Origin of the sequence: Pseudogemmobacter bohemicus (genome assembly GCF_003290025.1) — a bacterium.
Taxonomy (GTDB): domain Bacteria; phylum Pseudomonadota; class Alphaproteobacteria; order Rhodobacterales; family Rhodobacteraceae; genus Pseudogemmobacter; species Pseudogemmobacter bohemicus.
The window spans coordinates 231,269-285,884 of record NZ_QNHG01000002.1; the positions used below are offsets into that span (position 1 = coordinate 231,269).

A 54,616-nucleotide genomic window follows, 5' to 3' on the forward strand; every position below is an offset into this window, starting at 1 on the left:
CAACAGGGCCGGTCGGGCCGGTCGGATCAACAGGGCCGGTCGGGCCGGTCGGATCGACGGGGCCAGTGGGGCCGGTCGGATCAACGGGACCAGTGGGGCCGGTCGAGGGATCATCGCCGCCGCCGCCGCCGCCAACAACGGCACCGACCACACCAAGGCCCGCGAGCCCTGCGCCAAGACCACCCAGGCCCACAAGGCCCGGAGCGAACATCGCCATGCCGGCGGGCTCATCCACCGCGCCACCGGCAAGGGCGACATCATCGCCCTGGGCAAAACGCAGCGCATCGAGATTGGAGTATTTGTCCCAGCCCTCAACCGCACCGTAATTGGCGTAAAGCCCACCCTCGGCGGAGTTAGAAAGCTGAACCGCGATCACTTCGCCATTTTGCGAGAGATAGAGCTGATTGGCCTCGCCCGCGGTGAAATAACCATCAAGCAAAACCGTCCGACCGTCGATCAGCGTCAGAACGAGATCATCGCCCTGACGTGCATAGCCGGCGATGCTCTGGCGGGAAAGATTGAGCGAAACCGAATCGCCCGAACCCATCTGGATGAAATTGTTACCTTCTTCTCCCACGACAGAACCGCGCGAGATACCGCCCGCAGAATCGCGGACGACGAATTGAATCGCCTTAGCCATTTTACTACTCCGCCTCATACCGCCGGGCTCGTTGACCCGACATGTTTTTATTGACGCACTTGCGGCGTCTATTGCCGACCTGAATAACCGGGTTTCACTTTCATTTCCAGTAGGTATCGGGCGCAGCTCACAGGGTTCGCCACAATTTTTCCAGGATTTCGCCCCAAAGTGGGGCATTTCGGCAACCCTCAGATCAGGTCTTTCAACCCATGGCAGAACACGAAATCTGGCTTTGCCCGCCATTTGTGGTGTGCAAAGCCGCATTGGATACCAGCCGCTGTTGGCATTTCCCTCTTTCGGGTCCGGATCGCAGAGGCTCTGACACGGGGGCGAGGAAAATCACGGTGCCGGAAATTTTTTATTGACAGCTCTGTAAGGCGGTTGCGCGCGCAGCCGTATACGGTCGCATTGCGACAGGCGGCGCTTCGTGACAGTCTTGTGACAGGCCGTGCCCGGATAAGGGCCGCTCCGGCTGGCTCCGGCCTCCGGCGGTGCGGTCGGATGTGTTGTAAAACGAGATGGCCCGACGATGACCCTGACCCCGTCCAGAACCGCAGCCGTCAGCCTGTTCGCCGCTGTCCTTATGGCTGCTGCCGGCTGTGTGGAAAGCCCGGGCGTGACGCCCGCAGCAACAACCGCTCCGGCAGCCCCGGCCCCGGCCGAGCCCACGCTGGATGCGGCTGGCAAGGCGCGGGTCGAGGCCAGGCTGCACGCGCTGGAGCCGGAATTCTGGACGCGTCGGTCGCGCGATGGCGAGGCTGCGGCGAATGAATGGCTGCGTCAGAAGGCGGTCGAGATCAGCCGTGAAGAGGCGCGGCGTGGCGCCGGCTGATCAGGCCCCGATAATATAGTCTGCCGCCGGCCCGGCCTTCAGCTGATCGACGGAATTCAGCCCCATCAGCTGCAATGTGATGCCGATCTCGGCGGCGAGCAGCGCGAACAGCCGGTCGGTGCCCCAGGCGCCCTCGGCTGCCACCGCCCAGGCAAAGGGCCGCCCCAGCATCACCGCATCGGCGCCAAGCGCCAGCGCCTTCACCACATCCGTGCCGCGCCGGAAGCCGCTGTCGACAAGCAGTTCGCGCCCCGGGCCAAGGGCTTCGCGCATCGCGGCAATGCTGGCGATGGTCGCCCGCCCATGATCCAGCTGCCGACCGCCATGGTTCGACAGCACCACGCCGTCAACGCCGCTTTGCCGCGCGATCTCGCCATCCTTCGCGTCGGAAAGCCCTTTGATCACCAGCCGCCCCGGCCAGAGGTCGCGCAGCGCCTTCACCTTCTCCCAGGTCAGATGCTTGTCGAGCCGCGAGGACAAAGCCGAGGCCTGGGCCAGCGCGCCGCGTCCGAATTCCGGCCGCCCCGCAACCAGCTCCACCCCCGGGAACCCGTTCCTGAGCAAATCCAGCGACCAGCGCGGCCGCCGTGCGAATTGCCAGGCCAGCCCCGGCGTGATGTGTTTCACGGCGCGAAAGCCGTTCCGGTTGTCGCGCTCACGCACCGAGGTGATGGCGGTGTCGACGGTCAGGAAGATCGTCCCGATCCCCGCCGCACGACAGGCCGCCAGATAGGTTTCATTCACCGTCGGATCGCGGTCGAGATAAAGCTGGAAGGCCAGATGCTCTCCGAGGCGCGGCGCGAGGCTGGCAATCCCCCTGATCGAGAATGTCGAAAGCCCGAAGGGAACCCCCGCCGCCTTTGCCGACAGCCCGACCAGCAGATCGCCATCGCGACGGTAGAGACCCAAAAACCCCACCGGCCCGGGAAAGAACGGCAGCGACCAGCGCCGGCCGAGATAGGTCGTGCTCAGATCCGGCTGCGGCGCAAGATCCCGCAGCACCCGCTGCGAAAGCGCATAGCGGTCAAAGCCATCGCGGTTGCGCGCCAGCGTGGTTTCCGAAAAGGCGCCGCCCTCGATATAATCGGCGAAGATTTTCGGCAGACGCCGGCGGGCAGACAGGCGGAAATCCTCGACATTCTGATAGCGGCGATCACGCGACATGTTACGGCTCCGGGCGGATGAGGTCGAAGAACCGCGTCATGCGGTCTTCGCCCGAAACCGGCGCCGCGCCACAGAGTATCGCCTGTGCCAGCCCGATGGCCGAGCTTTCCGGACTATGCCGCCCGGCGCCTGCCCGCAGATTCATCACCAAAGTCGGGCAAAGGAACAGCGCCAGCCGGATCACCCGCTCCCAATCGGCGGGCAGCAGGCCCTGCGCGGCCAGATGGGCGAGCCAGGGCTTCCAGAAGCTTTCCGCTTTCGCCATCAGCAGATCCTCGCGCAGGCGCCCCGGGCCCCAGTCGCTGTCTATATACAGGCAGCCATCCGCGAGCCGCGCCGAAACCTGCCAGCGCCCCGGCACCATATCGCTGTCATAAAGCCAGAGCGGATGCGCGAGGATATTGTGGAAGGTCGATTTGACCTCGGCCAGCAGCGAGGGCACGTTTTCCCCGGCAAAGGCCGGGTCGAAAAAGGCGAGATGGTCGGCGGCCTCGCCGCGTTCATACCAGATATTGGCGTTATGGGCATCGCCATGCGCCACGATCCCGCCGGCATCAGCGAGGTGTTCAGGGGCAAGCCGGTGATGGGCTGCCCTGAACAGACCGGCGATTGTGCTGCTATAGTCCAGCCCGTTGATCACCGGCCGCGCCTCGGAAAGCTCGTCCCAGGAGGCGGTCACGCCGGGCAGGGCAAAGGCCTTATCGGTATAGAAAGAGGCCAGCCTTCCGCCGGGATAATGGCCGGTCGACGGGTCGATCAGGCGTTCTGAAAACAGGCGATGAATCGGCTCGGCCGCAGAATCCTCCGGTGTGATCTGGTGCAGGCTGGCCTTTGCCACCGTCAACAGGCGGCTGTTCAGCTCACGTTCGGCGCCAAGCGCGCGGGTCGAGGCAGCGGCATCCGGCGCCAGATCCAGCGCCCGCAACACATCGGAAAAGCGCGGATCCTCGCGGCGGCGATAGACGAGGATCTGCTCGCCCGGCAGTGTCGAGGAAAGGATCGGCTGATCCACCGGCAGACCGGCGCGTGCGAGGATATCGGCGCGGTAATATTCGCCGCGCATCTCCTCCTCGCCCTCCTCCTGATGGAATTTGAAGAAACACGCGCCCTTTTCGCAACTGAAAAACCCGTTCAGAGAGTTCAGCGAATACTGGTCGTGATTGATCCGAAGGCCGGTCGCGGTGATGCCGAATGTCTCGCCCAGAAAGGCGGCCAGCATGGTTTCGGCCCGGGCCGGATCACGCGCGGCAACGGCCCGGATTTCGGCGGTGCGGGAAAGGCTCATATCTGTGCCCCCGGCAGAATGATCGTCTTCGCGCCCATCACCTCACCAGCGAGATGACGGCCATAGGCTGCCGGCACCGCATCAAGCGCGATCTCGGCGTCGATCAGCTGATCCAGCGCCGGCGCCAGTGCCGGGATCAGCGCCACGGCCCGGGCAAGTTCACCGCCAAAGGCATGACAGCCGGAAAGCCGGATTTCCCGCTCGACCAGCAAGGTCGGATTCAGGCTCAGCGGGCGGGAGCCGATCCCCACCATCGCAATCGCTCCGCCACCGCGCAGGGCGTGGATCAGCCGGTCGATCACCTCGGGGCTGCCAGTGGCGTCAATCGCATAGCGGGGCGGTCTTGGCCCGAGCGCCTCAAGATCGCCAATCGCCCCGCCCACCGCCTGCGCCGTGCGGGCGGCCCGGGTCTGGTTCCGGTCGATGATGCTGACGGGATGGCCGAAATGCGCCAGCACCAGCGCCGAAAGCGCACCGATTGCCCCCGCGCCGGTCACCACAACCGGCGCGCCCGGGGCCGCGTTCAACAGGGCCGCGGCATGCAGTGCCACCGCCAGGGGTTCGGCCATGGCAAGATGGCGCGGTGCAATGTCGGCCGGAGCCTTAACCACGTTTTTGGCTGGAATAGTGACATATTCGGCAAAGCCGCCATCCATCACCTCGCCCAGAAAGCCGAGGCTTTCGCAGATCTGGCTCAGCCCCTCGCGGCAATTCTCGCAAGCATCACAGGTCACACGGCTGTCTACCGCCACCATGTCGCCGGGCGCGACATGCGACACGTCAGTGCCGACCGCCGTGATCACGCCGGTGAACTCATGCCCCGCCACCGAAGGCGCGCGGGAAATCCAGGCGCCGGTCGCGTAATTGTGCAGATCCGAGCCGCAGATGCCGGCTGCGGTCACCTGCAGCATCACCTCTGCAGGGCCGGGAGGCAGCGGCAAAGCCACCTCCTCGACCCGCAGATCCTTTACGCCATAGAGGCGAACGGCGCGCATCTCTCAGCCCTTCAGATATTGTTTGCGGATGTCGGAAACCGCATTGGCATGGTTGTCGAACCCCTCATAGCGCGCCAGCGTACCGGCGGCCTCGGCCAGCTCTGGAAAGGCCTTGGCGGTGACGTAACCGACCGAAGAGCGGCGGATGAAATCGGTCACCGAAAGCGGTCCGTAAGTCCGCGCGCCGCGCGAGGTCGGCAGCACCGCATTGGGGCCAAGGCAGAAATTGCCGATGGAGACCGGCGTATGCGGACCCATCAGGATCTCGGCAGCGGCGGTGATCTCGCCCAGATGCTCGAAGGGTTTTTCCGACAGGAGTTGCAGATGTTCCGGCGCGTAATCGTTGATGAAAGCATAGGCATCACCGAGCGTTTCGGTCACCAGAATGCCGCCATGGCTGCCGCAAAGCACAGCTTTCGAGAAGCCGACCCGCTGTTCGCCCATCCTGGACCAATGCCCGGGCAAAGCGGCCAGCGCCTCATCTGCCACGCGGCGGGAGTTGGTCACCAGCCAGGCCGAGCTGTCAGGGCCGTGCTCGGCCTCGATCAGCAGATCCAGCGCGGCGAGGCCGCCATGCACCGTCTCATCGGCGAAGATGATCGACTCGGATGGGCCAGCGGGCAGTCCGGGGTCGATCACACCGGACAATAGCCGCTTGGCTGCCACCACCCAGGGGCTGCCCGGCCCGACGATCTTGTGACAGGGGCGCACGGTTTCCGTGCCATAGGCCGCCGCAGCCACCGCCTGGGCGCCGCCCGCTTTATAGACCGTCTTCACCCCCGCCAGACGCGCCGCCACCAGCGTCGCCGCATCGACCTTGCCGCCAGGGATCGGCGGCGTGAAGATCGCGATATTCGGCACGCCCGCCACCACTGCCGGCACGCCGGTCATCATGGTGACAGACGGGAACGACCCCTTTCCGCGCGGCACATAGAGCGCAACCGATGAGATCGGGATGAAGCGATCCCCGGCAAAGGCACCCGGGCGGATTTCCTTCAGGGTCATCGGCTCGGGCAGCTGTTCCTCATGGAACGACCGGATATTCGAAATCCCCAGTTCGATGGCGCGGATCACCTCGGGCTCGACCAGGGTAAAGGCCTCGTCAAACTCGGCCTCGGTCACCTTGAGACGCTCGGCGGTCAGCCCCTCGGCCTTGTCGAAATTCACCCCGAACTCGACCAGCGCCGCATCGCCGCGCGTCCTGACTGCCTCGATGATCGCCGGCACCTTTTCCAGAAACCCCGACAGATCGGCTTCCGACCGCGCCAGCAGCGCCTCACGCTCCGCCGCAGTCAGTTCGGCGAGAATTTTGACATTGACCACGGCCATTTCAGCCACCTCTCACAATCATTTCGATTTCAGGAAGATTTCCAGCCCGACCAGCTTGTCGAGCAGCCAGATCGCCGCCAGAGCGATCACGATGAACACCACCGACACCGCCGCGAGATCCGGCGTGATGATCGAGCGGATCGAATTGTAGATCAGCACCGGCAGGGTGACGATGCGGGCATCGGTCAGGAGAAGGCTCACCAGAAACTCGTTCATCGCGAGGATGAACATGAGCAGGCTCCCCGTGATCACACCCGGCATCACCGCCGGCAGCGTCACATGAAGGAAGGTCTGCACCCGCCCCGCCCCGCAATTTTGCGCCGCGAGTTCCAGATCCGGGTCCAGCGCCACCGCAGAAGACGAGACCGACCAGATGATGAAAGGAAGGTTGATCACCGCGCAGGCAACGCCGACCGGCCAGAGGCTTCCCAGCACATGCCATTCGCCAAAGACCAGCATCAGCCCGATCCCCGACCCGATCAGCGGGATGGTGAACGGCAGCATCAGCCAGACCTGGATCGCTGTCGTAAACCGGAGCTGGAACCTCGACAGCGCCAGCCCGGCCAGGGTGCCAACCGGGATCGCCACGATGGTGGCTATCGTCGCTACGATCAGCGAGCGCAGAAAGGCCTGTTGCAGATCCCGTGCCAGCGCAATCTTTTCATACCATTGCAACGACAGGCCCTGGGGCGGAAAGGCCACCATATTCCCCGCCGTCAGGCTGGCCCCCAGCACCACCAGCGTCGGCAGCGACAGGGTGATGATCGAGAACCAGACAAGACTCCAGACCACGATTTTCTGACTGCGGGAGATCATTTTCGGCCTCCCATTGCCAGTGTGCCGGCGCCGAACACCATGAAGACCAGCCCCACCAGCACCGATCCCGCCGCCACCAGCATCAACGCGAGCGCCGAGCCCAGGCCCTGATCTGCGGTGCGGAAAAACTGGTCATAGATCGCATTGGCGATGTAATCCTGACTGCCGCCGCCCAGCATCGCCGGCACCGCGAAATCGGTCAGCGTCAGGGTGAAGACCACCAGCCCCGCCCCGATCAGCCCGGGCTTCGCCATCGGCAAAAGCACATGCCACAGGATCCTCGGCCAGCTTGCCCCCAGCGAGCCGGCGGCGGTCTCGGTCTCTTCCGGGATCGCGGTCAGCGCCGGCACCAGAAGCAGCACCGCAAAGGGCAGCATATATTGCACCAGCCCGAAGACCACCGCGCCGTAATTGAACAAAAGCCGCATCGGCGCCACGCCGACCAGCGACAGCGCCTCATTCACCATGCCGGAATTGCCCAGGATGATCAGCCAGCCATAGGCGCGCACCACCTGGCCAATGAAAAACGGCAAAAACAGTGTGATCAGCAGCGCCTTGCGGATCCATGCCTTGCGCACCCGCACCAGCGCATAAGCATAGGGAAAGGCCAGGATCAGTGTCAGAACGGTCACCAGCACCGCCCCGGAAAGCGAGCGCCAGGCCACGGTCAGATAGGTGGATGACGCCAGCGCCTTGCGGTAATTTGTCAGCGACCAGTCTTCCGAGGGCAGAAAGGTCGCGGTGTCCAGCACCCTCAGCGAGGCGTCCCCGATCTGGATCAGCCCCAGCACCAAAAGCCCGACGAGCAGGATCGCCGGCGTGATGAACAGCCAGCCGGTATGGCGCGACATCGACCGTGGCCAGAGCGTATCAGCCAGACGCTCGACGCCGTCCATCAGGCGCCAGCGCAACGGGTATCGGAAATCGGGGGATGGGTTCGGCATGGCTTCCGTCCGGAAAATTCACCCTGCCCGCCGGAAACACCCCCGGCGGGCAGGCGCGGAATGGGGGGTCCGGGGGGCTTGCCCCCCGGCCTGCGCTGACGGTGCCCCTGGCCGCAAGGCCGGGGGAAAGCCGTCAGCCTCTCCTCCTCAGCCCTGCATGATCTCTTTGAATTTCGAGAACCATTCGCTTTCATTCTCGACCTGCACTTTGGTCGAGATCCGGATCAGATGCGCCATCTCTTCCGGCGTATCCGGATAGGAGGGATCTCCCACCAGATCCTCCGGCGGCGTCAGGCCCGGCACCACGCCCGGCAGGCCCAGCCCGTCACACCAGACCTGTTGCGCGTCTTTCGAGATGGCGAAATTGATATATTCCTTCGCCCAATAGAGCTCATTCTCCGGCAGGCCTTTCGGAATCCAAAGCCCGTCCGTGTCGAATTTCGCGCCCTCTTCCGGCACGGTCCAGGCCAGATCAACGCCGTTCTTCTTCGCCTCGCGCGCATTGGTCGAGATGGTGCAGGCCAGATCAATCTCGCCATTCTGGAACCATGCGGTGAAATCCGGGTCTTCACCCAACAGCGGCTGCTGCTGTTTCACCTGGGCAATGAAATCCCAGGCCGCCTGCATATTGCCGGGAATATCCTCGAGCTTGCCGCCGCCCGCGACCTGCGCCGGGAAGTGGAAGCCGATCCCGTCATTATACAGCGCGATCCGCCCCTTGAATTTCGGATCCAGCAGCGCCTTCCAGGAGGTCGGCGCGCCATCCGGGAAGGCCTCGGGCCGGTAAGCCAGCACATAGACATAGCCGTAGGTGTTGACGATCGGATAGCCATCCAGACCGACCGGCTTCGCCAGCTCGGTCGTATTCGCGAGGTTCGACAGATCCGAGAGATCCTCGGTCACGCCCCGCAGCGCCGATTTCGTCGCATTGGTGGTGGTGTCCCAGTTGATATGGATCGGCGGCACGCGGCCTTGCGCCACAGCGGCCCAGACTTTCGGCTGAATCTCATTGTCTTCGGTCAGATCGTGGCGCACCTGGATGCCGGTCGCCGCCGTGAACGGGTCCGACACGCCTTTCTTCAGCGCATCAACCCAGGACCCACCCCAGGCCCGCACGATGATTTCCGCCGGTTTCGCAGGCGCGTCCTGCGCCATCAGCCGCCGCGCCGGCAGCGTTCCGATCAGCGCCGCAGCCCCTGCGGCAGCCGTGCCGCGCAACAGCGCGCGGCGATTGGGACGGTAAACAGGATTGGACATGTCTCAGGTCTCCTTGTTGGTGTGGCTCGCCGCCTGTTTAGCGGTCTTTTGCGGGAAAGATCAGCAGGTCTCTTGCATTCCAGCCGACCGAAACTGTCGCACCCCTGGCATAGGGCGCCTGTTCCGCCGGGTCGTGATGGTAAATCTGCACCGTGGTCTCCAGCGCCGGCAGGCGGACGAAATACAAAAGCCGCTCGCCTTCAAAGATCGAGTCGCTCACCTGCCCCTCCAGCACGGTATCGCAGCCCGAAAGGTCGCCCCCCGGCGCCGCGATCCGCACCTGTTCGGCCCGGATCGCCCCCTGCGCGGCAAGGCCCGGCGCGATATCATCCACCGCCTGGCCCGCGCATTCGGTGCCGTTCACCGTCAGGCCCGTCCCGGTCCGCCTGCCGGTCAGGAAACTCGACACGCCGATGAAATGCGCCACAAACGGATTGGCCGGGCGACGATACATGCCAACCGGCGAGGCCTGTTGCTGGATCTCGCCCTGATCCATCACGATGATCTCATCCGAGACCACCAGCGCCTCGCGCTGATCATGGGTCACATTGATGGTGGTGACGCCCAACTCTTTCTGGATACGGCGGAATTCCAGCTGCATCTCCTCGCGCAGCTTGCGGTCCAGCGCGGCCAGCGGCTCATCCAGCAGCAGAAGTTCGGGTTCAAAAACCAGTGCCCGCGCTATGGCGACCCGCTGCTGCTGGCCGCCCGAAAGCGCGTTGATCCGCCGTTTCGAAAACCCGGCCAGCCGCACCAGGTCAAGATAGTGCGCCACCCGCTCTGGAATCTCACGCGGGTTGAAACGCCGCATCTTCAGCGGGAAGGCGACGTTTTCCTCAACCGTCATATGCGGGAAAAGCGCCAGTTTCTGAAACACCATCCCGACCGAGCGCCGATGGGGCGCCACCGCATCCGCCGGTCTGCCGCCGATCAGGATCGTGCCGCGTGTCGGCGTCTGAAAACCCGCGATCATCCGCAGCAGCGTGGTCTTACCCGATCCCGAGGGGCCAAGAATGGTCAGGAACCGCCCGCGCTCCAGGCTGAAAGCGGCATTCTTCACCGCCATGGCGCCGGTGCCGAAATCCATATCGACGCCCTGCGCCACGACCGCGACCGGATTTCCAGCTGTGCTTTCTGCGCTGCTTCCGCCTGACATTCCGGTCGTCCTCACCCTGGTTCCGCTGTCTTTCTTTCCCGTGCCGGGCATAATGTATATACCTGAGACGATACCCGGCCACGAAATTTCGGCAGATTGCCCGAATTTCAGGCAAATGGCTCAGATCGAGGCCAGATACCCGCCGTCAATACCGATACATTGCCCGGTGATATAGGCCGAAGCGTCCGAGGCGAGGAAAATCACCGCGCCGACCAGATCATTGCCCTCGCCAAAACGGCGCTGCGGGATTTTTTCCAGCATCGTGTCGGCCCAGGCCTCGTTTTCGTAGAACACCTCTGTCATCTCGGTGCGGAAATAGCCCGGCGCAATGGCATTGACCCGCACCCCCTGCCCCGCCCATTCCGCCGAAAGCGCCCGCGTCATCCCCAGAAGCCCGGATTTGGACGATCCGTAAGGCGTGGCCGTCGGCACCCCCACATAAGAGGTCAGCGAGCAAAGATTGATCACCGCGCCGCGCCCGCGCTCAAGCATGCCCTGCGCCACCGCCTGGGTGGTGAAAAAGGTGCCTTTCAGGTTGGTGTCGACGATCTTGTCCCAAAGCGCCTCTGTCACCTGGACAGAAGGGCTGACTTCCTCAACCCCGGCATTGTTGACCAGGATGTCGATCACGCCCGTGCCCGCCAGGGCCGGCCCGATCGCCGCAATGTCACGCTGATCCAGTGCCAGAGGGGTCGCGCTTCCGCCCGCCTCCCGGATCAGCTGCACGGTGCGGTCGAGAGAGCGCCTTTCTCGGGCGGTGATCACCAGGTCAGCGCCCGCTTTGGCAAGGCCAACCGCCATGGCCTGGCCAAGGCCGCGGCTGGCGCCGGTCACCAGGGCACGCCGCCCCGCAAGCGAGAAAAGCCGAGTGGCAGAGAGACCGGTTGGCATGGCAGGCTTCCTTTCATTCCCGGGCAGATTAGCGATGCAGACCGGAAGAGAGAACGGCAGACGGCACTCTTTACATGTATATACAAGAGACATAGCTTCGGCCTGGCTGTCAACTGCCTAAGCCCCCTCCAGATCAGCCGAGAGGCCCCAATGACCGGACCCGCCCCGCTCCTGCGCCCCGAACTCGCCGCGCTCAGCCCCTATAATGCCGGGCTGACGCTGGCCGAAGTCGCCGCCCGTCCGGGTGTGACGCGGGTGGCAAAGCTCGGCTCGAACGAGAACCCGGCCGGGCCAGCACCCGAAGTGATCGCCGCCATTCGCGAGGCGGCTGCCGGGGTGGGGGTCTATCCCGATCCTGCCGGGCGCGATCTGATTGCCGGGCTGGCGGCGCATCACGGGCTGGATCCGCAGCTTTTCGCTCTCGGCAACGGGTCGGAGGATCTGCTGGCGGTGTTGGCCCGGGCAGTGCTGCGGCCCGGGGATGAGGTGGTGACGCTGTTCCCCTCCTTCCCGCTGCATGAGGATTATGCCCTGACGATGGGGGCAAAGCTCACGCGAATCGGGTTGACAGCGGCTGGCCAGATCGACCTTCCGGCCCTGCTGGCAGCGGTGGCGCGACCAGTCCGGCTGGTGCTTTTCGCCAATCCGATGAACCCCGCCGGGGTCTGGCTGGACGCGGCCGCACTGCGTCAGGTGCTGGCTGCGGTGCATCCGACGGCGATCACCTGCCTTGATGAGGCCTATCACGAATATGCTTCGGTCACCTCAGGCGGGCAGGATGAAGGCCCGGATTATGCCAGTGCCGAGCCCCTGCTGGCCTCCCATCCCGGCCCGCTGGTGATTCTGCGGACGTTTTCCAAAGCCTGGGGCCTCGCCGGGCTGCGGATCGGCTATGCGATGACCAATAATGCCGGACTGAAACGCGGTTTTGACCTCGCTCGCACCCCGTTCAACACGAATATCCTGGCCCAGGTCGCGGCACGGGTGGCGCTGGTGCATCCGGAGGCGGTGGTCCAGGCGGTTGCCCTCGCCACCCGGGAGCGGGAGCGGTTGGCAGATGCGCTGAACTCTCTCGGGCTGCGGGTCCTGCCCTCGCGCGGGAATTTTCTGTTTGTCGATTGCGGTCGGCCGGCGGGGCCGGTGGCAGAGGCGCTGCTTGATCATGGCGTCATCGTGAAACCCTGGAAGCAGCCCGGCTTCGGGACCTGGCTGCGGGTCTCTACGGGGTCTTCGCCGGATGGCGATCAGTTTCTGGCCGCGCTGGCGCGGGTACTGGCCTGAGTCCCTTTCTCCGGGGTCCGGACCGGCGGAGCGGGGTCACTGGAAAATCAGATGCCCGACGGGTTTTCCGTCCAGAAAATCCTTACGGATTGCGGTCAGGGCCCTGATCTCTTTCTCGGCCTCCGCCCCGGTCATCGTGCCTTGCAGCATCGCAAGGGCATCTTTTTTGCGGTCTGCAAAGACATAGGCAATCGCCAGATTGGCGCGCACGGTCTCGCCATGCCGGACATCGCGCAGCAATTCCTCAAGCACGGAAGTACCAGCGGTGCTGTCGCCTGAAATCACCATAGAGAGCGCATTATTGCTGAGCAGCGCGAAATTGGTCGGGTAGACTGGGAGCGCCTGGCGATAGACCTCCTGCGCCTCGACATGGCGCGAGAGTAGTCAAGCGACACCGCCTTGCCGGTAAGCGCCGCCAGATTGCGGCGCTCCAGCTTCAGCGCCGCGTCGAATTCGCCCAGCGCGGTCTCTGCATCACCTTGATAAAGAATGATTTTTCCCATTTCGCTGCGAATCTCTGCTCTGCCGCGCGCTCAAACAACCGGGCGGCCTCGTCATATTCGCCGACCGACCAGGCTGCCTGAGCCACCTGCTCGGTCTCGGGCGAGCCGGAGCCGCCGTTTCCGGTCAAAAGCGCGCAACCGGCCACCAGCAGGGTCACGCCGGGCAGCGCACGCAGGGAATGCGATCTGGACATGAAACCCCCCTATATCCGAGTTTCACCCGTTGCCGCGCCCATTCCGGTGAGTCGCAGCCGACAAAGAGGAAAGTAAGGTAAACACCTTTCGCAAAAGTTGACACGTTTTCCGGGGCGCAGACCGGTTGACTGCGCCATGGGGCGGTCGGCGTTGAGATTCTGTAAAGCTGTGGCTGCGCAGAGTGGAGGCTGTCCGAAATGCAGGAAAGTGACTCCAATGCCGCATTTCCTTTCACGATTTATCCTGGCCGTTCTTACGACGGTGCTGCTGCCTCTGACCGAACCGCGCGGAAGGGTGCAGCGATTTCTTTCCTGCCCCAGGGGCGCGGTGACGGCCGAGTTCGTCATCGTCTTCCCACTGGTTCTGGCGCTGGTTTTCCTGATCGTCTTTATCAGCATGTATATTTCGGCGGCCAGCGACCTGCAGCAGGTTGTGCATGACCTCGCCCGCTATTCCTATCGCTATATCGGCCGACCGGAGGCTGACCAGCTTTGCGCCACTTTGCAGCGCGAGGCAATTCCGATCCTGGTCAATGCAAGCCTGCTGCTGCATCCCGACAATTTCAACCTGATCTCCTGCAGCCCGCCGCAAGGGCCTGACAAGATCATCGTCATCACCGCCAGCTACGATTTCGCGGGAAGCTTCGTTCAGTCGGTCGGCCAAACGCTGGGGCTGAGCATCGGGACCATCAGCCGACAATCGCTTTTCATCCCCTGACCCCGCCTGTCGCAGCGGCATGGGGTGGGAACATCATGGGTTCTTCCCGCATTCTTCGCAAAGCCAGAACCAGGGCTGGCAGTGAGAGCGCAGATTGCGCGAAAGACGAAGGGAACGCTGAGGACGCAGGTCGTATTGCACCTCAGATCCCTGAGCCTGCCGAATATGGTCCATACAAGGCTGCCGCGCGTGTCGTCATTGAGGAGTCGCTTGCGGATATCAAGACCGGGGTGCATGCCACCACCTCTGTCTGTCAACGCGCCTCTGCCAAACCTCGGCATTCCCAACCAGGCGGCATTTTGTCTGCTTTATTCGGATGGTGAAAAGGGAGGCGCCAGCTCTGCTAAATACGAGGGCGGAACGAGCTTGCATATCGGCAACCGGAGGGGATTGGCGCGCATTCTGCCCTGATGCGCGATCAGCCCGCGACATTGTCCATTAACCCTCAACGCATCCGGCTCCACCGGGCCGGGGCGGTCTTGCGCTGCCATGACCAGGCTGCACGACGCGCCAGACGGTCCGCACGGTCTATTCCATTGAGAAATGGCCCCCCACCGGACAGACCGAAGTTATCCGTCGGAACGATCTCCTGACACCATCGGATGCAGATCGGCGAGCCAGAATGCGGAACTCTGAGCTTTACGAGTACGGCCAACCATGCGTGATCACATTCTGTCGCAGATACGCTCTCTATCTGAGAAAGCCGTACCGGCCTTTGCGCAGGGTCAGTTGCCACTGTTTCCACCCTCGTTTTCCCAACGCTGCCAGTTGGGCGACACGGCCGGCGGTCCGGCAACTGCGCCCTTCAGCGCGGCCAGGCAGTCGCGGCCCACAATCGTCTGGTGCTTGTCGAAAAATCACTTCCCACTTTACCCAAATATGTATATACCTATTAAGGATCCAACGCAGGGAAAAGCCTGGCAAAGGCCCCGTCACATGGATTGGGAGGCCCGGATGAACGCCACGCTCTACACCAACGCTCGAATCGTGCCCTGCGACGGCGCAGTCGGGCGCGATCCTGAACCCGGCGCGCTGGAGATCGAGGTGACCGGCACCCGCATCACTGCGCTTGGGCCGGCGCTGCCGCGCGCAGGGCGGCGGGTCATTGATTGCGACGGGCGGCTGATGACTCCGGCGCTGATCGACTGCCACACGCATCTGGTGTTTGGCGGCGACCGCGCGAATGAATTCGAGATGCGACTTGACGGCGTGCCCTATGAAGAAATCGCGCACCGGGGGGGCGGGATCAAAGCCTCGATGACCGCCACCCGCGCAATGACGGCTGACGAACTGGTCACCGCCAGCCTGCCGCGCCTTGATCATCTGCTGGCCGAGGGCGTTTCGACCGTCGAGATCAAATCCGGCTACGGGCTTTCGGTCACAGCCGAGTTGGCCATGCTGCGCGCCGCGCGCCGCCTCGGCCAGCTCCGGCCGGTGCGGGTAAAGACGACCTGGCTTGCCGCCCATGCGCTGCCGCCGGACTATGCCGGTCGCCCCGAGGCCTATATCGCCGAGGTGGCGATCGCCGGGCTGAAGGCCGCGCATGCCGAGGGTCTGGTCGATGCCGTCGATGCTTTTTGCGAAAACATCGCCTTCAGCCCGGCCGAGCTGGAGCCGCTTTTCGACTGCGCCAGGGCGCTTGGCCTGCCGGTGAAAATCCATTCCGAACAGCTCAGCCATCAGGGAGGAACCGCGCTGGCCGCCCGGTTCGGCGCGCTTTCCGCCGACCATCTGGAACATGCGACCGCGGAAGATGCCGCGCTGATGGCCGCCTCGGGCATGGTCGCGACGCTGCTGCCCGGCGCCTTCTATATGCTGCGCGAGACGGTGATGCCGCCGGTCCAGGCCTTCCGCGACCATGGCGTGCCAATGGCGCTTTCCACCGATTGCAACCCCGGCACCTCGCCGCTGACCTCGCTTCTGCTGACCATGAACATGGGCGCGACGCTGTTCCGGCTGACCGTCGCCGAATGCCTGCTTGCCGTGACCGCCAATGCCGCAAAGGCGCTTGGCCTTGGCGCCGAGACCGGTCGCCTGGCACCGGGCCTTTCGGCCGATCTCGCGCTTTGGGATGTCACCCGCCCGGCGCAGCTGGTGGCGCGGATCGGCTTCAACCCGCTTCACGCCCGTATTTTCCAGGGAGACCCGCAATGACCGAGACGCTTATCCCCCAGAGCCTCTTTCCGGGCAAAGTACCGCTCTCCCTGTTGCGCCGCATCTGGTGGGAGGGGATCACCCCCCGCCTCGACCCCACCGCCAATCCGGGCATCGAACGGGCTGCGGCGCGGATCGCCGAGGTGGCCGCCGGCAATGAGGCGGTCTACGGCGTCAATACCGGTTTTGGCAAACTGGCCTCGATCCGCATCGAGGCGCGCGATGTTGCGACGCTGCAAAGGAACCTGATCCTGTCGCATTGCTGCGGCGTCGGTGCGCCGCTGTCCGAGCCGGTCGTGCGGCTGATCATGACGCTGAAACTGATGTCACTGGGGCGTGGTGCCTCGGGAACACGGCCCGAGGTTGTGGCACTTTTAGGCTCTATGCTGGCGGAAAATGTGATCCCGCTGATCCCGGAAAAGGGTTCGGTCGGGGCCTCGGGCGATCTGGCACCACTGGCCCATATGGCCGCTGTGATGATCGGCGAGGGCGAGGCGTTCTACGAGGGCCAGCGCCTTTCGGGCTTTGATGCGCTGACCCGCGCCGGGCTGAAACCCGTCACCCTGGCTGCGAAAGAAGGGCTGGCGCTGATCAACGGCACCCAGGTCTCGACGGCGCTGGCGCTGGCTGGCCTGTTCCGGGCGGAGCGCGCGCTCAGGGCCGCGATCATCACCGGCGCATTGTCGACAGATGCCGCCATGGGCTCGACCGCGCCGTTCACCGAAGAGATCCATACATTGCGCGGTCATCGGGGTCAGATCGACGTGGCGCGGGCGCTGCGTGAATTGCTGGCAGACAGTCAGATCCGTATGAGCCATGTCGAGGGGGATGAGCGCGTCCAGGACCCCTATTGTATCCGCTGCCATCCCCAGGTCGCCGGCGCCGCGCTGGATGTCTTGCGCCAGGCTGCGCATACGCTGGAGATCGAGGCCAATGCCGCCACCGACAACCCGTTGATCCTCTCGGATGGCCAGGTGGTCTCGGGCGGCAATTTCCATGCCGAGCCCGTCGCCTTCGCCGCCGATATGATCGCGCTTTGCGTCGCCGAAATTGGGGCAATCGCGCAGCGCCGGGTGGCATTGCTGGTGGACCCGGCGCTGTCTTACGGGCTGCCCGGTTTCCTCACGCCAAAACCCGGTCTTAATTCCGGCATGATGATCGCCGAAGTGACAACCGCCGCTTTGATGAGCGAAAACAAACAGATGGCGCATCCGGCAAGCGTCGATTCCACACCCACCTCCGCCAATCAGGAGGATCATGTCTCGATGGCCTGCCACGGCGCGCGGCGCCTCCTTGCCATGACGCAGAATCTGTTCTGGATCATCGGCACCGAGGCGATGATCGCCGCGCAGGGCGTGCATCTGCGCGGCCCGCTGAAATCCTCGCCCCGGCTTGAGGCCGCGATTGAGGCGATCCGCACCCGCATCCCGGTGCTCGACACCGACCGTTTCATGGGCTCCGACATGGAAGCGGCGGGCGAGCTGATCGCCTCGGGCGCGCTGGAACTTGCGGGCGCAGGCCTCCTGCCGGAGGTCGGCTGATGGATCCGTTCACGCTGCGCCAGGGCGACAGCCCGATCATCCTCGCCTTCCCCCATGCCGGGTTTTCGGTGCCGCATGAGATCCGCGAAAGGCTGAATGACGAAGGAAAACTATCGCGCGACACCGACTGGCATATCCAGCATCTCTATGCCGGGCTGATCCCCGGCCTGACCACAATCACCGCCAATAACTCGCGCTATGTGATCGACCTGAACCGCGATCCGGGCGGGAACAGTCTCTATCCCGGCCAGACGACCACCGGCCTGATCCCCGAGAACACCTTCGACAATGTTCCGATCTGGCACGAGGGTGCCGGCCCGACCGCCGCCGATACGGCCCATTGGCTGGAAGCGGTGCACCAGCCCTATCACGCCGCACTCGCTGCCGAGATCGCCCGTATCAGGGCGCTGCACGGCGTGGCGATCGTTTATGACTGCCATTCGATCCGCTCGCAGATCCCCTGGCTTTTCGAGGGCGTGCTGCCGGATCTGAACATCGGCACCGATGGCGGCGTGACCTCTGCGCCTGAACTTGAAACTGCGGTGGTCGATATCGCCCGGGCCTCTGGCCATTCCTGGGTCCTGAACGGGCGGTTCCGCGGCGGCTGGACCACGCGCCATTACGGGCGGCCCGAAACCGGAGTCCATGCGATCCAGATGGAACTCTCCCAGATCAGCTATCTGCAGACAGAAGCCCCGATCTTCATCATGGATCAGGAAAAAGCCGCCCATCTGCGTCTCACCCTCGGACAAATACTCCAGAAACTTGCCGAACTCGCGCCCGCTTTGGCCAATCGCTGAGAGGTTCACATGACCATGACCCGCCACAACACCCGCGACATCTATCCGCCGACCGGGCCGGAGATCAGCTGCAAGAGCTGGCAGGCCGAGGCCGCGATGCGGATGCTGATGAACAACCTGCACCCGGATGTGGCCGAAAACCCGCATGAGCTGGTGGTCTATGGCGGCATCGGGCGGGCAGCGCGCAGCTGGGAGGATTTCGACCTGATCGTCGAGGCGCTGCAGGATCTTGAGGCAGACGAGACGCTGCTGGTGCAGTCGGGCAAGCCCGTTTCCATCGTGAAAACGCATCCGGATGCGCCCCGCGTACTGATCGCCAATTCGAACCTCGTTCCCCGCTGGGCGACATGGGAGCATTTCAACGCGCTCGATAAAAAGGGCCTGATAATGTATGGCCAGATGACGGCCGGCTCCTGGATCTATATCGGCGCGCAGGGCATCGTTCAGGGCACTTACGAAACCTTTGCCGAGATGGGCCGCCAGCATTACAACGGCGATCTGACCGGCAAATGGGTGCTGACCGGCGGGCTTGGCGGCATGGGCGGCGCGCAGCCGCTGGCGGCGGTGTTTGCCGGGGCATCGTGCCTGGCGGTCGAGGTTGACGAGACCCGGATCGACTTCCGCATCCGCACGAAATACCTCGATGCCAAGGCGAAAACTCTCGACGAGGCGCTGGCGCTGATCGCGGAATGGACGGCCAAAGGCGAGGCGAAATCGGTGGGGCTTCTGGGCAATGCCGCCGAGGTCTTCCCCGAACTCCTGCGCCGCCAGCTGGCGGGTGAGGCGTTGCCGAATGGCGGCCCGGATATTGTCACCGACCAAACCTCGGCCCATGATCCGCTGCATGGTTACTGCCCCGCCGGATGGACGGTGGGCGAATGGCGGGCAAAGCAAGAGAGCGACCCGGGCGCAGTCGATCGTGCCGCCCGCGCCTCGATGCGCACCCATGTCGAGGCGATGGTCGGTTTCCATGACGCCGGCGTGCCGACCGTGGATTACGGCAATAATATCCGCCAGATGGCAAAGGAAGAGGGGTTTGACCGCGCCTTCGCCTTCCCCGGTTTCGTCCCCGCCTGCATCCGGCCCTTGTTCTGCCAGGGCATCGGCCCCTTCCGCTGGGCGGCTTTGTCGGGCGATCCGGAAGACATCGCGAAAACCGATGCGGCGATGAAGAAACTGTTCCCGGAAAACAAACACCTGCATCGCTGGCTGGATATGGCGGCCGAGCGGATCGCGTTCCAGGGCCTGCCCGCCCGCATCTGCTGGATCGGGCTGGGCGACCGCCACCGCGCCGGGCTGATGTTCAACGAGATGGTGGCGAGCGGAGAGCTGAAAGCCCCTGTCGTCATCGGCCGCGATCATCTCGACAGCGGCTCGGTCGCGAGCCCCAATCGCGAGACCGAGGGGATGATGGACGGCTCGGATGCGGTTTCCGACTGGCCGCTGCTGAATGCGCTGACCAACACCGCCTCGGGCGCGACCTGGGTGTCGATCCATCACGGCGGCGGTGTGGGCATGGGGTTTTCGCAGCATGCCGGGGTGGTGATCGTGGCGGATGGCACGCCCGAGGCCGCGAAACGGCTGGAGCGTGTCTTGTGGAACGACCCGGCCTCGGGCGTGATGCGCCATGCCGATGCGGGCTATGAACTGGCGAAGGATTGCGCCCGCCTGCATAAGCTGCGTCTGCCCGGAATTCTCAGGTGACGGGCATCTACCCCGCCAGTGACCGGGTCTTCCGGCCCTGGAAGAATGGCGGCGGCGAAACGGCGGAGATCCTGGTTTCGCCGGTTTCAGCCGGGTCGGAGACATTTTCCTGGCGGGTCTCCACCGCATGGGTCGCGACCGACGGGCCGTTCTCTGCCTTTCCCGGCATCGACCGGGTGCTGACCGTGATCGAGGGTGGGCCGATGCTGCTGGAGACGCCCGAGGGCGAGCGGCTGCTTGATGAGAACAGCCCGCCCTTTGCCTTTCCGGGCGAGGTGCCGGTGACGGCGCGGCTCAGGGGTCCGGCGCTTCTTGATTTCAACGTCATGTGCCGACGCCCTTTGCAGGCAAGGGTCAGCAAGGGCCCGCTGCCGGGCGCACATGATTTCGATCTGGCGCTGCTGCTGGCGGAAGGGGGTGGGCTGCAGCGGCTCGACCTGGTGGATTTCCGGGCGCGGCGGGATCTGGTCGCGCCGCTGGCCGACATCCCGGCCATCGGCGTCCGCTTCGTTTAACCGGGCCGCGCCTCGTCGCCGCGCGGCTCGAACTGCGCCATCAGCTGGTGGCGCTCCCCCGGATAGCTTTGCCGCACCAGGGTCACCCATTGGCCGGAAATCTCGGTGCGCCGGGTCAGCTCCAGACAGGCCTCGCCCAGCGGCAATTGCAGGTCGCGGGCCAGCGCCTCGCCGGCATTCACCGCCCTGATCCGGTTCTCGGCCGAGCTCCAGGGGATCTCAAGCCGCAACCAGTGGCCGGGCGCTTCATGGGTGAAATCCTGCTCCAGCGCGGCCGGAGCGGCGGCCGGATTGATCACCCGCTCCTCAAGGCAAAAGGGCAGATCGCCCGCGAAATGCAGTCCCCGCAGCGCCAGAACCGGCACCGACGCGTCCTGGATCCGCGCCTCACGGATTTCGGCCGGCAGCGGCGCGCGCAGGGCTCGTGTCATCAGCTGCCAGCGCCAGACCAGGCCAAGCGCCCGCACCTCGGCCTCGATATCGGTGATCTCCATCACCGCCGATTGCGCGCGGGGCTGCGCGACAAAGGTGCCCAGCTTGCGGCGGCGGATCAGATAGCCCTCACGCGTCAGCTGAGTCAGCACCTTGTTCATCGTCATCCGGGAAACGCCATGCGCCTCGGCCAGATCGGTCTCGAACGGCAGCTGAAAGCCCGGCGGCCATTCCTGGCTGACGATAAAACCGTGGAACTTGCCCAGCAGCGTCTCATGCAGGCTGCGTGCTTTCTCTGGCTTCATCAGGGATCATCCGGTTGGCGCATTCCCCTTCTTAGGCAGAGACGGGGCGCAGGTCCATGGTGCGGCTTATACGGGCGTGACGGTCCAGCCAAAAGGCGGCAGATCGCCGGCTTCCTGTGCTGTCAGACTGGCCCGGAACAGCCGGTCGCCCAGATGCAGCTCTGCGATGCCAGCCTGGATTTCGGCGCGATGCACCGGCTGCCCGGCCAGGGCCGCCAGTTCGCGCAGAAGCGCAGTGACCGGCCAGTCGCCCAGGCCCCTTGGCCCGAACAACGCCGCCGGTGTCCAGACCGCCGGCGCGAAGGGTGCCAGCGCCGTGGCCATGCCCAGCGTCCAGGCCGCGCCGAAAGCCGCGCGGTGGCGCGGGTCGTCATCGGCCATCGCCACACGGCCACCCCCTGGATTCGGGATGGTACGCGAGCCGTAAGGGTTCTGCCGCATCGCGATGGTCATCGGCCCGATCCGGTATTCCGCCCCCGGATTGCCTGCCCCGATGATCGCCCGGGCCGAGCGCGCGATATGCGGCACCGCCTCCAGCGTCTCCATCACCGCGAGGTCATCGGCGGCATGGATGATCGGGCAAAAGCCGTGGCTGATGAAATCGAGCCCGGCGGGCGGGCGTTTTCGGTTCAGCTCGGGGAAGAAGCTGGCCATGCCGCCGCCGCGTTTCACTCCCGGAAAGGCGCGGGCGGCGGCAGCGTGGATCTCATCCAGGGCCGGGCAATCGGGCCAGGCAGAGCCGGGCGGCGTCGATTGCCGGTCGACCGAGGGGCAGACAAAGACCGAGGCGACCCGCAGCCCCGAGGCCCGCAGATCGCGCGCATGGGACAGAAGCTCCGGGCCGGGTTCCCCCCGGAACCGGCAGATCAGCTCAAGATCGTAAAGCGCCGCCGGATAAGAGACCTGCAAAGCGGCAAAGGCGGCCAGCTGACTTGAGACCGGCTCGGTCAGGGTCGCGTCGATATGGGCAAGGATGCGCTGCGGCGCGACACCGGCCAAAGCGGCGGGGGCGCCCGGCTGGCGCGCTTCTTCCGGGGTCAGAGCCAGTGCAAGATCAGGAAAGACCGTGCCCGCCGGGATCGCCGGGGCTTCGGGCGGTATGTGGGTGCCCTGCCCCGCCCAGGTTACGGTGACCGATTGATGCACCGCATCTCCTTCAGTCAACAGATAGGGCCAGGGCAGAGCCAGCGGGCGGTTATAGGTCTTGTAAGAGGCATCGCCCCATTGCCGCTGATCCTCCATCTCGAATGTATCGCCCTGGAAGGTGCAGGAAACCGTCAGCCCATTCGCCTCATGCTCAAGCCGGGTGATATCCATGAAAGGCTGCCAGGGTTCGATCAGATCGGGAAAGCGGCTGTGCTCCACCTCACCGTTGCTATGGGTCACCCGGGCGGGGGCTCCGGCAACGCCATTGATCGGATGCAGCACGGTAAAGCCGGTACGATTCGTCTCGAATACGCCTGAAATGCGCGATTCTGCGGCGAAGGTCAGTGCGCGCGGGCTGATGATGCAGGAGAGCTGGACACGCTGCTCCGCCCCGTTCGAGCGGAAGGTCATGGCGAAATTCAGCCGCAGCTCATCACCGCTGACCGCGCGGCGGATCGGGCCGATTTCCGGGCGGACAGTGCCCCAGTCACGGTCACGCACCAGAAAGGCGATCTGGCGGATGATCTCGGTCTCGCCCAGCCGGATATGACGGATGGCGCCGTCCTGAAAGCCAAAGCTGATATCGCCGTGGCGGATGATCTCGCCCGTGCCCGGGGCCTCAGCGGTGCCATAAAGCGCGAGCGCGTCCATCACAGCGATCCCGGATCGACCGAGCGCCCTTCAGCGGCCGAGAGATAGGCGGCCTCGACCAAAGCAAAGGTCTGGAGATTGTCGGCGCCCGAGGTCTCGGGCTGGCGACCATCCCGCAGGCAATCCACGAAATGCTGCTGGATGATCTGCACGCTCTCCTGGATATTGTGCCAGGGACGTTCGGCCCAGGGCAGCAGCGGCGGGCTGACATCGCGGCTTTCCGAACCGCCATTCCGCTGGATCGTCAGGCGGTAACCGGCATCCAGACGCAGGCTGCCTTCGGTGCCGTCAATCTCGATCAGGCTTTCGGGGAAGGTCTCGGGGCTGCGTTTCGTCGCATAAGAGCAATCCACCACCGAGGTCACGCCGGATTTGTGCAAAAGCTGCATCGTGGCGACGTCTTCGCCTTTTATCTTCGGGTTCACCCGCCGCGTGGTGGCGGCGATGCGGGTCACATCGCCGAACAAGGCGCGGGCGATGTCGAGAATATGGATGCCGAGATCTTCAATGATAAAGCGCTCGCCCTCGGCCAGGTAGGGCTGGCCCGAGAACACGTCATAGCCCGAGCGGAAGGAGACGCGGCCGAAAAACGGCGCGCCGATCGCGCCGGAGCGCAGCGCGTCGATCACCTGGCGCACGGCAGATTGCCAGCGGAAATTCTCGTGGATCATCAGGGTTTTGCCGGTCGCCTGCACCGCCGCGACCATGGCTTTCGCATCGGCCAGCGTCTGTGCAAAGGGCTTCTGGCAGATCACATGTACATCCGCCGCAGCCGCCATCCCGACCAGCATCCGGTGCGAGGCCACCGTGGTCGCGATATCGGCCACGTCGAAACCGCCATCGGCAAAAAGCCGGGCCGCGTCTGTATAGCGGCGCGCGATGCCGAATTCCTCACCCGCTGCCGCCAGCCGGGCCGGATCGCGGTCGCAAATCGCCACCACCTCGGCCCCCTCGATCCCCGCCCAGGCGAAAAGCTGATTGCGGGCAAAGAAACCGGCGCCGATCAGCGCGATTTTCACGGTCTGGGTCATTCAGGGGCCTCCTCCTCCGGTATAACTGGTATAATGAGGTAATAACCCTTTGTCACGCGGCAAGCAGCGCCCTGCCTTTGCCCAACCGCAGCCCCGACCTATCTGGCGGGCTGGCGGCAATTCATGCCATAATCTTTGCGGATCCCATAACCCTTGCCGATCACAGTGCCGGAGCCCCAGAATGACCCAGAAAATTGTCACCATCGGCGATATTGCCATCGGCGGCCAGAACCCGATTGCGCTGATCTGCGGCCCCTGCCAGCTGGAAAGCCATGACCATGCGCGGATGATGGCTGAAAAGATCCTGGAGGCCTGCGCACCGACCGGAACAAAATTCATCTTCAAAGCCAGCTATGACAAGGCGAACCGCTCGTCGCTGGGCGGCAAGCGCGGTCTGGGGATGGAGACCGGGCTGGAGATCCTTGGCCGCATCCGTGATGAATTCGGCCTGCCGGTGCTGACCGATGTGCATGAGCCGGGCCATTGCGCTCCGGCGGCGGCGGTTTGCGATGTGCTGCAGATCCCGGCATTCCTCAGCCGCCAGACCGATCTTTTGCTGGCGGCAGGGGCGACCGGCAAGACCATCAATATCAAGAAGGGCCAGTTCCTCGCGCCCTGGGATATGGATAATGTGGCGGCCAAGGCTGCCTCGACCGGTAATGAAAACATCATGCTGTGCGAGCGTGGCACTTCCTTTGGCTATAATACCCTGGTGACCGATTTCCGGGGCCTGCCGCGTATGGCGGAAACCGGCTATCCGGTGATTTTCGACGCCACCCATTCGGTGCAGCAGCCCGGCGGCCAGGGCAGCAGCTCGGGCGGGCAGCGTGAATATGTGCCGGTGCTGGCGCGGGCGGCCTGTGCGGTGGGCGTCGCGGGTCTCTTTATCGAGACGCATCAGGACCCGGACAACGCCCCTTCGGACGGGCCGAATATGGTGCCGGTCGATCAGCTGAAGGGCCTGATCGGCACGCTGAGGGCCTTTGACGCACTGGCGAAAGGTCTGTGATGGATACGGTCATCATCATCCCGGCGCGCTATGCCTCGACCCGCTATCCGGCCAAGCCGCTGGCGATGCTGAAAGGCGCCAGCGGGGTCCAGCGCTCGCTGCTGGAGCGTTCGGTCATGGCCGGGCGCCGCGCGGTCGAGGAGGCCGGCGGCGGGATCGGGCTTTATGTCGCGACCGATGACAGCCGGATCGCCGATGAGGCGCGGCGGATCGGCGCCGATGTGATTATGACCTCGGAAACTGCGCGCAACGGCACCGAGCGGGTGGCCGAGGCGGTGAAAAACGCTGGTCTCTCGCCGCAGATCGTGGTGAACCTGCAAGGCGATGCGCCGCTGACCCCCCCCTCTTTCGTCACCGCGCTGATCCGGCATATGCGGGAAGTCCCGGGCTGCGGCATCGCGACGCCGATCCTGCGCTGTGACGCCGAAGCGGTGCAGAACTTCATCGCCGACCGTGCGGCGGGCCGGGTGGGCGCCACGACCGTGGTGACGAACCGGCTGGGCCAGGCGCTGTATTTCTCGAAAGAGGTGATCCCTTTCACCAATGGCAAAGGCGTGGTCGATGGTCAGGTGCCGGTCTTCCATCATGTCGGGCTTTATGCTTACCGCCCCGCCGCACTGACCGCCTATGGCGGCTGGCAGCCGGGCCCGCTGGAAACTCTGGAAGGGCTGGAGCAGCTGCGTTTCCTGGAAAACGGCCATCCGGTCGATGTGGTCGAGGTCTCGGCCCCCGGCGCGAAATTCTGGGAGCTGAACAACCCTTCGGATGTGGCGCTGATCGAGGCTTTTCTCAAGCAGATGGGCTGGGATTAGACCGCGACTGCGGCGCGTCCCGCAACCTTCGCGCAATCTCTCCGGGTTAATCCGGGCAGACGGGAGGCAAGATGCGGATTCTTCTGGTCGAGGACGAAACCAGCCTGGGTGAGATGCTGACCACGGGCCTTGCGCGGCAGGGCTTTGTGGTCGATCTGGCGCCCTCGCTCTCGCTGGCCGGGGAAGCCGTGCTGAGCGTAAGCTATGATGCGATCGTGCTGGACCGGACACTTCCCGATGGCGACGGGCTGACGCTGCTTGCACAGATCCGGCGGCAAAGCACCCATTGCCCGGTGATTGTGCTGTCGGCGCTTGGCAGTTCCGATCAGAAGATCGAGGGGCTGGACAAGGGCGCCGATGACTATCTGGCGAAACCCTTTGCAACGGATGAGCTCCTGGCGCGGCTGCGGGCGATCACCCGGCGCCCGGCGCTGCTGGCCGAAGAGAAGATCACGCTGGGCACACTGATCTTTGAGACCGGCAATCGCAGCGCCCTGATCGGGGATCTGCCGCTGGATCTGCCGCGGCGTGAGCTTTTGGTGCTGGAGACGCTGATCCTGCGCGCCGGCCGCATCGTCACCCGCGAGGCGCTGGAACAGGCGGTCTATGGCTATGATGACGATATCGCCTCGAATGCGCTGGATTCCCATATCTCGCGGCTGCGGCGCAAACTCGTGCCGGCAGGGCTTGAGATCCACACCATGCGCGGCATCGGCTATCTTCTGCGGGCCGTCGAATGACCGCGCGGCAGGGATCGCTGATTTCCCGCCTCTCGCGCCGGCTGATCCTGTTGCAACTGCTGGCGCTGATGCTGGTGGTTGCGGTTGCCTCGATCCCCGAGCCCGGCCGTCGCGGCGTTTACCAGCTGGATGAGGATGTGCTGACCGGCATTGCCGCCAATCTGATGGCCGATGGCAACCGGCTTTATGTGCCCGAGCACCCCGATCTGCTGGCCCGCATCGCGAACTGGCCGGATTTCTGGTTCATGGTCAGCGACAGCTCGGGGCGTCGCGGCGAATATGGCCCGGTGCCTGACGAGGTGCGGCGGTTTTTCCAGGATGCCGGCAGCCTGGTCGAGGTCGAGATCTACCACGATTCCGATCGCGCAACCGGCAGTATCATCGGCAGCCGGATGGATACCCGCGTCGGGACGGTAACGATCCTGACCGGCGGCGGCCCGACACTCAGCCCGGTGATCGGGCGGCTGAAAGAGATCGACCCCTGGTATCTGGCGGTGCTGGCCATCGTCATCACCGTGCTGGCGCTTGGCATCCCCTGGCTCGTGCGGCGCGATCTGGCCGGGGTGGCGCGGGTGGCGGATGAGGCGGCGCGGATCGACATCGACCGGCCGGGCACCAGGCTCACCGAGGCCAATGTGCCGCCCGAGCTGCAGGCGATGATGCGCGCGATGAATGCCGCGCTGACCCGGCTGGACGAGGGGATGGAGCGGCGGCGGCGGTTCCTGTCAACCGCCGCGCATGAGCTGCGCACCCCGGTGACGGTGCTGATGATGCGGGTCGAGCTGCTGCCCCCGGGGCCAGAGCGGCGCCAGCTGATGCTGGATGTCGCGCGGCTTTCGGCGCTGGCCGGTCAGCTGTTGGATCTGGATCGGCTGGACCACGACCAGACCGCGCATCAGCGGCTGGATCTGGCCGGTCTTCTGCGCGAGACCATGGCCGAGATCGCGCCCCTTGCGGTGGCGGCGCGGGCGGATCTGTCGCTGCAACTGCCCCCCGGGCCGGTGACGATCATGGGTGACCGCCAGGCGATGCAGCGCGTTGTGGTCAACCTGGTGCAGAACGCCCTCGCCCATGGTGGCGAGGGCGTCTCGGTGCTGGTCGAGCTGCTTGCGCCCGCCGTGATCCGCGTCTCGGATACCGGGCCGGGCATTGCCGAGGCGAACCGGGCGCAGATTTTTGAGCCCTTCTTCCGCCACTCGAAAGCTCCGGGCTCCGGGCTGGGCCTGCATCTGGTGCAGGAGATCGTCCAGCGCCATGCCGGCACCATCACGGTGGGCGAAGGGCCAGGGGGCGGCGCGGAATTCGTGCTGCGCTTTCCGGCCTCCGATCCGGATGCCGCCACGCGGTAAAAACCTGCCTCTCTACGCCCTTACCGCAATGCTGACACAAGTTTCGGGACGCAAACCGCCGGCAGATGATTTGCCAGGGCGGAGCCGCGACCATGCAAGAGGACCAGGCAGCACAGCTGGCAAAAGACCGGGTGCTTCGGGGCGGATATGCCGGGCTTTTGCTGCCTTTGCTGGTTGCCGGCGGCATCGGCGCCTGGGCACTGATGCCGGGCGAGCGCCTCGCCCCCCAGGCCCGCGCCGCCGAAGTGCCGGTCGCAAAGCTGCTTGACCCGGTCGAGCTGATCGAGCTCGCACCGCGCCCGTTGCGGGAGGTCATGCCGCTGACCGGTGAGGTCCGGCCGCTTCGTCATGTCACCCTTTCGGCCGAGATCGGCGGCGTGGTCACCGGCGCCGGCCCGCAGGAGGGCGAAAGCATTGCCGCCGGGGCGGTCCTTCTGACCATCGCGGATGGCGATTACCGGCTGGCCCTTGGCGCTGCAGAGGCCGGCCTTGCCGCATTGCTGGCCGAGCGCCACCTTGCCGCGCTGACCCTGGAACGCGCGACAGAGCTGGCCGGGCGCGGTGCCACCGCCCGCGCAGCGCTGGAAAGCGCCGACGCCGCACTGGCAAAGCTGGATGCCGATATAGCGGGCGCGCGGATCCGGGTCGATCAGGCCAGGGCCGATCTTGACCGCACCCGTCTGGTCACGCCCTTTGCAGGCGAGATCACCCGCCGCCTCGCAGAGCCGGGTCAGCTGGTCAGCCCGGGCGACGCGCTGTTCGGGATCGCCGATCTTTCGGTTCTGACCGTCACTGTGCTGATCCCCGCAGCCCAGGCGCAGGCGCTTTCCCCCGGGCAGGAGGCGCAATTCTGGTTTCCCGCCGCCCCCGATACCCGTTTTGCCGCCCGCCTCGCCCGGATCGGCGCCGAGACCACCGCAGAAAGCCGCGCCGTGCCGGTCTGGTTCACCCTGACCGGCGATCATCCCGGGCTGCGCGCCGGGAGTTTCCTGACCGGTGCGCTCACGCTGCGGCAAAAACCCGATGCGCTGGCTCTGCCGCAAAGCGCGCTGCGCGAGGCCGAAAGCGGCGCGGCGGTGCTGACGATCCGCAACGGCACGGCAGAGCTGGTGCCGGTAACGACCGGCGCCAGCTGGCCCGGGGGTCTGATCGACATCCTCTCCGGGCTGCGGCCGGGTGACCTGGTGGTCGGAACCCGGCTTCCGGGGCTGGAGCCGGGAAATCCCGTGCGGATCGGGGGGCACTGAGCCGATGTTCCTGACCCGGATCTCCGTCGCCCGGCCGGTTTTCGCCACCATGGTCATGGTCGCGATCATGGTCATGGGGCTGGCCGGCTGGCGCAGCCTGCCGATCGACCGCTTCCCGCCGCTGGATTTTCCGGTGGTTGTCATCTCGGTGCCGTGGTCGGGCGCCTCCCCCGAGGCGGTCGAGGCCGAAATCACCCGCCCCATCGAGGATGCGGTCAGCACCATCGCAGGGATCGAAAGCCTCAGCTCGACCTCGGCCCTGGGGCATTCCTCGACCATGATCCTCTTCACGCTTGAGACCGACAGCCGCCAGGCGGCCCAGGATGTGCGCGACCGGATGGCCTCGGTGCTGCCCGATCTGCCCGATAGCGCCGATGCGCCACAGGTGGTGCGGTTCAACCCGCTGAATGACCCGGTCCTGTCGCTGGCAATCAGCGGCGGACCGAACGATCCCGGCCATACGACCCGTATCGCAAAGGATGTGATCCTGCCCGAACTCACCTCGGTTGACGGTGTGGGCAGTGCCACCCTGGTCGGCGCGACCGAAGGCCAGGTCGAGGTGCTGGTCGACCCGGCCCGCCTGCGCGCCCATGACATCGGCGTGGCCACGATTGTCGAGGCGATCCGCCAGGGCAGTCAGCTGACCACCGCCGGATCGGTGGAGAACCGCGTCACCAGCAATCCGGTGCAGCTGAATGCCGCCGCCGCATCGCCCGCTGCGCTGGCCGATCTGATCATCGCCCGGCCAGGCGCTGCGGCGCTGCGGCTGGCCGATGTGGCACAGGTCACCGCCGCCACGGCTGATCCGGACAGCCTCGCCTTTCACAATGGCACCCCTGCGCTGGCCATCGATGTGATCCGGGTCGATGGCGCCAATGTCATCGCCGTTGCCGCCGGGGTCGAGGCCGCCATCGCCCGCCTGAATGACGGGCTTTTGCCTCAGGGGATGCGGGTCGATATCCTGCTGAACTCTGCCACCGAGATCCGCACCATCTATGAGACCATGCGCGCGACCCTGATCGAAGGCGTGGCGCTGGCGGTGCTGATCGTCTTTGTCTTCCTGAATTCCTGGCGCTCGACCCTGATCACCGCGCTGACGCTGCCGATCTCTTTCCTTGGTACGCTGGCGGTGCTCCGCCTGCTGGGCTTCTCGCTCAACATGCTGTCGATGCTGGCGCTGACGCTCTCGGTCGGGATCCTGATCGACGACGCGATCATCGTGCGAGAGAATATCACCCGCCATCTGCATATGGGCAAAAGCCATGCCCGCGCCGCGCTGGACGGCACGCGCGAGATCGGGCTGGCGGTGCTGGCAACAACGCTGGCGCTTTGCGCGGTGTTTCTGCCTCTGGCCTTCATGGATGGGATCATCGGCCGGATGTTCGTGCAATTCGGCGTGACGGTCGCGGTGGCGGTGCTGATCTCGATGTTTGTCAGCTTTACCCTGGATCCGATGCTGTCGGCGGTCTGGTTCGATCCGGATTCCGGGCCTGGCGTACGGCGCGGCCCGTTGGGCCGGCTGATCCTGCGCTTTGACCGGGGGTTCGACCGCCTGACGCGTCTTTATCGCCGCCAGCTGGGCTGGTGCCTGCGCTGGCGGGTGACGACGATGGGTTTCGCGGTGGCGGTGCTGGCGGGATCGCTTGCGCTTACACCCCTGATCGGGACCGAATTCCTGCCGCAAACGGATGAGAGCCGCATAGATATCGCGGTGAAAACGCCGGTCGGCTCGTCCAGGGATTACACCGCGCTGAAGACGCAGCAGATCACCGGCCTGCTGCTGGATCTGCCCGAGGTCGCTGGCACCTATACCACGGTCGCCGCCGGCAGCGGCACCGCTTCGAATGAAGCGGTGATGGTGGTGACGCTGGTTCCCCCGGCGGGGCGCGAGCCTGCGGCGGAGCTGGTGCCGGTGTTCCGCCGCCTGCTGGCACAGATCCCGGGCGCGGAACTGACGATCCAGGCGGCGGGCGGCGTTGGCCCTGATGACGCGCCGGTCACGCTGATCATATCGGGAACCGACCCCGCCACGCTGAACGACGCTGTCACCAGGATCCCGGCGGCGGTGGCGGCGGTACCCGGCACGGTGGATCTGCGACTGTCCTCGGGCGAGGCATGGCCGATGACGGATTTTGTACCCCTGCCCGATGCCGTCAGCGATCTGGGGTTGAGCGCCGGCCCCATCGGCGCGGCGCTGCGTACCATGCTTGACGGTCAGGAGGCCGGCGATCTGAAATGGCAGGACGGGCGGATCGAGCCGATCATGCTGCGCCTGCCCCGCCCGTTGCGCGAGACAGCCGGGGCGCTGGAGACGCTGCCCATCGCCCGGGCCGGAGGCCGGCTGATCAGCCTTGATGAGATCACCCGCCGGGTTGAGACCACCGGCCCAACGAGGATCGAGCGCCGGGACCGCATCCGCTCCGTCACCCTTACCGCCGGGCTGGAAGGCCGCATTCTTGGCGACGCCATGGCAGAGATCGGCGCCGCGATTGCCGCGCTGGATCTGCCCCCTGCCATTCGCGTCAGTGCCGGGGGCGATGCCGATCTGATGGGCGATACCATGAGCGATATGGTCATGGCGCTTGGGCTGGCGGTGGTCTTCATCTACCTGGTTCTGGCCAGCCAGTTCGGCAGCTTTCTGCAGCCCTTTGCGATCATGGTCTCGTTGCCGCTGGCTTTTGCCGGGGTGGTGCCGGGGCTTATGGTCGCGGGCTCGACGCTGAACCTTTATTCGATGATCGGCATCGTGATGCTGATGGGGCTGGTGGTGAAAAACGCCATCCTGCTGGTCGATAACGCGAACCAGCACAGCCGGACGGGAATGGCGCTGCATGAGGCGCTGCTCCTGGCCGGAGAGACCCGCTTTCGCCCGATTATGATGACGACCCTGGCGATGATCCTTGGCATGGCGCCGCTGGCGCTGGCGATCCATCCGGGCAGCGAGCAAAGCGCGCCGATGGCGCAGGCGGTGATCGGCGGTCTGATCAGCTCGACCCTGCTGACGCTGGTGGTTGTGCCGGTGGTCCTGACCTGGATCGCCGCCGCCCCGGCCTTGCTGCGGCGGCTGTCCGCCAAGGCCTCTCCTTCCCGAATTCAACCCGAAACCTGAAAGGAAATCAGGATGACAATCAATATGAAACAGACCGGCAGTGTGGCCTTTGCGGTCTTTCTGGCGCTGACCACCCCCGCCCTGGCCCAGGAGCCCGGCGGCCCCGGGGGGGGTGGTTTTACCGTCGGCCTGCTGGGGTTCCGGGGCGATACCGCTTATGGCTTTACCGAAACCGCCGCCCTGCCCTTCATCGAATATGAAAACGAGTATTTCAAACTCGGCCTGCCCACGCTGGATGTGAAACTGCCCTGGATCTCGACCGAGACGCTCAGCTTCGGGCTGAGCGTCGATCTCCTGGGTGGCGAAGGCGGCTATGAGGCCAGCGATGCGCCGCATCTGCGCGGCATGGCCGAGCGTGAGGCCGGGATCTGGGCCGGGGCCGTGATGGACTGGCGTACCGAAGCCGTCGATCTCTCGTTCCGCGCGATGACCGATATAGGCGGCGACAGCGAGGGCAGCAGCCTCTCGGTCATGGCATCGCGCGATTTCTTTGTCGGCGAAAGGCTGATGATCACGCCAAAGCTTGGGGCCACCTGGCTGGATGACAAGGCGGTCAACTACTATTACGGCGTCACCCAGGCCGAAGCCGCCCCCGGTCGCGCCGCCTATACCGGCACTTCGACGGTCAATGTCGAGGCCGGCATCACCTTTGGCTATCTGCTGTCCGAACGGCAGATGCTGATGCTGGATGTCAGCGTCACCAATCCCGGCAGCGGCATCACCGACAGCCCTGTCGTGACCGAGGACCGTCTGACCTCGGTTGGCCTTGGCTATATGCTGAAGTTCTGATCCGGCGATTGCCGGCCGTCTTCAGCGGCGGCCGGTGATTATGAACAATCATTCGCAGGCCAGGTCGGGCAGAGCTGAAGGATCGCCTGTTCCAGCGCCGCGCGGTAGCCCAGGTAATCGGGAAAGCGGGTATAGATCAGCTCATCATCCGGGCTGCCAAAGCGGCCATCCTCGGCAAAGCCGCTGTGTCCGAACGGGTAGATGTCACCGCCCGACCCTGTGGCAAGCGGTTCGACCCTGCTGCCGTCCCGGGTCGAATAGACCACCACCGCATTCGAGCCCACTGTCGCCCCCGACAGCATCACAGCCATCAGACTGCCATCATTGCTGATCGCCCGGACGCTCAGCGGCAGTTCCAGAGCAAGCAGAATGCTGCGCTGCCAGTTGCCATCCGGCGCGCGGGTGATCCGCAAGACCTCTTCGCGCCAGCCCGAGGCGATCAGTGCCGGCTGACCGGGAACCGCGATCAGATCCCATTCGGCCAGATGCAGGGCATCGCGGTCCGCTGCCGTAAATATGCTGCCATCCGCCAGGGTGATATCCGTCGGCGCGGCTTTGTCCTCTGCCCTCGCCGCCAGCGGATCATCGCCTGATCCACGCGGCGGTGGATTAGGGTCAATCTCGCGAAACGGGGTCTTTTTCGCCTCGGCCAGGTCAATCAGGATGATCTCGCGCCGGCCGGTATCGACCGGCGTCTCGACCCAGGCCGCGAGGGTTTCCGTGATCAGCGTCGCGCCCGCGATGGGGGCGTCATTGACCATGCTTTCCATCGAAAAGCTGCCATACAGGGCGCGGCCATCGAAACTGGCGAAAAGCGGATCATTATCCCCGGTCTGAAGCAGATGCGGCAGGCCGAGATTGGCCAGCACGGGCAGGCGGCGGAAGGCCGCGCCCTCTTCGGGGCTGAAAAACCCCTCCTCGCGCAGCCCGTTATCCCGGTCCAGCAGCACTTCCCGGTTGAAGATGGCGATATCCTTCCAGAAGCCGCTTTGCGAGGTGCGCCCGCTGATCGTGGCCAGCCATTTACCGGTCACGCGGCATTGCGGTGTAAAGATGCCATAGGCCGTGGCGGTCAGATCGTCCCTGTAGCTTTCGCCCATGCGGTCGATCATCAGCTCAAGATCCGGATCGGCCAGATGATGGCGGAAGCAGGTGTAATAGATGTCGCGCTGGTCGGGCGCCGCCTCCTGCGGTCCGAAGGCGACCAGGCTGCCGCTGCCCTGGTCGAAACGCAGCGGCGGCGCCCTGCGGTTGAACGTCAGATACGAGCGCCCTGCCCGGTCATTGCGCAGCGCGTCGGGCAGATCCTGCATGCGCAGCGACCTGCCGCTTTGCAGATCGGCAACCCAGGCCGAGAGCGCCTGATATGGCGGCGCCTTTTCGTAATAGTAATCCTTTTCCGCCTCATGCCCCCTGACCAGGATCACCCCGTCCGGCGCCATGGTGATGGTCAGAACCGGTGCCTCTTCGGCCGGGATGGCAAGGGTCAGCAGCACCGGGCCGGCTGCGAGGGTTGTGGTATCGAACCGCTGGAACAGAAGCTGGCCGTCCAGCCGCCGGACGAGGATGCCGCTGTCCAGCGCCGGCACGAAATCCCAGGCGAGGATCTCACCCGGCATTTTCACGCCGCTGTCCTCCGGCCCGCCAGCCCCGATGCGCATCAGCGCCCCATCCGCCGGATCCTGCAACAAAAGCGTACCGCCGAGGTCAAGCAGCACCAGATCATTGGCGATGGCGATCCGGCTTTGCCCCGCAGCATTCTGCAGCGCGGCACGCAGGGCGACATGCATCTGCGGCTCGACCGGGGTGACGTCTTGCAGCACGGTAACCGCCTCATGCAACAGATAAAGCGCGCCGAGGCCGCGACCCTGGGCCAGCAGATCTCCGGCCGGGCCAGAGACGCGCAAGGCGGCCTGTTTCTCGGCCTCGGCCGTCGCCCTGGCCTGCGAGCGCCATTGCAGCGCCGCGAAACCGCTGAGCCCGGCAAAGACCGCCACCAGCGCGGCAAGTGCCAGCAGCCCCAGCCTTGTACGCCGCTGCAACCGCTGCCGGCTGCGCGCCAGCATTTCGGCAATCGCCGACGGCACCGGTGCGGCGTTTTCCGGGCGATCCATCGCCCAGCTCTCGGCCAGGGCCAGATCCTTGCGGTCGCGGATCAGCGGCTGCTCTCCGACCGCCTGCAACAGATAGCCGGCCTTGCGCCGCTCCCAGTCGATATTGATGCGCAGCGCGGTGGCGAGACTGGCGATTTCGGCGGTGATCCCCGCCCCAGACCCGAGGCGGGTGTAATGCAGATTGCGCAGCCAGTCGGGCAATTCCTCACGCGGGAGGCCGGCGGACAGCAGCGGCAGAACCGGCTTACCTGCCGCCCGCGCCGCCTCCAGTTCTTCCTTGCAGGCGGCAGAGAGCAGCGAAGCCGGCGTCGCAAGGAACACGACCTTTGCCGCGCCGCGCAGGAGCTGGTTGATCCGGGCCTGCCAATCCTCGCCCGGGACGATATCGGTCACATCCATCGCGACCGTCAGCCCTTCGGTCTCAAGCGCGAGGGCGATCTGACGGGCAAGGGGCAGATCCTCGCGTGCATAAGACAGAAAGACGGAATGGCGGGAGGGAAAATCAGGGCGGGTCACGGCTCTTCTTCTCTCATACGGGCGGTTGTGCCGGTCCATCTTCACGCACGCCCCCCGCAAGGCAAGCCCGGCGGGGCGGCAATCGCATACGGGCCGGACCCTGTGGCGGTCCGGCCCGGAAGAGGTTGGGTTGTGATCAGTTGGTGGTGATTTTCACCCTGGTGCCTTTGCCACGCAGGTTCAGATCAACGCTGGAGGCCCGGCCGTTCTGGTTGACGACCACCTCATGCCCATCGCCACGGATGTTCAGCGTGGTCTCATGGCGATAGCCGTTGATATAGGTCGCCACCTTGTTATCGCCGACATTCACCACCTTGTAATAGTTGCCGCCGCCATAGATGCCCTGAACCATGGCGCCGAAGCGGTTGATGATCTCGGCAAAGCTGTAAGAGCCACGCATGTCGAGGCTGGTATAGCCGCAGCCGGTGACCGTCAGGTCGACGAAGTTGCCGTCGCCGGTGACATCGGCTGCCGCGATATTGCAGGCCTGTGCCGAGGCCGCATTGGCCGAGACGGCGAAGAGGGTGGCGAAGAGGGCGATTTTGAGGGTTTTCATAATCTGGTTTCCTTTTGGATGACGGGATTTCGGTGTTGGGTTCAGGAGTGCGGGTCTGGATATTCGGTCAGGGGGGTCAGAGGCTGTCCTGGCAGACCACTTTGCCCTTGCTGTCTTCGAGGATGATCTGGCCGGAAAGCCGGGTGCCGGGTTCAAGGGAAAGCTCGCTCAGCACCGCTTTTTCACCAGGGGCGAGGGACAGGCTGCGCTCGTCTTCGATGCTGACGGTGTTGCGGCCCTTGCCATCCAGCTTCAGCTTGTAGCGGCCCGAGATGGCGGCATCCGAGGCGGTGATGCTGGCGGTAAAGGTCATGCCGCCCTTGCCCTTTATCACAGCCATCGCACAGGCGGGGACATTGGCCGGAACCTTGACGGTATGGCCGGCAAGCACCGGGCTGGGCATCGGTCTTGTGGTCTCGGGGCCGGCATCGGGGCTGCTGAAGAAGAGGCTGAGGATGATGGCGACCAGGCCGTTTGCGGTATCGGTCATGGGTATCTCCTTTCCGGTCTGTAAGGGGGGTCAGTAGCAGCGGGGGATGATCAGCCCGCCGTAATCGTCATTGACCTCGATCGGTTCGGGGTTCATGCCGGGCGGGCAGTGGCCGATGAAGATGTCGGTCCCGACCGAGTCATAGACATCGACAATGGCGTCGCTTTCGCCGCCGAGATGCCAGGTCGAGATGTCGTCGCTATGGCTGAGGATGCTGTCGAGGCTGCCACCATTGCCGCGGCTGACGATCTGGCTGCCGGAGGCGTGGCTGTCGACGATGATCTCGCGGCCATTGCCGTCATGGTCCAGCCCGATCCCCGAGGCATTGGCGCCGATGGGCAGCAGGGCCAGGGTGAAGGCAATAAGATACCGTGCCGGGAAACCCGGATATTCGAGCGTTTTCATGTCTGTGGTTCCTTGTTGGGGTCAGTCGCCGCTGGCGCTGTGATCAGCCGACGATGCCGACATAGCCATTGCCGTAGCCCTGGGTGACGCAACCATTGCCGACCAGGTTTCCGAGGGGGGCGTAGTAGAACATGTCGGTATAGGTGATGCCGTTTGCGAAGTAGATGGTGCAGCGCCGGCCAACGGCCGGATAGACCGGAACGGCCATGCCGGAACCAGGCCGCACGGTGGCCGGGATGGTTTCGTTGATGACGGTGGTGCGCAGGGTGCTGCCATCCGCCTGTTCGCGCTCCATCACCAGTTCCATGTCGGGCTCGGTGCTCTGCGCCAAAGCAGGGATACCGGAGGTGATCATGGCAAGGGTGATCAGGGTGGTTTTGGGGAAGCTCATTTTCGGCTCTCCGGTGTGGGTTGGTTCTGGTGGTCTGGGTTTGTATCTTTCTATAGGTGTTATTTGTACACTATATGATGGTGTTGTAAATACACTATTTGATGCCCCGTACAGATTTCGTGTAACCATTTGAATTTATGGTATTCAGTTTCCGAACAGCGCAGCCAGCGCAGCGCAAAACAGGCCCCGATCAGAGGCCGGTATTGCAGAATCACTCTGGGAAATGCCGATGGAATCGTCCCCGGACCGCGCGGTGCGGCGATCAGGGCAGGGCCGCAACCCTTTGCCGAAGGTCTGATTCGTCGGGCAACGCCACCGTCAGCGAGCGGCCATCGAACTCATTGCGGATAAAGAGGCTGGTCTCCCCCTCAAACCCGACCCGCAGCACCGGGCGCCAGAACTGATCGGCCTGCACCCTTGCGATCACGCTGCCATCGCTCAGGTCGATCACCACCAGGACATCCGGGGAGTCAGCCACATCCAGCAGCGCCACCAGCCGCCTGCCCGACGGCGAGAGGCTGAAGCCCTCGACCGCGACAGGCGATGTCATAAGCGTGCGCGGCTGCCAGTCGGTGCCCTCCACCGTGGTCCAGAGCTGGAGACTGTTTGCATTGCCCGTCACCAGGCGGTTGTCATCCAGAAACAGCGCCGCGCGCATCGTGCCTGCGGGCTGCGACCAGAGCGGGCGCATCACGCCATCCTCAACCGCAAAGACACTGATGCCCCCGCCTTCGACCAGGGCAAGCCGCCTGCCATCCGGCGACAGCGCCATGCAAAGCTGAAGATGATAGCCCGGAATAATCTGGCGCAGACCCAGCGGCTTGCTCCCGACAGCCGTGCCCTCCAGTTCGGCGGCGCCACCATCGAAACTCATCTGAAATGTCATTGGGCCAAGGGTCAGCGTCACCGGCCCCTCGGATGCCTCGTGAAACATCGGCGAACAAACCGTGCGGTCCTGCGCCGCCTGTGCGGTCAGCAGGGTCTGGCGCTCTTCAGGTTCGGGTTCGGAAATTTCACTCCACTCCGTTTCCAGTGTTCGGGTCCGGATCAGGCGGATTTCATTGCGGTCTGGCATATAGGCCATCAGGATCTCGTCCTGCCGCCCATCGGGCAACCCGTCCGCCACAAAGCGCCGGACAAAACGTGGCGTGGCCGGCATTTTTATCGCAGGCTGCTCCATGCTGTCGCGCAACTCGTCACAGGAAGACGGATCGACGGTTCCGAAGTCATAATTCGGCGAGATTTCAACCTGGCGGATCTCGGTAAGGTCGGTCAGCACGAATTCGAGGCTACTGCCATCCTCGCTGCGAGAGACATCGACATCCTGCCAATAGCCGACATCAATGCAGGCAATCCGGTCAGAGCCCTCTGGCGCCCGCACCAGAACCAGATCGAAATTCGACCGCTGGCCACCCGTGCCAGGCGGCCCCCAGGCGGCGGTGATCACCAGATCCTGGTCGGGATAGGCACGGCACCCTTCGGGGTAGAGGCTGTCGTCTCCGCTGATCTCCTGCGCACCCAGCGTGACCAGCGGCTCAAGCCCGCCATCATCGGCCAGACAGGCGGCGCGGCCGGATTCCGGCAGCGCGGCAACCGGCGCAACCAGCTGGACATATTCACCGCGCCGGTTGAGGAAGCCGTTGATCGCCACATCGGAAAGCGCATTGTCGCAGGCATAGGCAAACAGGGCCGTCGCCTCATTGGCCCAGCAGAGATCGGCCAATATAGTCTCGGGCAGCGGCTCGGGCTCGCCGACCGTCCGGAATTTTGGCTCCAGCTCAAACTGCTGGCTGGTGCCATTGGCGAGGATCGCGCGCGGCCCATCGGCGAAATCGGCGAAGGCCACCATGGTTGACCCGAAATGGATCTCGGAGCTGGTCGTGCTTCCATCGGGACGCAGCAGCGACAGCCGCCAGCCGGCCGGGCGTCTTTCGAGAATCCAGGCGCCGTCTTTGCCGGGAAAGACCTGGGCACCAACCGGCACCGGGAAAGCGGTCTCAGCCTCGGCGCGATGGATGATCTCTTCGGCCGGAGCGAGGATCGAGGATGGCAGCCCGGCTTCGGGGAAAACCGCGAGGATGCCGCGCAGCTGATCCAGCGCCTCAAAGGTCCAGCCGTCGCGGGACAGGCGCAGCGCCGGCTCGACGCTCAGCTGCGCCTCACGGCGCTGGCTGTCGGTCAGGGCGGCACGCGCCCTTTCGCTTTGCCACCAGGAATAGCTGGCCAGCGCAGCCAGGGTCACCACCGCCAGACCCGCCACGGCGAAAAGCCCAAAGCCCCGCCGGTTGCGCCTCGCGCGGCTGCGCGCGATCAGATGCAGGATCGCCTCGGGAACCGGCGCCGCGCCATCCGGACGGTACATGGCCCAGGTCTCGGCAGATCTCAGCTCGGCCCGGGAATGGAAGAGTGCGCCTTTTTCGGCCGCACGGGCCAGAAAAGCCGCCTTGCGGCGCTCCCATTCAAGGTCGAGATCAATCGCGGCCATCAGCACCGGCAGGATCGGCCCGGGATCCTCGCCCGAGAGGCGGATGTAATGCAAATGCTGCACCGCCGTCGGCAGATCAGCGCTTTTCATCTGGCCGGTCATCACCAGAAGCACCGGCTTGCCGGCGGACAGCGCGGCGGACAGCTCCTGCTGGCAGGCAGGCGAACCGGCCGAGGCTGGCGTCGCCAGAAAAACCAGCTTGGCCGCGCCGCGCAGCAGCCTGTCAAGCTGCGCCTGCCAGTCATCCCCGGGGGCGATATCGGTGACATCCATCGCGACAGTCCGGCCGCCGGCCTCAAGCGCTGCCGCCAGGCGGCGGGCCAGCGCAAGATCCTCGCGCGCGTAAGACAGAAAGACGTGATGGGCCGCGCGCAGATCCTTCATCGCGGCTCAGCCCGGCAGGTCTTTGGCATCCGTGCCGGGCGTCAGCCGATAGAGCGCCGCCGGCCGATGGCCGGTGCCCGAAGTCTGCCCGCCGGTTTCCTCGATCGACCAGGTCGACAGCAGCCATTTGCGGAAATTGCGCTTGTCCAGTTCTTCGCCGCGCAGGATCTCGAACACGCTTTGCGCCTGGGAAAGCGAGAATTCGGCGGGCAGGAAGTCGAAGGCGACGCGCCCTGTCCGCTGGACCGAGACGGTGACATCCTCGGCCAGACGCTGACGGGCATCGGCGAGGATCTCGGCATGGTCAAAGGCCAGCGCGGGCAGATCGGTCAGCGGAAACCATTGCGCATCCGACGCATCCGAAGCGGCGCGCGCGACGATATGGCCCGAAGGGATCAGCGCCATGAACGCCACCGTCACCACCCGGTCGCGCGGATCGCGGCCGGGCCGGCCATAGGTGCGGAACTGGACCAGCGGCACATCGGTGACCCCGGCCTCCTCCTGCAACTCACGAAGCGCACCATCCACCAGGTCTTCATCCATGCGGATAAAGCCGCCCGGGATAGCCCAGGCACCGGCGAAGGGTTCTCCCTTGCGCTGGATCAGCAGGACCTGCAGCTTTCGCTCCCGGATCGAGAAGATCAGGATATCGGTGGTGATGCTGGGACGGGGATGGCGGTAGGTATAGGACATGTCGCGTCTGGGACTCCCTGATTGGTGTTTAATATACACCAATCAGGGGTGCCCTGGCAACAGGCCGATTTTTGTCTGTCCCTGAGGTCAGAGCGTCTCGTTCAGCGCGGCGATGATAGCATCGCCCATAGCGGCGGTGCCGATGGGCGAGCCGCCCTCCGGACCAAGCAGATCGGCGGTGCGCAGACCATCGGCCAGCACCTTTTCGACCGCCTTTTCGACGCGGGCAGCCTCATCTCCCATGTCAAAGCTGTAGCGCAGCGCCATGGCAAAGCTGAGGATGCAGGCAATCGGGTTCGCCTTGCCCTGGCCCGCGATATCGGGGGCCGAGCCGTGAACGGGTTCGTACATCGCTTTCGGACGGCCATTCGCCATCGGCGCGCCAAGGCTGGCCGAAGGCAGCATGCCAAGCGAGCCGGTCAGCATCGCGGCGAGATCCGACAGCAGGTCGCCGAACAGGTTGTCGGTCACGATCACGTCGAACTGCTTCGGCCAGCGGGTCAGCTGCATGGCGCCGGCATCGGCATACATATGGCTGAGCTCAACATCCTGGTAATCGCGCTGATGCACCTCGGTGACAACATCACGCCACAGGATGCCGGATTCCATCACATTGGCCTTCTCCATCGAGCAGACCTTGTTGTTGCGGCGCCGGGCCAGCTCAAACGCCGATTTCGCGACACGGGCGATCTCGGATTCGGTATAGCGCTGCGTGTTGATGCCGACGCGCTCATTGCCTTCCTTGAAGATGCCGCGCGGCTCGCCGAAATAGACACCGCTCGTCAGCTCGCGCACGATCATGATGTCGAGGCCGGCCACCACATCGCGTTTCAGCGACGAGAAATCGGCCAGCGCGTCAAAGCATTGTGCCGGGCGCAGGTTGGAAAACAGATCCATTTCCTTGCGCAGACGCAGCAAGCCGCGCTCGGGCTTCACGCTGAAGTCGAGCTTGTCATATTTCGGGCCACCCACGGCGCCAAGGAGAACCGCGTCCACCTCTTGCGCCTTCGCCATGGTGGCGTCGGTCAGCGGCGTGCCGTGGGCGTCATAGGCGCAGCCGCCGACCAGATCCTCGGACACATCGAAATGGATGCCGCGGGCCGAGCCCATCCAGGAGATGACTTTTTTCACCTCATCCATGACTTCGGGGCCGATGCCGTCACCGGCAAGGATCAGGAGGGAGGGGTTGGCCATCGGGGCGCTCCGTTTGAATGGGGTCGGCAGGGGGGCTAGCCGATGCCTGACCCCTGGTCAAGATCGGGCCTATTCCGCTGCCAGCTTTGCCCCATTATCCGGCGTATAATTGAGGATCGGCGCCAGCCAGCGCTCAGCCTCGGCGAGGTCCATGCCTTTGCGGGCAGCGTAATCCAGCACCTGGTCGCGCTCCACCCTCGCCACACCGAAGTAATAGCTGGACGGATGGCCGATATAGAGGCCCGAGACCGAAGAACCCGGCCACATCGCCATGCTTTCCGTCAGCGTGACGCCGGTATTCGCTTCGGCATCAAGCAGGCGGAACAGGGTGAGTTTCTCGGTATGATCGGGCTGCGCCGGATAGCCGGGGGCAGGGCGGATGCCGTCATAGGGCTCGCCGATCAGCTCATGCGGCTGGAAAGCCTCAGCCGCGCCATAACCCCAAAGGGTTTTGCGGACACGTTCATGCAGCATTTCGGCCATGGCCTCAGCATAGCGGTCGGCCAGCGCCTTGACCATGATCGAGCCGTAATCGTCATTGGCGCGTTCATATCGCGCGGCGATTTCAGACTCTTCGGGGCCGGCCGTTACCACGAAACCGCCTACATAGTCGGGCGTACCTTCGGGCGCGACGAAATCCGACAGCGCCACATTCGGGCGGCCATCGCGCTTGGTCGTCTGCTGGCGGAGCGTGTGCAGCATCGCAAGCGTCCCGGCGCGGTCATCGCCGGTATAGAGCCGGATATCGTCGCCAATGGCATTGGCCGGCCAGAAACCGACCACTGCGCGCGGGCGGAACCATTGCTCGGCGATGATCCGCTGCAACATCGCCTGGGCGTCAGCAAACAGCTGGCGCGCGGCTTCGCCCTGCTTTTCGTCCTCCAGAATGCGGGGATAAACGCCTTTCAGCTCCCATGTCTGGAAGAAGGGCGTCCAGTCGATATAGCGCGCGATTTCCGCAAGATCCCAGTCTTCGATCACCCTTGGGCCGGTGAACCCCGGGGCAGGGGGCGTATAGCCGGTCCAGTCGATTTTGAACGCATTGGCGCGGGCGGCCTCCAGCGGCAGCCGCTTTTTCGCCAGTTCGGCGCGCTCGTGACGCTCGGCCACTTCGACATATTCGGCCTGGATCGAGGCGATATAGGGATCCTTCTGCGTCTCGCTCAAAAGCTGGCTGACCACGCCAACCGCGCGGCTGGCATCCAGCACATAGATCGCCTGGCCCTTATGGTAGCGTGGCGCGATTTTCACCGCCGTGTGCACCTTGGAGGTCGTGGCACCACCGATCAGCAGCGGGATGTTGAACCCCTCGCGCTCCATCTCGGATGCCAGATGCACCATCTCATCAAGGCTGGGGGTAATCAGGCCGGAAAGCCCAATGACATCAACCTGTTGTTCCTTTGCCACCTCAAGAATTTTCTGCGGCGGCACCATGACGCCAAGGTCGATGATCTCGTAATTGTTGCAGGCCAGCACGACGCCGACAATGTTCTTGCCGATGTCATGCACATCGCCCTTCACCGTTGCCATCAGCACCTTGCCGGCGGCCTGACGAACGGAGCCCCCCTGCGCGGCCTTTTCCTCCTCCATATAGGGGAGGAGGACGGCGACCGCCTGTTTCATCACCCGCGCCGATTTCACCACCTGCGGCAGGAACATCTTGCCGGCGCCGAAAAGGTCGCCAACCACATTCATTCCCGCCATCAACGGGCCTTCAATCACATGCAGCGGGCGCTCTGCCTGCTGGCGCGCGACCTCGGTATCCTCTTCGATAAATTCGGTGATCCCGTTTACGAGCGCATGTGCGAGACGTTTTTCCACCGGCCATTCGCGCCATTTCAGATCGCGAACCTTCTCCTCGCGCGCGCCGCCCCGGAATTTTTCCGCGATTTCCAGCATCCGCTCGGTCGCGTCGTCGCGGCGGTTGAGGACAACATCCTCGCAGGCCTCACGCAACTCGGCCTCGATCTGGTCATAGACCGCCAGCTGGCCCGCATTGACGATGCCCATATCCATGCCGGCCTGGATCGCGTGGTAAAGAAAGACGCAGTGCATCGCTTCGCGCACCGGCTCATTGCCGCGGAAACTGAACGAGAGGTTGGAAACGCCGCCCGAGATATGACAATGCGGCAGGTTCTGGCGGATCCAGCGCGTCGCCTCGATGAAATCAACGCCGTAATTATTGTGTTCCTCTATGCCGGTGGCGACCGCGAAAACGTTCGGATCAAAGATGATATCTTCCGGCGGGAAGCCAATTTCCTCGGTCAGGATGCGGTAGGCGCGGGCACAAATCTCGGTCTTGCGCTGGAAGGTGTCGGCCTGGCCGGTTTCGTCAAAGGCCATCACCACCACGGCGGCGCCGTAAGCGAGGCAAAGGCCGGCGTGGTGGCGGAACTGGTCTTCGCCCTCTTTCAGGCTGATCGAATTGACGATCGGTTTGCCCTGGACGCATTTCAGCCCGGCCTCGATAACCTCCCATTTCGAGCTGTCGATCATCACCGGAACGCGGGCGATATCGGGCTCGGACGCGACGAGGTTGAGGAATTCGACCATCGCGGCTTTGGAGTCGATCAGGCCCTCATCCATGTTGATGTCGATGACCTGGGCGCCGTTTTCGACCTGATCGCGCGCCACATCCAGCGCCGCCGCATAGTCGCGATTGGTGATCAGTTTGCGGAATTTGGCCGAGCCGGTGACGTTGGTGCGCTCTCCGACATTCACAAAGGGAATATCGGGGGTGAGGACGAAAGGCTCCAGCCCCGAGAGACGAAGATAGCGGTTCATTTCCGGACCTCGCGCGGTTTGTGGCCTTTGACGGCTTCGGCAATCGCGCGGATATGGTCGGGCGTGGTGCCGCAGCAGCCACCGACCACATTGACAAGGCCGTCACGGGCGAAAGTCGCGATCTGGGCGGCGGTTTCCCCGGGGCCCTCGTCATATTGGCCAAAGGCATTGGGCAACCCGGCATTGGGATAAGCGCAGGTATAGGTCTCGGCCACGATGGAAAGCTCAGCAAGATGCGGCCGCATCGCGCTGGCGCCAAGCGCACAGTTCAGCCCGATGGTAAAGGGTTTCGCATGACGCACCGAATGCCAGAAGGCGGTCGGGGTCTGGCCGGACAGCGTGCGGCCGGAAGCATCGGTGATGGTGCCGGAGATCATCACCGGCAAGCGCTTACCCTGTTCGGCAAAGGCGCTGAGGCAGGCAAAGATCGCGGCCTTGGCGTTCAGCGTATCGAAGATCGTCTCGATCAGGATGATATCGGCGCCACCCCGGATGAGGCCCCGGATCTGTTGGGCATAAGCCTTGTGCAGGTCATCGAATGTGACGGCGCGGTATCCGGGATTGTTGACATCGGGGCTGATCGAGGCGGTGCGGTTGGTCGGCCCGACCGCGCCGGCGACAAAGCGAGGCTTGCCATCAATGGCCGTTGCCCGATCCAGCGCGCGCCGGACGATGCGGGCGCCTTCGGTATTGAGATCATCGACCGCAGATTCCAGGGCATAATCGGCCTGGGCAATGGTTGTCGCTGAAAAGGTATTCGTCTCGACGATATCCGCGCCCGCCATAGCGTAATTGAAATGGATCTCTTCAATTGCCTCTGGCTGGGTCAGGATCAGAAGGTCATTGTTGCCCTTTTGCGGATGATCGGAATGATGCCGACAGGCGCCGCCGGAGCCGTGACCGGTATAGTCATCTTCAGAAAGCCCGAGGCCCTGGATCTGGGTGCCCATCGCACCGTCCAGCACGAGGATCCGCGCTTGTGCGGCAGCTTCCAATACGGCGAGCGCAGGCGAGGCGGGAAGGATGAAACTCTGCATTTGTCCGCTATCCGTGGTTCGCGCGGACCATAGGTCAGTATTATTCTGTTGTGAAACTCATAGTTTTGAGAAAAATTATGAGTAATATCGAATATCTTTCTACTGAATGACTAATTCCGCATGCAAGGCCCCTGCGGCATGGATGCTCTTGAGAATGTCGATCATATCATGCGGTTGCACCCCAAGAGCGTTCAGCCCGGCGATCACTTCTGACAGGCTGGTGCCACCGGGCACCTCTGCAAGGCTGGTTCCATCGGTGGTAATCTCGGCATTGCTTCTTGGCACCACGACCGTCTCACCTTCGGCAAAGGGGTTGGGCTGGATCGCAATCGGATATTCCTCGACGCGCAGGGTGAGATTTCCTTGCGCCACTGCGACACGGCTGATGCGGACATCGGCCCCGATGACGATTGTACCCGAGCGCTGATCGACCACCACCCGCGCCCTGGTCGCCGGATCAATCCGGATGCTCTCGATCCGCGCGATGGCATGGGCAGGGGAGCCACCGCCAATCCGGCTAAGGTCAAGGGCAACCGTACCGCCATCCAGCATGGTTGCCGAACGCGAACCGAACTCCTGGTTGATTGCCCGTTCGATCCTGGCGGCAGTGGTGAAATCTGCCGATTTCAGCGCTAGGCGCAGTACAGAGACCTGGTTGAAATCGAAAGAAACCTCACGCTCCACCCGCGCGCCGGAGGGAATCGTACCGGCAGTCGGCACTCCCTGAACGACCCGCGCCGCGTTCCCCTCTGCCGATATGCCCCCAGCAATAATCGTTCCCTGCGCCACAGCGTAAATCTGCCCATCGGCGCCGTTCAGAGGTGTCATCACCAGCGTCCCGCCCAGCAGGCTTTTCGCATCGCCAATGGCAGAAACGGTTACATCAATCCGGGCCCCCGCCCTGGAAAAGGGAGGCAAAGTCGCTGTCACAAAGACGGCTGCAACGTTTTTTGGGCGCGACGCCTCACCAACGACATTGACGCCCAGTCGCTCCAGCAGGTTGGCCATGATCTCTTCGGTAAAGGGCGAATTCCTTATGCCGTCGCCGGTTCCGTTCAGGCCCACAACCAGGCCATAGCCAACCAGATCATTGCCCCTGACCCCATCAATCTCGACAAGGTCCTTTATGCGTACCGGCTGAGCCATCGCAGGGGCGGAAATCGTGAGAATGAGGGTCAGCAGTGCCAGCCCGTTAAAGAACGTGCGGAGAAGCGGGGACAGTCTCACCGAAGATATCCCGTCAGGCTAAGTTGCGACAGACGGCTGGTGATGGCGTAAAAGGCATCCAGCCTGCCCTCGATATCTTTCAGTCGCACAGATGCCTCATAGGGATCGGCCTCGGTCAGGCTGTTGCGAGCCAGAGAAAGCGCTGATTTTTCTGCAGAATTCCGGCTTTGTGCCTGTGATAGCTGCTGTTCGACCGTTCCGATCCGCCCCGAGAGAACGGTCCGCGCCTCCGACGAGCTGAAAAGATCCTGTCCAGCAGTCAACGCCAGGGCAGAACGTGCAGTGTGGTCGCCATCCAGCAGCCCACGGTCAAGCAGCGCAACCTTTGCTATGCCTGCCAGAGTATCGCGAATGGCCGGATCAAGCGCAGTGAAGGGAAGTGTCGCCATTTCCCCTGGCGCCACTGTGAGCCCGGCGCGCGCCTGCCCTCCCGAGTAAAGAGCCTCGTAACCTGTGCTGCCGCTGAACCAGGCGTCAATCTGGTCGGACAGATCCTCGACATCCGTAACACCGGCGATGGACACCTCAAGCGCCGCAAGGATGGTCTCGGCGTCGGGGAGGGCCGAACGATCAGATGCGTCCCCGCCAAAGACCGATTTATCCGCGAGACGGGTGTTCAGCGCGGTGATGGCGGTGTTGAAGTCCCGCGACCCCGTAGAGGTGATGGCCGAAAGCTGCGCCGCAGTCGCGCCACTGGTTGTACGCAAAAGGTTGGTACCGAGTTCGGTCGCCGCGTCGGAGATGACGGTGAGCGCGCGCTGCATTGTCTCACCCATCAATGTGAGCTCGGTCGTGGCCGCAGCGAAACCCGACAGCCGCGCGAGCGCGTGGTCTGTGGCCGCCAGGGCAGAGAAATCACCGCGCAAAGCTTTACCCTGATCAGTGAGCCTGCCCGTGGTCATTTCCTGCGTTGCCTTTTGCAGACCGGCCCGAAGTTCAGCAGATTGTCTGAGAAGCGCCGGTGTCAGAAAGGGGTTTGAACTGATGCGTTCCATGGTCAAAGTCCCAGCAGAGTTTTGATCATTTCATCCACGACCTGAATGACCCGCGCATTGGCGGCGTAGTTCTTTTCGATCACCAGCAATGACTGGAGTTCCTCATCAGTATTGACGCCGGAGGCCGCCTCGATATCGGAAAGCGCGGTATATCTGGCGGCAGTATAGGTCTGCTCTGTCTCCTGCGTGACGCGCTGGGACGAGGTCCGGGACAGGATCGCCGAGGCCAGGCCGGCAAGACTTCTGGTCCCGCCCGGAATCGGCGACGCAATCGTGCGGCTCGAATTGACTGCCGAGGAAAGTGCATTGAGCAAGGTGGAATTGCCAACAGGACCCGTCGTAACAGCACCAAGGCCGTCCCGCAGTTTTGAGACATCTCCGCCCTGTCTGGGATCGACGGCGGCATTCAGCGTGATGCGCGAGGCCAGACCGATCTCATCCGCCGGGTCAAAAGCAAGGCCACCATCGGTAAAGAGGCCCGGTGCGCCGGCGATCAGAGTGGGGTCGAGACCTGCAGCGCTGAACCTTTCAACCAGGTCGCGCGCCATGGCATCGAGCATGGCCTGACCTTCGACGGCCAGTTCATCGCGCACCGCGAACAATGCGCCGAGTTCGCCCCCGAGGATCATGCTTGCACTGCCCGAAGTGGCCATTGGCTTGCCGTTGATTGTCAGCCCGTAGAGGCCGCCACTCGCCTGGGTCATTTCGGGAACGATTGTATTAACCTCGGTAAAGCCGATGGTTGGGGCGCTGCTGTCAAGGAGAACCGCCCCCCCGGCGGTGATCAGCGCCACCTGATTGCCATCCCGCGCCATTTCTTTGACCGGAACGATACTGGCTATGCTGTCGATCACCTGCTGGCGCTGATCCATCAATGCAGAAGCATCCCGACCGGACCCGCTATGGCTGGCGATCATCCGATTCAGCTCCTGAACCTGCTGCAGGCTGGAATTCAGGCTTTCCACCGCAGACGCGATGGCTTTTTCCGCCTTGAGGCGCTCGGCCTGAACCGCATCGCTTGCATCGTTCAACCCGGTGGCAAGGGCCCTCGCCGCTGTGACCGCTGCGCTGAGGCGTGCCTCGGATTCGGGGTGGCTCGCCGCTTCGAGCAGGGTCGCGTCCAGCGTATTCACGCGCGACACAAGAGATCCCAGCGTCTCGGTCGTGCCGATGATCGATTCCAGCCGGCTGAGAAAGCCGGCTTTCGTCGCGCTTTCGCCGGCCGCTGCCTGGGCGCCGCGCCGGTCATTGATCAGATAGAGATCGGCATGGCGGGTGATGCCGACCACCCGCACACCCTGGCCTGAGCCGCCAAGGCTCAGCGCGGAAAGGGAGACCGAGCGGCGCGCATAGCCCGGTGTCGTGGCATTGGCGACATTGGAGGACACCGCGTCGGCCTGGCGCGAGGTGGCGGTCAGTCCGGTCAGCGCGGAATTAAGGGCCGAGGTGATGCTCATTTTGCCTTACCGTTTGATATTGGTGGTTTCCTGCAGCATTTCATCGACGGTCTGGATGACCTTGGCGTTCGAGGAATAGGCACGCTGCGTCTGGATCAGCGAGGTCAGCTCGGCCGCGACATCGGTGGTGGAGCCTTCACGCGCATAGCCCTCGACCGAGCCGGTCGGACCATCACCGGCATCCCAGAGGAAGAAGGATCCCGATTGCGGCGAGACCTGATAGGTCTGGTTGTGCAGCGAGATCAGCCCATTGGGATTGGGCACATCGACCAGCGGGATCTGGTAGAGCACACGGTTGAACCCGGTATCATAGGTCGCGATGATATAACCGTTCTGATTGATCTCGACCGTGGTGAGATTGCCGACCGGAGAGCCATCTTTGGTGATCTGCACCGGTGCAAAATCATCGGAAAGCTGGGTCAGACCATTCGGATCACCGACACGACCGATGGCAACACTCATCGGGCCGCCGGCCACGGTCAACGGCAGGGTTCCGGTAGCCCCGTCATAAGCCGGCCAGGCAGGAACCGCCGGAACCGCTGCAACGGTCGCCAGCGTACCACCAGCGGCGCGGGAATCATCAAATGTCAGAACATATTCCCCGATGATCCCATTGTTGCTGGCCGAATCGCGGATCACCATGGTCCAGGTGTTCGAGGGCGCGCTGCCTGTCGCCGGCACCGTCGGCGTGAAAGTGAAATCAAGCGATTCCGATGTGCCAAGATTGCCGAAATATTCGATCGCGAAGGGCAGGGGATCGCCGGTGGCACCGGCCTCGGTCCCCGTGGCGGGAAGGTTCACCCCGGCGGTGATCTGGGTCGTCGGGTCGCCGGCGGTCTGGTTCGCATTGATCACGACCGGCACCAGCCCCGCGATGGTATCGCGCGGGAAAACCGGGATCGAACCATCCGAAGTTGCCGGCCAGCCCATAAGAACCAGGCCGGATTCGGTTTTCAGCACGCCGTTCGCATCGGTCCGGAACGAGCCGGTCGTGGTCATAAGCAGCGCCCGGTCAACCGAATTGGTGCCCAGCGACACCTCATTGATCACCGGCAGCATGCCCCGCCCGGAAACCGCGATATCCAGCGGATGCGAGGTACCGACAAGGCCGCCGCGCTCCTCGATCAGGCGCATGGTCGAAGCCCGAACCCCACCCGCCGAATAGGTGCCGGAGCCGCGATTATTCGTGATCACCATGCTGGAGAATTCAGCATGGGCACGCTTATAGCCGAAAGTGCCTGAATTCGCGATATTATCGGAGATGGTAGCAAGCCTGGTCGCATTGGCGCTGAGCCCGGCTACGCCGGCATTGAGCGCGGAAGAAATCGTCATCAGTCGCACCTTTCTTCTGAATGAGCTTGCGACAGACTTGACCGCCAGGGCTGAATTTTCCGCTAACAGATAAAATTGTAGCGATTACCCGTTCGGGCTATCTGTCCGTACGCAAAAGGACGATTTCGATCCGGTTGTTGCGCCGCGCGGCAGGATCGGCCACGGCAGGCTTGCGGTCGGCAAAGCCGCCGATCCGGCTGAAGCGGGTCGCCGGAATGCCGGATTCCTGCAAGAGGCTGCGCATCGCACGGGCACGGCCGGCGGTCAGTTCCCAGCCGGGATTTTCAACCAGAGTAACGGGATAGCTTTGCACATAGCCATTCACCGCGAGGCCATTGGCGGTCAGATTGAGCACCTCGGCCAGCATTCCGGCAAGACGTATGGTCACCTGTTGCGGCTCGACCGTGTTGCCCTTGAACAGGGTCGCATCATCGAGGTCGAAAAGCTCGATCACCAGGCCTTCATCGGTCACCCGGGTGACGACATGGCGCATCAGCTGTTCCATGGTGCGGCTTTCACCGCCACGGTCAAACAGTGCCTCTTCAACGGTTTTCATCGCCTCGGCCTGGGCCTTTTCCTCTGCCTTGCCAGAGCCGGCCTGGCTGGCAAGGCCGCCGCTGCCATTGGCAACCCGCTCTTCCTCGGAAAAAATCGATTCGCCGCCCAGCGTGCCATCACCGCCACCCGAAACCGGGCTGAGCGGGATCGACGGATTGAAATAATCCGACAGCCCCTTGCGTTGTTTCTCTGTCGTCGCATTCAGCAGCCACATCAGCAGGAAAAACGCCATCATTGCGGTTACGAAATCCGCATAGGCAACCTTCCAGGCGCCGCCATGATGGCCGCCACCCGAGATAACTTTCTTCCTTTTGATGATGACTGGCTGAGCATTGCCTTGCCCGGCCATCCCGTCACCCTTTCCACTCACCCGGGGCCAGGATGTCAGGTCGGAATGAAGAACGCCTTAAAGTGCTGTTTTTTAGGGAATAGTCCTGAAAATGCCCGGATTGCCGGGCTCAGCTGCGTTTGCGCCAGATCGCGGCCTCGCCCAGTTTCGCGATGAAAGCCTCATGTGCGGCCAGTTCCGCCTCGCTGATCCGGGGCGACAGCGCATTTGCGCGCGGGCGGGGGCGCCAGTCATCGCTGATCTGAGCGCCGCCGGCCGGACTGCCCACGCGGGTCGGCGCCAGCACCAGATCGGGCTGCCGCCCGCCGACCAGCTCCAGATAGACTTCTGCTAGGATTTCACTGTCGAGCAGCGCGCCATGTTTCTCGCGCCGGGAATTGTCGACGCCGAAACGCCGGCAAAGCGCATCGAGCGAGGCGGGCGATCCCGGAAAGCGCTGCCGCGCCATTGCCAGCGTGTCGATGGCCCTGGCCCAGGGGATCTCACCCAGACCCATTCGTTTCAGCTCATAATTCAGGAATTTCATGTCGAAAGCGGCGTTATGGATCACCAGTTTCGCGTCACCGACGAAATCGACAAAGTCCTGGCCGATCCGCGCGAAGACAGGCTTGTCGCTGAGGAATTCTGTGCTCAGCCCGTGCACCTCGAAAGCGCCCTGCGGCATATCGCGTTCGGGGTTGATATATTGGTGATAGACCTTACCGGTGGGGAGGTGGTTGAACAGCTCCACCCCGCCGATTTCGACAATACGGTCGCCCTGTTCGGGGTCAAAACCGGTAGTCTCGGTATCAAGGACGATTTCACGCATTTTCCGCCGCCATTCCTTCGCGCAGATGCACGATCAGCGCCAGTACATAGGCGCGGGTGCTGTCGATTGACAGGGTCTCGACGATATGGGTGGCACGGGCGCGTTTCTCGTGATCTGGCATCTGGCGCGACAGGATCAGGTCGAGCTGAGCCTCTGTCATGCCCGGGCGGGCGAGGACCCGGGCGCGTTGCAGGCCCGGCGGTGCAGTAACCAGAAGTGTTGCATCACATTCCGCGTCAATGCCTTTTTCAAACAGAAGCGGCACATCCAGCAGCACGATATCGCTGGCAGCAGAGGTCAGGAATTGGGCGCGGTCATCGGCAACCAGCGGGTGGATCAGGCTTTCCAGCCCGGCAAGCCGCGACGGATCAGCCGACAGCAGGGATTTGAGTGTTTCACGGGAAACACCCTTATCCGAGACCGCCTCGGGAAAGGCATTGGCCAAAGCTGCGGCCCCTTTACCGCCCGGCGCATAAAGGCGGTGCACGGCGGCATCGGCATCCCAGACCGGGATCCCGGCTGCAGAAAACATCGCAGTCGTGGTCGATTTTCCCATGCCGATGGAGCCGGTCAGGCCGAGACGGAAAGCCTTCATGCCTGTAAGACCGCGAGACGGGTTTCCTCATCCACCACCGGGCGTTTCCCGAACCAGCGCTCGAACCCCGGCACCGCCTGGTGAAGCAGCATCCCCAGCCCGTCGACCACGGTGCAGCCGCGCTCTTCGGCCTCGATCAGCAGATTGGTTTTCAGCGGTGCATAGACGATATCGGTGACAAGACAGCGCGGGTTGATCCGGTCCAGATCGACGACCAGATCCGGCTTGCCGGTCATGCCAAGCGAGGTGGTGTTCACCAGCGTCGCGCAATCCTCGATCATTTCACCCACATGGGTCCAGTCCCAGACCACAACCTTGGCGCCGAAATCCGAGCGCATCGCCTCGGCCCGGGGGCGGGTGCGGTTGACGATGCGGATCTCGGGCGCGCCGACCTCGATCAGTGCGGCAACGACCGCCCGCGCAGCCCCACCAGCGCCCAGCACGGCGGCGGGACCGGCTGAGGGCTCCCACCAGGAGGCATTCTGGCGCAGATTGGCGATAAAGCCCGAACCGTCGGTATTATCGGCGTGAATCTTGCCATCCTTGCGGAAGATCAATGTATTGGCCGCCCCGATCAGCGCCGCGCGGTCGGTGATGATATCGGCGATCTTCAGGATCGCCTCTTTGTGCGGGATGGTGATATTGGCGCCGACAAACCCCATTTGCGGCAGGGTACGCAGCACATGCTGCAGATCCTGGGGTGCCACATCCATCGGGATATAATGTCCCGCCAGGCCATAGCGTTTCAGCCAGTAGCCATGCAGCGCCGGGCTGCGGCTATGCGCAATCGGGTGGCCGATCACACCGGCCAGCGGGATGCGCGGATGGTCAGTCATGCGGGAATATCCCCTCTCAGCGAAAGCCAGTTCAGCAATGGCAGCAGTGGCAGGCCCAGAATCGTGAACCT

At 64.0% G+C, this 54,616-nt stretch carries 48 protein-coding genes; 15 read left to right on the forward strand and 33 right to left on the reverse strand.

Annotation, left to right across the window (positions count from 1 at the left end):
• Nucleotides 1-640 (reverse strand): BapA prefix-like domain-containing protein (locus DRF71_RS09135; RefSeq protein ID WP_198672125.1); only part of this gene is annotated, 640 nt, incomplete at its 3' end.
• Between the two features lie 529 nt (nt 641-1,169).
• Here DRF71_RS09135 and DRF71_RS09140 point away from each other — a divergent pair.
• Nucleotides 1,170-1,472, forward strand: coding sequence for a hypothetical protein (locus DRF71_RS09140; RefSeq protein ID WP_112310274.1), 303 nt, complete (start codon nt 1,170-1,172; stop codon nt 1,470-1,472).
• On the opposite strand, the gene DRF71_RS09145 is transcribed toward DRF71_RS09140, so the two are convergent.
• From DRF71_RS09145 to DRF71_RS09185, 9 genes are all read right to left on the reverse strand, one after another.
• Nucleotides 1,473-2,636 (reverse strand): alpha-hydroxy acid oxidase, encoded by a 1,164-nt coding sequence (locus DRF71_RS09145; protein ID WP_112310275.1) that lies wholly within the window; start codon nt 2,634-2,636, stop codon nt 1,473-1,475.
• Between the two features lies 1 nt (nt 2,637).
• Nucleotides 2,638-3,921, reverse strand: coding sequence for a hypothetical protein (locus DRF71_RS09150; protein WP_112310276.1), 1,284 nt, complete (start codon nt 3,919-3,921; stop codon nt 2,638-2,640).
• On the reverse strand, nt 3,918-4,916 hold the full coding sequence (locus DRF71_RS09155; protein ID WP_112310277.1) for a zinc-dependent alcohol dehydrogenase: 999 nt from the start codon (nt 4,914-4,916) through the stop codon (nt 3,918-3,920). The genes DRF71_RS09150 and DRF71_RS09155 overlap by 4 nt, the downstream gene beginning before the upstream one ends.
• A 3-nt stretch (nt 4,917-4,919) precedes the next feature.
• On the reverse strand, nt 4,920-6,245 hold the full coding sequence (gene hisD / locus DRF71_RS09160; RefSeq protein WP_112310278.1) for a histidinol dehydrogenase: 1,326 nt from the start codon (nt 6,243-6,245) through the stop codon (nt 4,920-4,922).
• Between the two features lie 18 nt (nt 6,246-6,263).
• On the reverse strand, nt 6,264-7,061 hold the full coding sequence (locus DRF71_RS09165) for an ABC transporter permease (RefSeq protein ID WP_112310279.1): 798 nt from the start codon (nt 7,059-7,061) through the stop codon (nt 6,264-6,266).
• On the reverse strand, nt 7,058-8,005 hold the full coding sequence (locus DRF71_RS09170) for an ABC transporter permease (RefSeq protein WP_112310280.1): 948 nt from the start codon (nt 8,003-8,005) through the stop codon (nt 7,058-7,060). The genes DRF71_RS09165 and DRF71_RS09170 overlap by 4 nt, the downstream gene beginning before the upstream one ends.
• A gap of 147 nt (nt 8,006-8,152) precedes the next feature.
• Complete coding sequence (locus DRF71_RS09175) at nt 8,153-9,262, reverse strand: ABC transporter substrate-binding protein (protein ID WP_112310281.1); 1,110 nt, start codon at nt 9,260-9,262, stop codon at nt 8,153-8,155.
• 37 nt (nt 9,263-9,299) lie between these two features.
• Nucleotides 9,300-10,418, reverse strand: a complete 1,119-nt coding sequence (locus tag DRF71_RS09180) for an ABC transporter ATP-binding protein (protein WP_112311235.1) — start codon at nt 10,416-10,418, stop codon at nt 9,300-9,302.
• A gap of 120 nt (nt 10,419-10,538) precedes the next feature.
• Entirely contained in the window at nt 10,539-11,309 is a 771-nt protein-coding gene (locus DRF71_RS09185; RefSeq protein ID WP_112310282.1) for a glucose 1-dehydrogenase, read from the reverse strand.
• Nucleotides 11,310-11,459: 150 nt separating this feature from the next.
• On the opposite strand from DRF71_RS09185, the gene DRF71_RS09190 reads away from it, so the two are divergent.
• A complete protein-coding gene (locus DRF71_RS09190; RefSeq protein ID WP_112310283.1) occupies nt 11,460-12,590 on the forward strand; it encodes an aminotransferase class I/II-fold pyridoxal phosphate-dependent enzyme in 1,131 nt (376 codons plus the stop codon).
• 36 nt (nt 12,591-12,626) lie between these two features.
• Here DRF71_RS09190 and DRF71_RS09195 read toward each other — a convergent pair whose 3' ends face one another.
• The gene (locus DRF71_RS09195) at nt 12,627-12,878 is read right to left on the reverse strand and encodes a hypothetical protein (RefSeq protein WP_112310284.1); all 252 of its coding nucleotides are present in this window, start codon (nt 12,876-12,878) and stop codon (nt 12,627-12,629) included.
• A gap of 148 nt (nt 12,879-13,026) precedes the next feature.
• Nucleotides 13,027-13,287 (reverse strand): outer membrane protein assembly factor BamD, encoded by a 261-nt coding sequence (locus tag DRF71_RS09200; protein WP_157971006.1) that lies wholly within the window; start codon nt 13,285-13,287, stop codon nt 13,027-13,029.
• Between the two features lie 217 nt (nt 13,288-13,504).
• On the opposite strand from DRF71_RS09200, the gene DRF71_RS09205 reads away from it, so the two are divergent.
• The 6 genes from DRF71_RS09205 to DRF71_RS09230 all read left to right on the forward strand — a co-directional run bounded on the left by DRF71_RS09205 (nt 13,505) and on the right by DRF71_RS09230 (nt 20,719).
• On the forward strand, nt 13,505-14,005 hold the full coding sequence (locus DRF71_RS09205) for a TadE/TadG family type IV pilus assembly protein (protein WP_157971007.1): 501 nt from the start codon (nt 13,505-13,507) through the stop codon (nt 14,003-14,005).
• A gap of 954 nt (nt 14,006-14,959) precedes the next feature.
• Entirely contained in the window at nt 14,960-16,159 is a 1,200-nt protein-coding gene (gene hutI / locus DRF71_RS09210; RefSeq protein WP_198672126.1) for an imidazolonepropionase, read from the forward strand.
• On the forward strand, nt 16,156-17,700 hold the full coding sequence (gene hutH, locus DRF71_RS09215) for a histidine ammonia-lyase (protein WP_112310288.1): 1,545 nt from the start codon (nt 16,156-16,158) through the stop codon (nt 17,698-17,700). The genes hutI and hutH overlap by 4 nt, the downstream gene beginning before the upstream one ends.
• A complete protein-coding gene (hutG, locus tag DRF71_RS09220) occupies nt 17,700-18,500 on the forward strand; it encodes an N-formylglutamate deformylase (protein WP_112310289.1) in 801 nt (266 codons plus the stop codon). Before hutH ends, hutG begins: the two co-directional genes overlap by 1 nt.
• A 9-nt stretch (nt 18,501-18,509) precedes the next feature.
• A complete protein-coding gene (gene hutU / locus DRF71_RS09225; protein WP_112310290.1) occupies nt 18,510-20,204 on the forward strand; it encodes a urocanate hydratase in 1,695 nt (564 codons plus the stop codon).
• Nucleotides 20,201-20,719, forward strand: coding sequence for a HutD/Ves family protein (locus DRF71_RS09230; RefSeq protein ID WP_198672127.1), 519 nt, complete (start codon nt 20,201-20,203; stop codon nt 20,717-20,719). Before hutU ends, DRF71_RS09230 begins: the two co-directional genes overlap by 4 nt.
• Here the strand turns inward: DRF71_RS09230 and DRF71_RS09235 are convergent.
• The 3 genes from DRF71_RS09235 to DRF71_RS09245 all read right to left on the reverse strand — a co-directional run bounded on the left by DRF71_RS09235 (nt 20,716) and on the right by DRF71_RS09245 (nt 24,284).
• Entirely contained in the window at nt 20,716-21,456 is a 741-nt protein-coding gene (locus tag DRF71_RS09235) for a UTRA domain-containing protein (protein ID WP_112310291.1), read from the reverse strand. The genes DRF71_RS09230 and DRF71_RS09235 overlap by 4 nt on opposite strands.
• 66 nt (nt 21,457-21,522) lie before the next feature.
• Entirely contained in the window at nt 21,523-23,253 is a 1,731-nt protein-coding gene (locus DRF71_RS09240) for a hypothetical protein (protein ID WP_232831412.1), read from the reverse strand.
• Nucleotides 23,253-24,284 (reverse strand): Gfo/Idh/MocA family protein, encoded by a 1,032-nt coding sequence (locus DRF71_RS09245; RefSeq protein WP_112310293.1) that lies wholly within the window; start codon nt 24,282-24,284, stop codon nt 23,253-23,255. The genes DRF71_RS09240 and DRF71_RS09245 overlap by 1 nt, the downstream gene beginning before the upstream one ends.
• Before the next feature lie 181 nt (nt 24,285-24,465).
• Between DRF71_RS09245 and kdsA the strand changes: the two genes are divergently transcribed.
• The 7 genes from kdsA (at nt 24,466) to DRF71_RS09280 (ending at nt 33,339) form a co-directional block, all read left to right on the forward strand.
• Nucleotides 24,466-25,293: a 3-deoxy-8-phosphooctulonate synthase gene (kdsA, locus tag DRF71_RS09250; protein WP_112310294.1), complete on the forward strand. Its 828-nt coding sequence runs from the start codon at nt 24,466-24,468 to the stop codon at nt 25,291-25,293.
• Nucleotides 25,293-26,105: a 3-deoxy-manno-octulosonate cytidylyltransferase gene (locus DRF71_RS09255; protein WP_112310295.1), complete on the forward strand. Its 813-nt coding sequence runs from the start codon at nt 25,293-25,295 to the stop codon at nt 26,103-26,105. The genes kdsA and DRF71_RS09255 overlap by 1 nt, the downstream gene beginning before the upstream one ends.
• 71 nt (nt 26,106-26,176) lie before the next feature.
• On the forward strand, nt 26,177-26,845 hold the full coding sequence (locus tag DRF71_RS09260) for a response regulator (protein ID WP_112310296.1): 669 nt from the start codon (nt 26,177-26,179) through the stop codon (nt 26,843-26,845).
• Nucleotides 26,842-28,194 (forward strand): sensor histidine kinase, encoded by a 1,353-nt coding sequence (locus DRF71_RS09265; RefSeq protein WP_112310297.1) that lies wholly within the window; start codon nt 26,842-26,844, stop codon nt 28,192-28,194. Before DRF71_RS09260 ends, DRF71_RS09265 begins: the two co-directional genes overlap by 4 nt.
• Before the next feature lie 92 nt (nt 28,195-28,286).
• Nucleotides 28,287-29,441 carry an efflux RND transporter periplasmic adaptor subunit gene (locus DRF71_RS09270; RefSeq protein WP_157971008.1) on the forward strand — a complete coding sequence of 385 codons (1,155 nt, stop codon included), beginning with the start codon at nt 28,287-28,289 and terminating at the stop codon, nt 29,439-29,441.
• A 4-nt stretch (nt 29,442-29,445) separates the two neighbouring features.
• Entirely contained in the window at nt 29,446-32,550 is a 3,105-nt protein-coding gene (locus tag DRF71_RS09275; RefSeq protein ID WP_112310299.1) for an efflux RND transporter permease subunit, read from the forward strand.
• Nucleotides 32,551-32,562: 12 nt separating this feature from the next.
• Entirely contained in the window at nt 32,563-33,339 is a 777-nt protein-coding gene (locus DRF71_RS09280) for a MipA/OmpV family protein (RefSeq protein WP_112310300.1), read from the forward strand.
• Nucleotides 33,340-33,377: 38 nt separating this feature from the next.
• Here DRF71_RS09280 and DRF71_RS09285 read toward each other — a convergent pair whose 3' ends face one another.
• The 18 genes from DRF71_RS09285 to DRF71_RS09370 form a co-directional block, all read right to left on the reverse strand.
• Complete coding sequence (locus tag DRF71_RS09285; protein ID WP_157971009.1) at nt 33,378-35,969, reverse strand: toll/interleukin-1 receptor domain-containing protein; 2,592 nt, start codon at nt 35,967-35,969, stop codon at nt 33,378-33,380.
• 136 nt (nt 35,970-36,105) lie between these two features.
• Nucleotides 36,106-36,525 carry a hypothetical protein gene (locus DRF71_RS09290; protein WP_112310302.1) on the reverse strand — a complete coding sequence of 140 codons (420 nt, stop codon included), beginning with the start codon at nt 36,523-36,525 and terminating at the stop codon, nt 36,106-36,108.
• Between the two features lie 76 nt (nt 36,526-36,601).
• Nucleotides 36,602-37,015: a curli-like amyloid fiber formation chaperone CsgH gene (csgH, locus tag DRF71_RS09295; RefSeq protein WP_112310303.1), complete on the reverse strand. Its 414-nt coding sequence runs from the start codon at nt 37,013-37,015 to the stop codon at nt 36,602-36,604.
• A gap of 30 nt (nt 37,016-37,045) precedes the next feature.
• Nucleotides 37,046-37,420: a hypothetical protein gene (locus tag DRF71_RS09300; RefSeq protein WP_112310304.1), complete on the reverse strand. Its 375-nt coding sequence runs from the start codon at nt 37,418-37,420 to the stop codon at nt 37,046-37,048.
• Nucleotides 37,421-37,463: 43 nt separating this feature from the next.
• Nucleotides 37,464-37,811: a hypothetical protein gene (locus tag DRF71_RS09305; RefSeq protein WP_112310305.1), complete on the reverse strand. Its 348-nt coding sequence runs from the start codon at nt 37,809-37,811 to the stop codon at nt 37,464-37,466.
• A gap of 262 nt (nt 37,812-38,073) precedes the next feature.
• Nucleotides 38,074-40,680 carry a toll/interleukin-1 receptor domain-containing protein gene (locus tag DRF71_RS09310; protein WP_112310306.1) on the reverse strand — a complete coding sequence of 869 codons (2,607 nt, stop codon included), beginning with the start codon at nt 40,678-40,680 and terminating at the stop codon, nt 38,074-38,076.
• 6 nt (nt 40,681-40,686) lie between these two features.
• A complete protein-coding gene (locus tag DRF71_RS09315) occupies nt 40,687-41,373 on the reverse strand; it encodes an NUDIX hydrolase (protein WP_112310307.1) in 687 nt (228 codons plus the stop codon).
• Nucleotides 41,374-41,460: 87 nt separating this feature from the next.
• Nucleotides 41,461-42,567: a 3-isopropylmalate dehydrogenase gene (leuB, locus tag DRF71_RS09320; protein WP_112310308.1), complete on the reverse strand. Its 1,107-nt coding sequence runs from the start codon at nt 42,565-42,567 to the stop codon at nt 41,461-41,463.
• A 69-nt stretch (nt 42,568-42,636) separates the two neighbouring features.
• Nucleotides 42,637-45,351, reverse strand: coding sequence for a methionine synthase (metH, locus tag DRF71_RS09325; RefSeq protein WP_112310309.1), 2,715 nt, complete (start codon nt 45,349-45,351; stop codon nt 42,637-42,639).
• Entirely contained in the window at nt 45,348-46,388 is a 1,041-nt protein-coding gene (locus DRF71_RS09330) for a homocysteine S-methyltransferase family protein (RefSeq protein WP_112310310.1), read from the reverse strand. The genes metH and DRF71_RS09330 overlap by 4 nt, the downstream gene beginning before the upstream one ends.
• 99 nt (nt 46,389-46,487) lie before the next feature.
• Nucleotides 46,488-47,534: a flagellar basal body P-ring protein FlgI gene (locus DRF71_RS09335; protein ID WP_112310311.1), complete on the reverse strand. Its 1,047-nt coding sequence runs from the start codon at nt 47,532-47,534 to the stop codon at nt 46,488-46,490.
• Nucleotides 47,535-47,611: 77 nt separating this feature from the next.
• Entirely contained in the window at nt 47,612-48,517 is a 906-nt protein-coding gene (locus DRF71_RS09340) for a flagellin (RefSeq protein WP_157971010.1), read from the reverse strand.
• A 95-nt stretch (nt 48,518-48,612) separates the two neighbouring features.
• Complete coding sequence (gene flgK / locus DRF71_RS09345) at nt 48,613-50,067, reverse strand: flagellar hook-associated protein FlgK (RefSeq protein ID WP_112310313.1); 1,455 nt, start codon at nt 50,065-50,067, stop codon at nt 48,613-48,615.
• Nucleotides 50,068-50,073: 6 nt separating this feature from the next.
• Nucleotides 50,074-51,399, reverse strand: a complete 1,326-nt coding sequence (locus DRF71_RS09350; RefSeq protein ID WP_112310314.1) for a flagellar hook protein FlgE — start codon at nt 51,397-51,399, stop codon at nt 50,074-50,076.
• 97 nt (nt 51,400-51,496) lie between these two features.
• Entirely contained in the window at nt 51,497-52,306 is an 810-nt protein-coding gene (locus DRF71_RS09355) for a flagellar motor protein MotB (protein ID WP_112310315.1), read from the reverse strand.
• A gap of 109 nt (nt 52,307-52,415) precedes the next feature.
• Entirely contained in the window at nt 52,416-53,114 is a 699-nt protein-coding gene (dnaQ, locus tag DRF71_RS09360) for a DNA polymerase III subunit epsilon (RefSeq protein WP_112310316.1), read from the reverse strand.
• A complete protein-coding gene (gene coaE, locus DRF71_RS09365; RefSeq protein ID WP_112310317.1) occupies nt 53,107-53,709 on the reverse strand; it encodes a dephospho-CoA kinase in 603 nt (200 codons plus the stop codon). The genes dnaQ and coaE overlap by 8 nt, the downstream gene beginning before the upstream one ends.
• Nucleotides 53,706-54,545 (reverse strand): shikimate dehydrogenase, encoded by an 840-nt coding sequence (locus DRF71_RS09370; protein WP_112310318.1) that lies wholly within the window; start codon nt 54,543-54,545, stop codon nt 53,706-53,708. The genes coaE and DRF71_RS09370 overlap by 4 nt, the downstream gene beginning before the upstream one ends.
• Between the last annotated feature and the right edge of the window lie 71 nt (nt 54,546-54,616).

Coding starts and splice junctions, on each gene's coding strand:
- DRF71_RS09140 (WP_112310274.1), top strand. CDS start 1,170: ATGACCCTGACCCCGTCCAGAACCGCAGCCGTCAGCCTGTTCGCCGCT.
- DRF71_RS09145 (WP_112310275.1), bottom strand. CDS start 2,636: ATGTCGCGTGATCGCCGCTATCAGAATGTCGAGGATTTCCGCCTGTCT.
- DRF71_RS09150 (WP_112310276.1), bottom strand. CDS start 3,921: ATGAGCCTTTCCCGCACCGCCGAAATCCGGGCCGTTGCCGCGCGTGAT.
- DRF71_RS09155 (WP_112310277.1), bottom strand. CDS start 4,916: ATGCGCGCCGTTCGCCTCTATGGCGTAAAGGATCTGCGGGTCGAGGAG.
- hisD (WP_112310278.1), bottom strand. CDS start 6,245: ATGGCCGTGGTCAATGTCAAAATTCTCGCCGAACTGACTGCGGCGGAG.
- DRF71_RS09165 (WP_112310279.1), bottom strand. CDS start 7,061: ATGATCTCCCGCAGTCAGAAAATCGTGGTCTGGAGTCTTGTCTGGTTC.
- DRF71_RS09170 (WP_112310280.1), bottom strand. CDS start 8,005: ATGCCGAACCCATCCCCCGATTTCCGATACCCGTTGCGCTGGCGCCTG.
- DRF71_RS09175 (WP_112310281.1), bottom strand. CDS start 9,262: ATGTCCAATCCTGTTTACCGTCCCAATCGCCGCGCGCTGTTGCGCGGC.
- DRF71_RS09180 (WP_112311235.1), bottom strand. CDS start 10,418: ATGTCAGGCGGAAGCAGCGCAGAAAGCACAGCTGGAAATCCGGTCGCG.
- DRF71_RS09185 (WP_112310282.1), bottom strand. CDS start 11,309: ATGCCAACCGGTCTCTCTGCCACTCGGCTTTTCTCGCTTGCGGGGCGG.
- DRF71_RS09190 (WP_112310283.1), top strand. CDS start 11,460: ATGACCGGACCCGCCCCGCTCCTGCGCCCCGAACTCGCCGCGCTCAGC.
- DRF71_RS09195 (WP_112310284.1), bottom strand. CDS start 12,878: ATGGTGATTTCAGGCGACAGCACCGCTGGTACTTCCGTGCTTGAGGAA.
- DRF71_RS09200 (WP_157971006.1), bottom strand. CDS start 13,287: ATGTCCAGATCGCATTCCCTGCGTGCGCTGCCCGGCGTGACCCTGCTG.
- DRF71_RS09205 (WP_157971007.1), top strand. CDS start 13,505: ATGCCGCATTTCCTTTCACGATTTATCCTGGCCGTTCTTACGACGGTG.
- hutI (WP_198672126.1), top strand. CDS start 14,960: ATGAACGCCACGCTCTACACCAACGCTCGAATCGTGCCCTGCGACGGC.
- hutH (WP_112310288.1), top strand. CDS start 16,156: ATGACCGAGACGCTTATCCCCCAGAGCCTCTTTCCGGGCAAAGTACCG.
- hutG (WP_112310289.1), top strand. CDS start 17,700: ATGGATCCGTTCACGCTGCGCCAGGGCGACAGCCCGATCATCCTCGCC.
- hutU (WP_112310290.1), top strand. CDS start 18,510: ATGACCATGACCCGCCACAACACCCGCGACATCTATCCGCCGACCGGG.
- DRF71_RS09235 (WP_112310291.1), bottom strand. CDS start 21,456: ATGAAGCCAGAGAAAGCACGCAGCCTGCATGAGACGCTGCTGGGCAAG.
- DRF71_RS09240 (WP_232831412.1), bottom strand. CDS start 23,253: ATGGACGCGCTCGCGCTTTATGGCACCGCTGAGGCCCCGGGCACGGGC.
- DRF71_RS09245 (WP_112310293.1), bottom strand. CDS start 24,284: ATGACCCAGACCGTGAAAATCGCGCTGATCGGCGCCGGTTTCTTTGCC.
- kdsA (WP_112310294.1), top strand. CDS start 24,466: ATGACCCAGAAAATTGTCACCATCGGCGATATTGCCATCGGCGGCCAG.
- DRF71_RS09255 (WP_112310295.1), top strand. CDS start 25,293: ATGGATACGGTCATCATCATCCCGGCGCGCTATGCCTCGACCCGCTAT.
- DRF71_RS09260 (WP_112310296.1), top strand. CDS start 26,177: ATGCGGATTCTTCTGGTCGAGGACGAAACCAGCCTGGGTGAGATGCTG.
- DRF71_RS09265 (WP_112310297.1), top strand. CDS start 26,842: ATGACCGCGCGGCAGGGATCGCTGATTTCCCGCCTCTCGCGCCGGCTG.
- DRF71_RS09270 (WP_157971008.1), top strand. CDS start 28,287: ATGCAAGAGGACCAGGCAGCACAGCTGGCAAAAGACCGGGTGCTTCGG.
- DRF71_RS09275 (WP_112310299.1), top strand. CDS start 29,446: ATGTTCCTGACCCGGATCTCCGTCGCCCGGCCGGTTTTCGCCACCATG.
- DRF71_RS09280 (WP_112310300.1), top strand. CDS start 32,563: ATGACAATCAATATGAAACAGACCGGCAGTGTGGCCTTTGCGGTCTTT.
- DRF71_RS09290 (WP_112310302.1), bottom strand. CDS start 36,525: ATGAAAACCCTCAAAATCGCCCTCTTCGCCACCCTCTTCGCCGTCTCG.
- csgH (WP_112310303.1), bottom strand. CDS start 37,015: ATGACCGATACCGCAAACGGCCTGGTCGCCATCATCCTCAGCCTCTTC.
- DRF71_RS09300 (WP_112310304.1), bottom strand. CDS start 37,420: ATGAAAACGCTCGAATATCCGGGTTTCCCGGCACGGTATCTTATTGCC.
- DRF71_RS09305 (WP_112310305.1), bottom strand. CDS start 37,811: ATGAGCTTCCCCAAAACCACCCTGATCACCCTTGCCATGATCACCTCC.
- DRF71_RS09310 (WP_112310306.1), bottom strand. CDS start 40,680: ATGAAGGATCTGCGCGCGGCCCATCACGTCTTTCTGTCTTACGCGCGC.
- DRF71_RS09315 (WP_112310307.1), bottom strand. CDS start 41,373: ATGTCCTATACCTACCGCCATCCCCGTCCCAGCATCACCACCGATATC.
- leuB (WP_112310308.1), bottom strand. CDS start 42,567: ATGGCCAACCCCTCCCTCCTGATCCTTGCCGGTGACGGCATCGGCCCC.
- metH (WP_112310309.1), bottom strand. CDS start 45,351: ATGAACCGCTATCTTCGTCTCTCGGGGCTGGAGCCTTTCGTCCTCACC.
- DRF71_RS09330 (WP_112310310.1), bottom strand. CDS start 46,388: ATGCAGAGTTTCATCCTTCCCGCCTCGCCTGCGCTCGCCGTATTGGAA.
- DRF71_RS09335 (WP_112310311.1), bottom strand. CDS start 47,534: ATGGCTCAGCCGGTACGCATAAAGGACCTTGTCGAGATTGATGGGGTC.
- DRF71_RS09340 (WP_157971010.1), bottom strand. CDS start 48,517: ATGACCACGGGCAGGCTCACTGATCAGGGTAAAGCTTTGCGCGGTGAT.
- flgK (WP_112310313.1), bottom strand. CDS start 50,067: ATGAGCATCACCTCGGCCCTTAATTCCGCGCTGACCGGACTGACCGCC.
- DRF71_RS09350 (WP_112310314.1), bottom strand. CDS start 51,399: ATGACGATTTCTTCCGCGCTCAATGCCGGCGTAGCCGGGCTCAGCGCC.
- DRF71_RS09355 (WP_112310315.1), bottom strand. CDS start 52,306: ATGGCCGGGCAAGGCAATGCTCAGCCAGTCATCATCAAAAGGAAGAAA.
- dnaQ (WP_112310316.1), bottom strand. CDS start 53,114: ATGCGTGAAATCGTCCTTGATACCGAGACTACCGGTTTTGACCCCGAA.
- coaE (WP_112310317.1), bottom strand. CDS start 53,709: ATGAAGGCTTTCCGTCTCGGCCTGACCGGCTCCATCGGCATGGGAAAA.
- DRF71_RS09370 (WP_112310318.1), bottom strand. CDS start 54,545: ATGACTGACCATCCGCGCATCCCGCTGGCCGGTGTGATCGGCCACCCG.